Raw genomic sequence first — 56,328 nt, 5'->3', positions numbered from 1 at the left:
GTCGAGGAAGACAACTGGGAGTGGCATACCTTCGACACCGTCAAGGGCGGCGACTACCTGGCCGACCAGGACGCGGTCGAGATCATGGCCAAAGAGGCCATCGACGCCGTACTGGACCTGGAGAAGATGGGGATGCCGTTTAACCGCACCCCCGAAGGCCGGATCGACCAGCGCCGCTTCGGCGGCCACACCCGCGATCACGGCAAGGCCCCGGTGCGCCGCGCGTGTTACGCCGCCGACCGCACCGGCCACATGATCCTTCAGACGCTGTACCAGAACTGCGTCAAGCACGACGTCGAGTTCTTCAACGAGTTCTACGCCCTCGACATCACGCTGACCGAGACGGCCTCGGGCCCGGTGGCCACCGGTGTGGTGGCCTACGAGCTCGCCACCGGTGACATCCACGTCTTCCACGCCAAGGCGATCGTGTTCGCCACCGGTGGGTCGGGCCGGATGTACAAGACCACGTCAAACGCGCACACGCTGACCGGCGACGGCCTGGGCATCATCTTCCGCAAGGGACTTCCCTTGGAGGACATGGAGTTCCACCAGTTCCATCCGACCGGCCTGGCCGGGCTGGGCATCCTGATCTCCGAGGCCGTGCGCGGCGAGGGCGGCCGGTTGCTCAACGGCGAGGGTGAGCGCTTCATGGAGCGCTACGCGCCGACGATCGTCGACCTCGCACCGCGCGACATCGTCGCCCGCTCCATGGTGCTGGAGGTGCTCGAAGGCCGCGGTGCCGGACCGAACAAGGACTACGTCTACATCGACGTGCGCCACCTCGGCGAGGACGTATTGGAAGCCAAGCTGCCCGACATCACCGAGTTCGCGCGCACCTACCTGGGCGTGGATCCGGTCAAGGAGCTGGTGCCGGTCTACCCGACGTGCCACTACGTCATGGGCGGCATCCCGACGACGGTCAACGGCCAGGTGCTCTCGGACAACACCACGATCGTGCCGGGTCTGTACGCCGCCGGCGAGTGCGCGTGCGTGTCGGTGCACGGCGCCAACCGTCTGGGCACCAACTCGCTGCTGGACATCAACGTGTTCGGCCGGCGCGCCGGGATCGCCGCGGCGAACTACGCCCTGGGTCACGACTTCGTCGACCTGCCCGACAAGCCGGCCGAGATGGTGGTCGGCTGGGTCGGCGACATCTTGAGCGAGCACGGCAACGAGCGCGTCGCCGACATCCGCGGCGCGCTGCAGCAGTCGATGGACAACAACGCCGCGGTGTTCCGCACCGAAGAGACGCTCAAGCAGGCGCTGACCGACATCCACGCGCTCAAGGAGCGCTACTCGCGGATCACGGTGCAGGACAAGGGTAAGCGCTACAACAGCGATCTGCTGGAGGCCATCGAGCTCGGCTTCCTGCTCGAGCTGGCCGAGGTCACCGTCGTCGGGGCGTTGAACCGCAAGGAATCTCGCGGCGGCCACGCCCGCGAGGACTACCCCAACCGCGACGACACAAACTACATGCGGCACACGATGGCTTACAAGGAGGGTTCGGACCTTCTGAGTGACATCCGCCTGGACTACAAGCCCGTCGTCATGACGCGGTACGAGCCGATGGAACGGAAGTACTGATGAGCGCGCCTGTTCTGGACAAGCAAGACACTCCCCCCGTGCCCGAGGGCGCGGTGATGGTGACGCTGAAGATCGCCCGGTTCAATCCGGAGTCCCCCGATGACGCCGGCTGGCAGAGCTTCCGCGTGCCGTGCCTGCCCAGCGACCGGCTGCTGAACCTGCTGCACTACGTGAAGTGGTATCTGGACGGCACGTTGACGTTCCGCCGGTCCTGCGCGCACGGGGTGTGCGGCTCGGACGCGATGCGCATCAACGGCGTGAACCGGTTGGCGTGCAAGGTGCTGATGCGCGACATGCTGCCGAAGAACCCGAAGAAACAGCTCACCATCACGATCGAGCCGATCCGCGGACTGCCCGTGGAGAAGGACCTCGTCGTCGACATGGAGCCGTTCTTCGACGCCTACAAGGCGATCAAGCCGTACCTGATCACCTCGGGCAATCAGCCGACGCGCGAGCGAATCCAGAGCCAGACCGACCGCGCCCGCTACGACGACACCACCAAGTGCATCCTGTGCGCGTGCTGCACCACTTCGTGCCCCGTCTATTGGAGCGAAGGGTCCTACTTCGGACCGGCCGCGATCGTCAACGCACACCGCTTCATCTTCGATTCGCGTGACGAGGCCGCCGCCGAGCGGCTCGACATCCTCAACGACGTCGACGGAGTGTGGCGCTGCCGCACCACGTTCAACTGCACCGAGGCCTGCCCACGCGGCATCGAGGTGACCAAGGCGATCCAGGAGGTCAAGCGCGCGTTGATGTTCGCGCGCTGACCCCGATCGCTCAGCGGCGTTCCTGCCCAGCGGCGAAATCGCATTCCGCGCGGTGTTCTCACGAATTCGCGCGCGTGGAATGCGATTTCGGCGGCTCGTCGGCGTCGTCCGGCTCGGCGGTGACATCGTCTGGCTCACGGTCGGGCGCAGGCCGGTCCTCCCCCGTGGCCGCGGCCACCTGCTCGTCGTAGTACCGCAGCACCACCGCGACCGCCGCGGCCACCGGGACGGCCAGGAACGCGCCGATCACACCGAACGTCGAGGCGCCCAGCGTGACCGCCAGCAGCACAATCGCCGCGTGCAGCTTCATCGACTTCGCCTGCAGCCACGGCTGGAGCACGTTGCCTTCCAACTGCTGCACGGCCAGGATGATGCCCAGCACGATCAGCGCATTCACCGGGCCGTTGGCGACCAGCGCGACCAGCACCGCCAGACCGCCGGCGACGAACGCGCCGACGATCGGCACGAAGCCGCCGATGAACGTGATGATCGCCAACGCGTAGGCCAGCGGCACGCCGAGGATCACCAGCCCGATCCCGATCAGGCCCGCGTCGACCAGGCTGACCAGCGCCTGAGTCCGGATGAACCCGCCGAGGGTGGACCACACCCGCTCCAGCACCGTGGCCAGGTGTGGCGCAGCCGGCATTCCGACCGTGCGGCGCAACCACGGGATGAACGCCGGACCGTCCTTGAGAACGAAGAACGTGACCACCACCGTCGTGAACAGCGTGACGAGCGCCGACGTCGCCGCGCCCACGCCGGTGAACAGCCCCGACGCGATCTGCGCGCTGCTGTTGTTCAGCGTGTCGTTGATCGCCGCGACCGCCGAATTCAGCTGGGCTTCACTGATGTTCAGCGGTGGGCCGTCGAGCCAGTCGCGCACCTGCACCACACCGGCGGTGGCCTGTTCGGCCAGCTCGGTGGCCTGGTCGATGATCGCCGGCGCCACCGCCGCGATCACGGCCACGATCACGCCGAGAGCAACCAGCAGCGCGAGCAGCACCGCCGCGGCCGCGGGCACGCCCCTCCCGCGCAGCCACCGCACCGGCGGCCACAGCACGGTCGACAGGATCAGCGCCAGCAGCACCGGCAGCAGGATCACCCAGGTCTTGCCAACCACCCAGGACAGCACCCACAGGGCCGCGGACACCGCGAGGAACCACAGCGCAACGGTGGCGCAGGCCCGGAGATGGCTTCGGTAGATCGATCCGCGGCTGGGGGTCGCCGGCGTCGTAGCGTTCACCCGCCTCTTCTACCCCACCCCGGCACGCTTCAACTGGTGTTTGCGGGGTGAGAATGATCGCCCGGTGGCGACGGGCGCTCCGGGATCACGGCAGCCGGCGGGCCAGGAAGTCGCGGATCAGCGCGATCGCCTGGGTCAGGGCGCTCTCCAGCAGGAAGTGGCCGCCGTCGAGCAGGTGGATCTCGGGGTCGACGGCGTCGTCGGCGAACGCGCGGGCGCCGTCGGGCCCGAAGAACGGATCCTTGTCACCCCACACGGCCAGCAGCGGCACCGCGCTGGTGCGCAGGTAGTCGTGCAGCGCGGGATAGATCTTCGGGTTCGTCGCGTAGTCGAGGAACAGCTTGAGCTGGATCGCGTCGTTGCCGGGGCGCGACAGCAACGCGTAGTCGTGGTGCCAAGTGTCCGGGCTGACGACGGACTCGTCGGGCACGCCGGCCAGGTACTGCCGCCTGGTCGCCTCGAAGGTCAGCATCTCGCGCAGCGCCGCCGCGGTCTCGGGGGTCTGTTCGCGCTGGTAGTCCCACACGGGCACCCAGCCGTCGACCACGAAGCCGGCGTCGTAGCCGTTGCCGTTCTGGGTGACGATCGCGGTGATGGCCTCCGGGTCGCGCAGGGCCAGCCGCCAGCCGACCGGCGCGCCGTAGTCCTGGACGTAGATCGCGTACCGGTCGACGCCCAGTTGACTGAGAAGGCCGGCCACGGAGTCGGTCAATGCGTCGAAGGTGTAGTCGAATTCCTCGACCGGGGGTGCGTCGGAGTAGCCGAAGCCGAGGTAGTCGGGCGCGATCACGTGGTAGTGGTCGGCGAGCTCGGGGATCAGGTTGCGGAACATGAACGAGCTCGTCGGGAAGCCGTGCAGCAGCACGATCACCGGGTTCCCGGGCGTCCCGGCCTCGCGGTAGAACAGCCGGCGGCCGTCCACGATGGCGTAGCGGTGATGCACATCGATCATGACTAACTCCTTAAATGGTTTTACCGGTTAGGTGCATTCAACGCCCGATCCTGTAACCTGTCAACAAGCTTTTGGAGGTTAGTGATGGATGTGTACGCGACCACGCCGGAGGACGAGGCGTTCCTGCTGGCGTTGCTCAACACCACCCCGGTCGTCGACGGCGTGCCGACCGACGCGCTGCCCGATCTCGCGACCGCGTCGTCGTGGATGCGTGACCACGGCGTCCCCGCCACCGGGGCCGAGTGGACCCAGCTGATTGACGCCCGCACCCGCCTGCAGGCGGTGGTCCGCGGCGAGCGGACCCCGATGGTGCTGCAGCGGTTCCTCGCCGACGCCCGCCTGGTCCCGACGGCGGACCGCTCCGGCGTGCACTGGCGACTTGACGGCGGCGACGCCTCCGGTGCGGTGCGCGCGGTGCTGGCCTGGGATGGGTTGCGGCAGAACGGCCCCGGGCGGTTGCGCCCGTGCGCGAACACCGAGTGCCGGTTGTTCCTGATCGACCGCAGCAAGCCCAACACCGCGCGCTGGTGTTCGATGGCGATCTGCGGCAACCGGATGAAGGCCCGCAGGCACTATCAGCGCACCCGCAGCGAGTGACCCGTCACACCGGGACCGCGTGCGCCTCCACGATGTCGGCGCCGCGGCGCATCCCACCCGTCGCGGTGAAGCCGGCGGCGACCTCGGCGGCCCCGTCGGACATGGCCATCGCAGCCTTCACCGCGGCGCGCAGCCGAGGCGCGCTGAGTCGACGCGCGGGCAACCGGATCCCGCACCGTGCCACCTCGATACGGCGGGCCACCTCGAACTGGTCACGACCGAAAGGCACTGCGCACACCGGTATCCCGCGGCTGAGAGCCTTCATCGTGACGCCCATGCCGCCGTGGGTGACCACGCACACCGCGCGGTCGAGCACCGGCGAATGTGGGACGAACCGGGTCAGCGTGACCCCGCGATCGCGGCGCAGCAGGCCCTCGCCGCCTTCGGCAGGCAGGCTCGCCACCACGTGCACAGGATCATCCTCGAAAGCGTGTATCGCCGCGGCGATCAGGGCGCGGTCAGCCTGCCCCACCGACGACGTCGTCACCAGCACGATCGGCTCGTCGATGTCGTCGAGCCACTCCGGAGGGTCGGCGGGCGGATCGAAGATCGCGGGGCCGATCAGATCCACCGTGGGGCCCCAGTCGGTGTGCCGGTACTCGAACGGTCTGGCGGTGGGCACCAGCACCCGCGGCGCGCGGCGCAGCAGTTCGTCGGCGGAGCGCACCTCGGGCAACCCCAATGCCGCACGCACCGGCCGCATTCCGGCGCGGAAGGGGCGGTCGAACACGAAGCGGGTGACAGCACCCACACCGAGATTGCGCACGGCGCCCAGCGGGCCGGGCCACGGGCGGGCACCTGCCCCGAACGGCGGCGACCCGGGTGAACGCAGATACGGGATGAACGGCGAGAACACCAACCACGGACGCGATTGGGTCTCGGCGGCCGACATCGCGCCCCAGCAGTTCGCGTCGACCAGGATCACGTCGGGGTCCACCTCGCGCACCGCGTCGGTGACATCGTCGACCTCGTGGGCTGCCCGTTCGGTGAGCACCCGCACGGTGTCCTGGGCCGACCGAAGCACGCCCCGCGTGGTCTCGGCGCTCTGCAGCGCCTCGATGCGCGGGTCGACCGGGGCGGCCTTGAATCCCTGCCCCAGACACAGATCCATCCCGGAAGCCATGGTGCGGACGTGGATCTCGTGCCCGCGGGCCGACATCTCCTGCAGCAGCGCCGAGAACGGGAACAGGTGACCGATCGCCGGGGCGGTGTAGGCCAGCACTACCGCCATCGCGACCCCCGACCGATCCGCGCCCGCCCCGGCGCCGAATCACTGCTATGCACACCCTCGACACCGCCGAGCTGGTGGTCCTTCTCGACGACGACGGCCAGAGCATCGGCACAGCGCCCAAGTCGCAGGTCCACCACGCGTCCACCCCGCTCCATCTGGCGTTCTCCTGTTACCTGTTCGACGGCGCCGGCCGCGTGCTGCTCACGCGGCGGGCACTGCACAAGCGCACGTTCCCGGGCATCTGGACCAACGCCTGCTGCGGGCACCCCGCCCCCGGCGAATCGCTGACCGACGCGGTGACCCGCCGCGTGGGCGAGGAGCTCGGGCTGCACATCGCCGACCTGCGGTGCGTGCTGCCCGATTTCCGCTATTACGCGGTGGCCGCCGACGGCGTGGTGGAGAACGAGGTGTGCCCGGTGTTCTGCGGCCGCGCTGTGGGTCCGGTGCGCCCGGCTCCTGACGAGGTCGCCGACCACGTGTGGGTGCCGTGGGCGCAGCTGCGGGCGGCTGCCGAGTTCGGGTGGGCGATCAGCCCGTGGGCCACCGAACAGGTTCCGTTGCTGGACAAGGCGGGAATCGGACACGGCGGCTACGACCTCAACTCGTAGAGCCGTTCGGCGTAGGCCAGGTCGTCGCGCCACAACCGGGTGGCTGCCTGGCGCATCAACGGCCGGATCAATGGCGCCGCGACCAGCCCGACGCCGAAGTTCGGCCGGTCGGAGTGGGCGATGACGGCTTCGATCACCGCGGTGCGGGGCCGACCGTCCGGTCCGGGGCCCAGCGGGGTGGCATGGGTCTCGACGACGCTGCCGCGGCCCTCGCCCTCGACGATGCGCATGACCACCGTCCGCGGTCCGGGTGTGGTGAACTCGGCGATGACGGGCACGCCCAACCGGCCGATGCGGAACGTGACCTCGACCAGGAACCGGTCGTCGTCGTCGGTGAGTTCGTCGTCGACGGCGGGTGCGCTGATCACCCGCAGCTGGGTGAACGAGTACGGGTGAAACCACGCGCCGTGCCAGGGGTCCAGACGGTTGGCGACGATGTCGCGCGGCTCGCAGACGCCCTCCAACCGGGTGACCGCGGCCAGCGCCGGTTCCCCGGGCCGGGCCGGCACGACGGGCGCCTCGGTCGGGCCCGAGAGCCGGCTGTCCGCGTCATCGGGATCGGGGTCCAGGCGCACCCAGCACAACACACCGTCGTCGTGCGCGGGATAGGGCTTCCAGGTCCCGTGCCGGCGCTCGCCCAGCCGCAGCCCGTGCCATGGGCACACCAGCGTGCCGCAGTCCACCGGCGCGGTCGCCAGGTCGGCGCCCAGGTGCGGGCAGGCGCGCGGCCCCACCAGCAGGCCGCCGTCGCTGCCGCGCCAGGCCACCAGCGCCCGGCCGGCCACCGAGGTGCCGAAAGCCTTGGTGGTGATGTCCGAGCTCGCCGCGATCACGAACCAGTTGCCGCCGGGGCGGCGCAACGCCCGCTGCAGCGCCGCGTTGATCAGCGCCGGGCTGGCGTCCTGGTAGGTGGGGGTCTGGGCCGACCACGACGTCGACGGGACCACCTCGAACGGCCACGCCTTCGCCACTGCGGCCCGAAGACCCGACAGCGCGCTCATCGCACACTCCCGGCCGAGGTCGCCAGCCGGCGCAGCACCGTCGAGCGGCCCTGGTTCGGCACGGTGTGCAGGGTGTGTCCGGCCAGGCCGAAGCCGGCCAGCAACTCGTTGGCCGCCGTCCAGCCCGTTGTCGCCGCGCGTTCCATCAACGCCACCGGCAGGTCGATGCGGATGCCGTCGCCGGCGAGCACCAGCCGCGGATCGGGCGTCGACACCGTGGGCCGGTCCGCGAAATCCCCCGGCGCGAACCGGGGGCAGTCGGCGCGACGCAGCGTCCGCTCCGCCACGATCGATGCCGCGGCGGTCTCGGGATAGAGCTCGTGCATGCGCGCGATCAGGGTGCCGCGCACGTCGTCATCACCTTCGGTGACCGAGTAGGCGTGCAGCTCCACCACCGAACCTCCTGTGCGCGCGGCCCATTCGGCGGCCTCGCGCTCGTAGCGTTCCAGCACGCTGATGTTGTCCAGCGGCTCGCGGCCCCCGGTGGCGACGAACGCGGCGCGGTCGCCGCGCACCGGGCGGTCCAGCCACAGCCGCAGCACCACGAACGGCGGCGCGGTGCCCATCGCGGCGACCTTGCGGCGCCATCCCGGATCGCCGACATCCGGCGAGGCAGCCACCAGCCGTTGCAGCGCACCGACATCGGTGGCCAGCACCGCCGCGTCCCCGGACCACACCCGGCCGTCCGGGCCCGCCACCGTCACCCCGTCACCGACGGTGACCGTATGCACCTCGGCGCCGGTGTGGAACGCCACCCCACGGCCCTCCAGGTAGCGGCGCAGCGGATTCCACAGCGCGACATCGAAATTCGCGTTAGCGACGTCGAAGATCAACCCCTCGCTGGAGCCGAGGAAGTAGATGTGGAACATGGTGACCAGCTCGCCCGCCGACAACGTCTCCGGACGTGCGAAGAAGCTGCGGGCGAACACCTCGAACGCCAGATGCCGGGCCGCCTCCGGGAAATTGATGTCACGCAGAAAGGTGGCCGCGTCCTGTTCGTCGAGCAGTTCGTAGGTCTCGGGCACCGACACCGCGGCCAGCGGGGCGGCGGCCTTGGCGTCCAACCGCACCAGGTCACGCAACCGGAACGTCGGGCTGCGCAACGCGAACGCCAACGCGTTCAGCGGCGGCGTCTGCGGCAGCCCGCGGAAGGTGTCCTGCCGGCCGGCACCGTCGATCAGCGGGTAGTCCTCGACCGCGGTGAGCGCCGACAGCCCGGGATCGCTGCGTCGCAGCAGCGCGCGCAGGTTGTAGTACTGGCGGAAGAACGCGTGGAATCCGCGGTTCATCGCGACGGGCGTGCCGTCCTCCAGCGCGTCCGACCAGCCGCCCACCCGGCCTCCGAGGTAATCCTGCTTTTCGACCACCTCGACCGCGACACCGCGCTCGACCAGTCCGGTGGCCGCGGCCAGGCCCGCGATGCCGCCGCCCACGACGACGACGCGGGGCCGCGCTTCGCCCGACGCGCTTCGGCCCGGGTGGGCGGGCCAGGTCTGGCGTCGACGATCAAAGCCGTTCCGGCTCAAGACTTATCCTCCTTCGGGCGGGCAGGCTAGCGCGAGCGCAGAACATGGCACCGGGATGTGGGCACGTGGCGCCACCGCTGCCCCTCACACTCTCCTGAGTCGCATTCGGTTCACCCACGCCTTACCGATGCCCGCTACGGCGACGGCCAATCGTCGTGGCTTGCCCACCGTCGCACGCCGACCGAAGATTTCGAAGTCGATCGCCTCGATGCGCGACAAGATGTCGGAGTACAGCGTCAGCGCGGCCGAGACGCACGGACGCGACGGCGGCGCCAGCGTGGCTATCCCGGGCCGGGCCTGGTCGTACACCTGCCGGGCGATGGCGTGCTGTTCGGCCAGCGCGGCGCGCACCCGCCCGTCGGTGCGCCGGTTGGCCTGGCACCACAGCAGCAGGTCGCGGTCCACACCGTGCGCGGCCAGTTCGTCGGCCGGCAGATACACCCGGCCTCGGGTGAGGTCCTCGTCGACGTCGCGCAGGAAGTTGGTCAGCTGGAACGCCTTGCCGAGTGCGGCGGCATACGGCGCGGACTCCTCGCGCGGGACCACGGTGCCGAGCACCGGCAACATCTGCAGACCGATCACCTCAGCCGAGCCGTACATGTAGCGCTCCAGGGCCGCCCGGTCGGGATAATCGGTCACCGTGAGGTCCATCCGCATCGACGCCAGGAAATCGTCGAACAGGTCCCAGCCGATGTCGTAGTTGCGCGCGGTGTGCACCACCGCCGTCAGCACCGGATCGCCGTCACAGGACTTCTCGTCGACCAGGCAGTGGAACAGCCGGGTCGACAGCTGCTGCAGCCGCTCGGCGCGCTGTTCGATGGTCGCCGTGCCGGCCAGGTCGTCGAGGATGTCGTCGGCGACGCGGGCGAATCCGTACAGCGCGTGCACCGCGGGACGCTGCTTGGGCGCCAGCAGGCGGGTCGCCAGGTAGAACGTCTTGCCGTGCTGAGCGTTGATGGTGCGGCACTGCCGATAGGCGTCGCGCAATTCGGGGTCGCGCACACCTGCGGCGTCGAGCTCGGTCTTGATCATCAGCGGTTGACCTCCGAGGTGAGATGGCGGGCGGGGATACCGGTGATCCGGTCGGCGGCGAGGCGGCCGGACAGGATCGCGGTCGGAACCCCGACACCGGGAACGGTGGAGGAACCGGCCAGCACGACGTTGTCGATGCCGCGCACGGTGTTGGCCGGCCGGAACGGCCCGGTCTGAGAGAAGGTGTGCGCCAACGCGAACGGAGTTCCCGCGGCCATCCCCTGCCGGCGCCAGTCGGCCGGGGTCACGACGTGCAACAGCTCGGCGTCGTCTCCGACCCCGGGCATCCGCTCACGCACCGCCGACAACATCTGATCGACGTAACCGGCTCCCGCGGTGTCCCAGTCGAGAGTGCCGATGTCGGTGTTCGGCGCGGGGGCCAGCACATAGAGCAGGTCGCGGCCGGCCGGGGCCAGCGACGGATCGCCCGCGGTGGGCCGGGTGACCAGCAGCGACGGATCCCCCATCACACGCCCGTCATCGATGATGTCGCGGAAGGTCTGCGTCCATGCATCGCCGAACAGGATCGTGTGGTGACCGGCGCGATCGCCGACGGCCTTGCAGCCGACGTGGGCGACCACGGCCGACGGCGCGGGACGCAGCCGCAGCGGCCGCCGCGGTGTGCGGCCGATCAACCGGTAGGTGTCGGGCAGCTCGGTGGTCAGCACGACCGCGTCGGCCGGCACCCGCTCACCACCTGACGTGCGCACCGCGCTCGCGCGGGACCCGGTGAACTCCAGGTCGGAAACCGTTGCACCGTAGACAAAGTCAACCCCGGCGCGGGTGGCGGCGGTGGCCATGGCGTCGGGCAGCGCCCGCATGCCGCCGCGCGGGAAGTACACCCCGGCGACGGTGTCCATGTAGGCGATCACCGCGTAGACGGCCAGCGCGCTCTGCGGCGGAACACCGGCGTAGAGGGCCTGGAAGGTGAACACCCGCAGCAGGCGTTCGTCGTGCAGGAACCGGCGCACCACCGATTCCCAGCGGCGGAACCCTCCGAGCGCGACCAGACGTGCCAGGGACGGGGTCAGCAGAGACAGCGGCGAGTCGAAGTTGTTGGCGATGAAGCCGTCGAATTCGGTGCGGTACAGCCGGGTCAGCCAGTCCCGCAGCCGCAGATAGCCGTCGGCTTCGGCGCGACCGGCGAACCGTTCGACCTCCGTGGCCATCGCGGCGGCGTCGGTGTGCACCTGCAGCGCGCTGCCGTCGGCGAACTTGGCGTGATAGGCCGGGTGCACCGGGTCCATCGGCAGGCAGTCGGCCAACGACTCGCCGACGGCGGCGAACGCCTCGTCGATGATGTCGGGCATGGTCAGCACGGTCGGTCCGGTGTCGAGCCGGTACCCGAGGACGTCGGCCCGGCCCACCCGTCCGCCGGGGTGTTCACCGCGTTCCAGCACGGTGACTCGGCGGCCGCGGCCGGCCAGCTGCAGTGCCGCCGACAATCCGGACAGTCCGGCGCCGACCACGACGATGTGATCGGTCTTCCCGCTGAGCGCCCGCATCAGGCGGCCCGCTGGGTGCAGGCGACGGCCATCTCGGCCAGCGCGGCGCGCGGGGTGTCGGGGATCGCGACACCGTCGAGGAAGCGCAGCGCCGCGTCGTGGCGCTGGGCGATCTGCTCCTCGATCCACTGGACGGCGCCGCTGGCCACGATCAGGGTGCGCCACCGCTCCACGTCCGCGGCGTCGACCTGCGGGCTGCTCATCAGCTCGGCGAGCTGATGTCGCAACCTCGGACCGGCCAGTTCGTAGGCCGCGACGATGACACTGGTGGCCTTGCCCTCCTCCATGTCACTGCGCGCGGGTTTTCCTGTCAGGGAAGGGGTTCCGAATACGCCGAGGATGTCGTCACGCAACTGGAACGCCTCCCCGATCGCCGCGCCGTAGCGGGACAGCGCATCGGACACCTCGGCGTCGCAGCCGGCCATCGCGGCGCCGAGCTCGAGCGGACGGCGCACGGTGTAGTTGCCGGACTTGCGGCGGAGCACGTCGAGCACCTCCGGAAGGGTCGGGAAGGTCTGGCAGCTGTTGAGCAGATCGGACAGTTGACCGACGGCGAGCTCGGTGCGCATGTCGTCGTAGCGCGGCAGCACCCGGGCCAGCGCGTCGGCACCGATCCCGCTGCGCCGCAACATCTCCTCGGCCCACACCAGACACAGATCGCCGAGCAGGATCGCGGCGGACTCGCCGAACCGGCTCGCCGAACCGGCCAGCCCGCGGTCGCGGTGCCAGCGGCCGAACACCACGTGCGCGGTGGGCCGGGCCCGCCGCAGCGTGGAGTTGTCCATCACGTCGTCCTGGATCAGCGCGAAGGTGTGCAGCAACTCCAGGCTGGCCGACGCGCGCAGCGCCGCGTCGTCCTCACCGGCGCCGCACAACCAACCCAGGTACATGAACGTCGAACGCACATACTTGCCGCCGTCGAGGAACCCGCACAACAGGTCACCGGCGACGTCGACACCGGCCCCGTCCAGCCGGCCCACACATTCGCCGCGCACGAACGTCTCCAGATGTTCGCGCACCGCGGTACGGACGTTGTCACGCCAGACCCTCAGGCCCGGCTCCGCCAGCTGCACGCCGGCACTCTCTGCCCTGCTCAAGCCCGACCCCTCCTCATCTCGACCCACGCCTGCCTTCCATTCGAAGCCGCCACCGAGGCGGATGGGTCGGATTCGTCATTTATTTCGGCACCGTCTATTCCGCCACCGCCGACCGGCGCCCCACCTGCCCCATCGCGTGCCGACCGGCAGGACGGCGACCTGCCGTGACACGCACGTGCCACCGGGCCAGCGGCTCGGGCGACCACCAGTTCCAGCGGCCCATCAGATGCATCAGCGCCGGCAGCAGCACCATCCGCACCAGCGTCGCGTCGATCAGCACCGCGACCATCAGACCGAGGCCGAACATCCGCATGAACGACACCTGGGCCGCGATGAGCGCGCCGAACGAGATCGACATGATCAGCGCCGCGGCGGTGACCACCCGACCGGTATGCGCCAGACCGAGCGCCACGCTTTCGTCATTGTCCTCGCGCGTGCGTCCGCTGGCGAGCCAGAACTCCCGGATGCGTGCGATCAGAAAGACCTCGTAGTCCATGGACAGGCCGAACGCGATGCAGAACAACAGCACCGGCATGTTGACCACGAGCGTTCCCGTCGGCGTCGTGCCGAGGGCGCCGAGGTGGCCGTCCTGGAAGATCCACACCATCGCGCCGAAGGCCGCCGACAGCGACAGCGCGTTGAGCACCAGTGCCTTGACCGGCAGCACGACGCTTCCGGTCAGCAGGAACAGCAATACGAACGTGATCGCCGCGATGGCGCCCAGCACGATCGGCAACCGCGCGGTGATGGACGCGACGCTGTCGGAGTTGATCGCCGCGAGGCCGGTCATGTCGACGGCGCGGCCACCGGGCCCGCCGAGGGCGCGCAGCGCGTCGAGCTGCCGTTCGGACTGCGCCGAGAACGACGGTGCGGTGCTGCCGACGGTCAGAAACGCCGCGCCGTTGCGCTCTCCGGCCGCGCCGGTGGGCGGACCGACCCTGCGGCCGTCGGCGTAGGTGCCCGTCGGCGCGCTGACCAGGGACACGTCCGCGATCGCCGACGCCGCCACGGCGTAGCGGTCGAAGTCCTGCGGCGCCAGCCCCGCCGTTTCGGGCACGACCACCGTCACCGCGGCCTCCGAATTGTCGCTGAACTGGGTGCGCAGCATGTCCCCGACCTGATGCGCCGACGCCGACGCGGGCAGCACGCGGTCATCGGCCAGACCCCACGACACCCCGAGGAACGGCAGTCCCAGACTGATCAGCAGTGCAGCACCGGCCAGCCCCACCGGCACCGCCCGCGCGATGACGAACTTCGTCGAGCGGTACCAGAACTTCTGCTGCGGCGGGCCGTCGTACGCCGGGGCCCGCCGGACCAGACGGCGCACGTCGAACGCGTCGAGCCGGTCGCCGGCGAGCATGATCGCGGCCGGGGTGACCAGAATGGCGGCGGCGGCGCACAGAGCGACGGTCGCGACGCCGGCGTAGGCGAACGACTTCAGGAAGTACATCGGGAACACCACAAGGGTCGCCATCGACAGCGCGACCGTCAGCGCGGAGAACAAAACCGTGCGCCCGGCCGTGGTCATCGTCGTGACGAGCGCCGTCTCCCGGGAAGCCCCGGCGGCCACCTCGTCGCGGAAGCGGCTGACGATGAGCAGCGTGTAGTCGATGGCCAGCGCCAGGCCCAGCGCGGTGGCCAGGTTCAGCGCGAAGATCGACACGTCGGTGCCCATCGCGGTGAGGCGCAGCACCGACATCGTCGCGACGATTGCCAGGCCTCCGACCGCCACCGGCAGCGCCGCGGCCAGCAGACCCTTGAACACCCAGACCAGCACCAGGAAACTGAGCGGGATCGCGATTGCCTCCATCACCAGCACGTCACGCTGGGTCTGGGCGTTGATCTGCGCGTAGACGATCGTCGATCCGCCGGCGAGGATCGTGACGCCCTGGTGGCGGGGCGCCACCGTTGCGTTCACCTCGTCGACGAGCGCCTGCGCGTGGCGGGGCGCGACGTTCTCGTCGCCGCGCAGTTCGGCGATCACCAGTCCGGTGCGGCCGTCCTCGGAGGTCAGCGCGCCCGCCTGCCCGGGCGGCGCCGTCCACGGGGAGGTCACCGTGATGACGGCGGGGTCGGCGCGGAGGCGCTCGGCGATGTCCTCTCCGGTGGCGCGGGCCGCGGGGGCGTCGGCGCCCTGCCGATCGGTGACGGTGAACAGCAGCTGCATCTCGCCGCGGCCGAAGGTCTCGACGAGGGTGCGGGTCGCGCGCGCGGACTCCGTCGTCGGATCCTGGAAGCCGCCGGCGGTCAGGCTTCCGGCGACCGGCACGCCGAAGACCGCCGCGGCCACCATGACCAGGCCTGCGACGGCCACGATGCGGCGAGGTGCCGCAATGGCCCACAGGGCGATTCGGTGCAGCAGACGGCGCCTTCTCTCGATCACCGCCGGCTCCCGCGCCGGCCTTTGGCCCCAGCGTCTTCCCTGACGGCACCGCAGGGAAACACGCCGGGACGAAACGTCCGTCTTCTGTCACACATCGGACCCGCACGTCGTCTGACAGGTATGACCGCACGTATCGAACCCCTGCCCCCCGGCCGTGCCTCGCTGCTGACGAGGTTGATGTGGCGCTACGCGAGACGCCGCTTCGGCGAGGTGCCCGAACCGTTCGCGATCTACGCCCACCACCCGCGCCTGTTGCTGGCCGGCGCGGTGCACGAGGGGATGCTCGAGCGTGCGTCCTCGACGCTGCCCGCCGCGGTGCGCGAACTGGCCGTGTACTGGACCGCCCGGCAGATCGGCTGCTCATGGTGTGTCGACTTCGGCGCGATGCTGATGCGCCTCGACGGCCTGGACATGGCGCGGCTGACCGAGATCGACGACTACGCGACCTCGCCGCGGTTCACCGATGACGAGCGCGCGGCCATCGGCTACGCCGCGGCGATGACCGGCGACCCGCACACCGTCACCGAAGAGCAGATGGCCGATCTGCGTCGCCGGTTCGGCGCCGACGGGGTGATCGAGCTGACCTACCAGATCGGCGTGGAGAACATGCGGGCCCGGATGAACGCCGCCCTGGGGATCACCGAGCAGGGCTTCAGCTCCGGCGATGCGTGCCGCGTGCCGTGGACGGGTTCGGCCTAGCCGCGGCTACCTCAGCGGTGAGGCGGTGAACTTATCGGGATTGGCGATGTCGTAGATCGCCACCACCCGCCCGTCGTGGACGGTGAGCGCCTGGATGCGCGGCGCGATCGCGGGACCGTCGTCGGTGGCGTCGGCGCCGGGTGAGTACAGCCCGAGTTCACCGTTGACCAGTCCGAGCACACCGCGCTCGAGCAGGCGCTGCGCGCCGTAGCGCCGCTGCAGGCCGAGCAGGAAACGTGCGACCTTCTCACTGCCGTGGATCACCCGTGCCGCGGTGGGCGCCCTGCGGTTGGAGTCGCCGGTGAACGTGACATCTGGATGCAACAGCTCCACCACCTGGTTCAGGTCACCAGATGTCATGGCCGCCAACAGCTTTCCGACCACCTCGGCATGTTCGGCGGCAGGCGGCGGTGCGGCCGACACCGCGCGGCGGGCGCGGGAGGCGAGCTGGCGCGCCGATCCCGCTGACGACCCCAGCACCTCGGCGATCTCGGTGAACGGCACATCGAAACCATCGTGCAGCACGAACGCGACCCGCTGATCCGGGGTCAGGTTCTCCAGCATCACCATCGCCGCGAACCGGGCGTCCTCGGCGGCTACCACCGAGGCCAGCGGGTCGGCGCCGTCGAGTCCGGTCACCACCGGCTCGGGCAGCCACTCTCCGATGTAGGTCTCACGACGGTGCGCCGCCGAGCGCAACCGGTCCAGTGCGAGCCGGCTGACCACCGTCGTCAGCCAGGCCTTGAGGTCCTCGATCGCCGTCGCACGGTGGGCATCCCAGCGCAACCACGCGTCCTGCACGATGTCTTCGGCATCGGCCAGCGTGCCGGTCAACCGGTACGCCACCGCGAGCAGCTGCGGCCGTAGCCGCTCGAACTCCCCGGCCCGCGCGCTGACGGTCATGGCACGAGTCTAGAACCGGCGCCGTCGGCGGCAAAGACCAGCGGCGGCAATGAATTTGCCGTACCAGAAGTGTGGCGTGCACCCGAACCGTATATTGCGCCAATGGCTATCAAGGAGCAGCCGCCGACCCCTGCGGTGGGCGGCAAAGGCCTGCAGGCCGGGGCACTCGGACTGGTCGGCAACGTCGTCATCGGATTGGCGGCTGTCGCGCCGGCCTACAGCCTGGCAGCCACGCTCGGATACGTCGTGCTGGCCGTCGGCGAGAAGGCGCCGGCGATGTTCTTGCTGGCGTTCATCCCGATGCTGCTGGTCGCATTCGCCTACAAGGAACTGAGCCAGGACACCCCGGACTGCGGCACCACGTTCACCTGGGGCACCAAGGCTTTCGGACCTTGGATCGGCTGGATCGGCGGCTGGGGGCTGGCGGTCTCGGCGATCATCGTGCTGGCCAACGTCGCCGAGATCGCGGCGATCTACCTGTTCGATTTCCTCGGCCTCGACGACCTCGCCGAGAACGTGTTCGCCAAAGTCACTCTCGGATCGTTCTTCATCATCGCGATGACGTTGCTGTCGGCACGCGGCATCGTGGTCAGCGAGCGGGTGCAGAACGTGTTGATCGCGATCCAGTTCGGTGTGCTGATCGTGGTCAGTGTCATAGCGCTGGTCCGGGTGTTCTCCGGTACCGCCGGGGCGCAGGCCATCACCCCGCAGCTGTCGTGGCTGTGGCCCGCCGGGCTGGACATGTCGTCGATCGCTGCCGCGGTGATCCTGTGCATCTTCATCTATTGGGGCTGGGACGCATGCCTGGCCGTCGGCGAGGAGACCAAGGATCCCGGCCGCACCCCCGGGATCGCGGCGTTGATCACGACGGTGATCTTGGTGTGCACCTATGTTCTGGTGGCGTTCGCGATCCAGTCGTTCGCCGGGTTCAGCGAAGTGGGCATCGGGCTGAACAACCCGAACAACACCGACGACGTGCTCACCGTGCTCGGTGAACCGGTCGCAGGCACCATCGCAGCGTCGGCGCTGCTGCTCACGGTGTCAGTGTCGGCGCTCTCGTCGACCCAGACCACGATCCTGCCGACCGCCCGCGGAACGCTGTCGATGGCGGTCTATGAAGCGATTCCGAAGCGGTTCGCCTCGGTGCACCCGCGGTACATGACACCGGCGTTCGGCACCATGGTGATGGGCGCTTCGGCCCTGTTCTTCTATCTGCTCCTGACATTCCTGTCGGAGAACGCACTGGCCGACTCGGTGGCGTCCCTGGGCCTGGCCGTCGCGTTCTACTACGGCATCACCGCCTACGCCTGCGTATGGTACTTCCGTCGCTCGGTGTTCAGTTCGACGCGAAACCTGTTCTTCCGCGGGGTTTTTCCGCTCCTCGGGGCGCTGGCGATGACGTGGGCGTTCTTCCAGAGCGCCTATGACATGATCCAGCCCGACTACGGCTACACCGCGTTCGGCCCGCTGGGCGGGGTGTTCGTGCTCGGGGTCGGGATGCTGGTGCTGGGCATCCCGTTGATGCTGGCGTGCTTCGCCTTCGGCACCAAGCGGTTCTTCCGCGGTGAGACGCTCAATGCGAGCACCGAGGTCAAGGTTCTTGATATCTACTAAAAGACAGGTATTGCAATGCATTTGACAGTGGGATACCTCGCGACACCGACCGGTGACGACGGCATCGCACTGGCCAGCGCACTGGCCAGGACCTTCAGCGCCGAGGTCGACGTGGTGGTCGTGGTGCGGGAGGAGCTGCCCGACGGGCACCCGGGGCGGCTGGAGTATCAGCGACTGCTCGTCGAGCGCGGTGAACAGTGGGTCGCGAAAGCGGTGGCGGCGCTGGCCGCCGACGGGGTCACCGCGGGGTCGTCGGTGATCGTCGGAGAATCGTTCGCGCAGAAGCTCGTCGAGTTCGCCGAGCAGAAGTCCTCGGATCTGATCGTCGTCGGTGGCGCCCGCGACGGGTTCTTCGGCAGGCACACCATCGGCCCGGTGACCGGGGCGTTGCTGCACTCGTCGTCCATCCCGGTGGCGCTGGCACCGCGCGGGTACGCCGAGGACCCCGACGACAGGTTCTTGAAGCTGACGGTCGCGGTGCCCACCCGGCCCGGCGACGACAACCCGCTACCGTTCGCGATCGCGCTGGCCTCGGCGGGTGAGCTGCGGATCCGGATGCTGTCGCTGGTGTCGGCGGAGAACCTCGCCGAGGCCGGCAGCGCGCGTGAGGTGCGGGCGCTGCAGCGCGAGGCCGCCGAGGAGAACCTGGCGCTCGCCGCCCGCGCCCTGCCCGACGCGCCGGACATCGAGTCGCTGGTCGCCGACGGCATGACGCTGGAGTCGGCGTTGAAGAAATTGCGCTGGGATGACGGCGATCTGCTGGTTGTGGGGTCGAGCCGGTTCGCCGCACCGCGCCGGATCTTCCTGGGGTCGACGGCCGCGCGGATCTTGGCCGGTGTCGACGTGCCGGTGATCGTGGTGCCGCGCGAGGACGGCTAGGGGCAGAACTCCTCGCAAACATCCACCCGTGGTAGCTCGCGCGCGCGACTACTACCGGAGGTACACGTTCGCGGTGCAACCGCACTGTCTTGCGGACTTTACGGCAGGCGCACGCCAATACGTCCAGGATAGACTTTCTAGCTAATTTGCTTAGGTCTCGCGATCGAGAATTGTCGTAACCGTAGAGCTACTGTTCAGCCGTAACTCCCTCCGCTGACCGACTCGTCATATAGGGTCAGTTTCGTTTGCTCAGCTACTGCGTCGTCTGCAGTCAAATTCGGGATCTCGGGGGAAATTTATGCCTAAGGCGATGGATGTCGTTCGGGTCGGTGCTGCGGCGGCGGTGTTGGGACTGGGCGGTGCGGTGGTTGCTGCACCGGCCGCCTGGGCCGATGAGGACGCGTCGAGCACCAACGAACCGTCCTCGCGCTCGGACTCGCCGGACTCCACCGCAGCCGACGCCGCAACCGCGGCCGATTCGGACGACGCCGACGACACCGCCGACGCCACCGACGCCGCGGAGGAGGACAGCGAGGAACCGGACGACGTCGACACATCGGAGGACGATCAGGACCCCCCCGGATCGGGACGACGCCTCGTCCGACGACACCGACGACACCGGCGAGGTCTCGTCCGACAACACCGGCGATGCCATCGCCGAACCGGAGACCGTGGGAGAGATGACAATCGAGAGTCCCTTACCCACCGTCACCCCCGAACCCAAAGCCGGCGGCGGCGCCACGCATGACACCCGCCCCGTTCGCGACGTCCCCTCTGGCACGGTGGCACTGTTCGACGTCAAGACCACTCCTGAACCGCGTACGCTCAATACCATTCTGCTGCAGGGACTCTGGGCGTTCTATCGCCGTACCGAGTCGCCCGTCGTCAGTCAGCGATCACACATCACCTTCACTGGCTACAACGCTGCCGCCGACGATGACGAGGTGGTGCGCCGGCTGTTCGGAAACGGCACCGCCGACAACCCCGACGGCGGCTGGCTGATCGGCAACGGATACTCCTGGACTGCCGAGACCTGCAACGCGGGCCTGGCCTGCAATGGTGGCAACGGCGGCCTGTTCGGCAACGGCGGCAACGGATTCAACGGCGGCATTGGCGGCGACGCCGGCTTCTTCGGCAACGGCGGCAACGGCGGTCACGGATTCGCCACGGTCAACAACGGCCGAGGCGGCAATGGCGGACGTGGCGGCCTGCTCGCCGGTGACGGCGGCAGCGGCGGCGACGGAGCGGAGGCCGCGATCCCGGGCGGCCGAGGCGGTGACGGAGGACGCGGCGGCGACGTCGGCGAGCAGTCGATCACCGGCGACGGCGGCGCAGGAGGCATCGGCGGGGCCGGAGCCGACGCCGGAGAAGCGGGTGACGGCGGTGCGGGCGGTCTCGGCGGAGACGGTGGCGACGGCGGCGGCACCGGCGGCGCAGGCGGACGGGGCGGAAACGGCGGCACTCTTATCGGCAACGGCGGCACTGGCGGCAACAGCGGCAACGGCGGCGACGCGGCCGGTGATTCGGAAGCCGGTCTCGGCGGGGCGGGCGGCTCCGGAGGTAACGCCGGCGCGCTCGGCGACGGCGGGGCGGGTGGTGCCGGTGGCTGTGGCGGCACCGGGCTTGATGGCGACGACGCCGACGATGCCGGAGAGGACGCAGCCTCCGGCGAGATGGGCGGAGGTGGTGGCGCCGGCGGCGCGGGCGGGCTCGGCGGTACGACCGCCGGCAACGGCGGGCGCGGCGGTGCGGGTGGCACGGGCGGATATGGTGGCAATGGCGGAAATGCACGCGCCGCAATACGTCCCGGCAGCGCGGGCGGTCGCGGCGGCAACGGCGCAACCGGTGGTGCGGGCGGAACGGGAGGCGCCGCCGGAACAGCGCTGGGCGCGGGCATCAGCGGCGCCCACGGCAACGGCGGACAAGGCGGCAACGGCGGCCAGGGCGGTGACGGCGGCGACAGCGCCGACGCCCGCACCCTCGGCGGCGATGGTATCGCCGGCGGCACAGGAGGCAACGGAGGTGATGCCGGAACCGGCGGCGCTGCAGGCGGCCTCGGCGCCGCCGCCGGCAACGCCGGAACGGGAGGCACGGGTGGCGCCGGCGGCGCCGGTGGCGACGCGGCTGATGGCCGCCCCGTCGGCAAGGGCCGTAACGGCAACACCGGATTCATCGGCGGCGCAGGTGGTTCCGGAGGTAACGGCGGCAACGCAGGCACCGGCGGCGTCAACGGCAACGGCGGACAGGGCGGCAACGGCGGCCGGGGCGGTGACGGCAGCCGTGCCGGCACGCACGCCGGCGCGACCGGTTTTCGAGGTGGCGACGGAGGCGCAGGGGGTGCAGCAGGAGCGGGCGGCAACGCCGGAACTGGCTTCGGCGCAACAGGACTCTTCGGGAACGCGGGCACCGGGGGTAACGGCGGAAACGGCGGCACCGGAAGCGGCGGCGACAACGGGGACTGGATTGCCGCAGGCAAGGACGGCAACCCCGGATACGCCGGCGGCGCAGGCGGAAATGGCGGGGCCGGCGGCGAAGCGGGAATCGGAGGCACCAACGGTCATGGAGGCGAAGGCGGCACCGGGGGCGCGGGCGGCAACGGCAGCAATGCCGGCTACCAAATCGGTGGCGCAGGCTTCAACGGCGGCGACGGAGGTGCAGGAGGTGCCGCAGGAGCGGGAGGCAGCGCCGGAAACGGCTCCGGCGCAACGGGACTGACCGGAAACGCGGGCACCGGTGGAACCGGCGGCAACGGCGGTAACGGTAGCTACGGCGCGAATGCCATCCCGGCAAGGATCGGGAACAACGGATTCGCCGGTGGCACAGGTGGAAACGGCGGCACCGGCGGCGCAGCGGGGGTGGGCGGTGTCAACGGCGACGGCGGCCGTGGTGGCAACGGCGGCTACGGCGGCAGTGGTGGCCGAGCGGGCACGCACATGGGCGGAGCCGGCCTCAACGGTGGCTCCGGCGGCGACGGCGGTGACGCCGGCGACGGCGGGAAGGCTGGTGCTGGCGCGGGCGCCGCGGGGCTCACCGGCAACTCCGGTAACGGCGGTGATGGCGGCGGCGGCGCCGACGGCAGTGACGGCGCGGACGGCGTCGCCGTCGGCAACGGACAGGCCGGGAGCAACGGATTCGCCGGCGGCGCAGGTGGAAACGGCGGCAACGGCGGAAAGGCCGGTGTGGGGGGGCGTCAACGGGCGAGGCGGCGCAGCCGCCAGCGGCGGCGACGGCGGTAAGGGCAGCCGCGCAGGCAGCAACACCGGTGGCGCAGGCTTCCACGGCGGCGCAGGTGGAAACGGCGGCAACGCAGGCACCGGCGGCAACGCAGGTAGCGGTGCCGGCGCTGCAAGCACGGCCGGAAATGCCGGCCGCGGCGGCAGAGGAGGTGACGGCGGTTCCGGAAGCGCAGGCGCGAACGGCACGCAGAACAGTGGCGCGGTCAGTGGCTCGGGCTTCGCCGGAGGTGCCGGAGGGGCGGGCGGCGCGGGCGGCAACAGTGCAGCCGGCGGCCGAAACGGTAACGGCGGCAAGGGCGGAGCCGGTGGCAACGGCGGCAATGGAGGAGACGGCCGCTCCGGTATCTACCCCGCCGCCGTCGCCGGCCTCCAGTTCGTCTCCGGCAGCGGCGGCGCGGGCGGTGACGGCGGTGCGGGCGGAAAGGGCGGCGCTGCCGGCAGCGGCGGTACCGGCGGCGCAGGCGGCCTCGGTGCGGTCGGCGGGTCAGGCGGTAAAGGGGGCTCGGGCGCCGACGCCGACCGGGCGATCGGCGGCATCACCAGCTACGACGCCGGAAACGGCGCCCATGGAGGCCGCGGAGGCGCCGGCGGCGACGGCGGGGCCGCCTACAACGGAGGCACCGCAGGTAACGCCGGCGCCGGCGGCAGCGGGGGCGCAGCCGGAGAGGGGGGCGACGCACAGCGAGATTTGGGGCCGGTAGCGCCATACACAAGCGCCGCAGGCAACGGGGGACACGGCGGTGACGGCGGCCGAGGCGGCCACGGCGGGGCCGCGTCCGGCGGCGGCATCGCGGGCCACGGCGGCGACGGCGGAAAGAGCGGGGCCGGAGGTAATGCCGGATCCGCGTCTTCGGACTCCGACATCTCCGGCCGTTCAGGCAACGGCGGCGCGGCGGGCGACGGCGGCAATGGCGGCAACGGCGGTGCCTCGTTCGCCGGTGGCGTCGCGGGCAAGGGTGGCACCGGCGGGGACGCCGCCAACGGGGGCGCTGCCGGAATTCCGGGATTCAACGTCAGGAACATCCCCGGAATCGGCGGATCCGGGGGTCGCGGCGGCAACGGCGGGAACGGTGGGAGCGCCCCCGACGGCGGTGTCGGCGGCGACGCAGGTGCCGGTGGTCGCGGCGGAGCCGGAGGCGCCAGGCCCGCGGACAGCTTGTTCAGCATCGGCGATGCCGACGGCGGAGATGGCGGAAACGGCGGGCAGGGCGGCTCTGCCGGCTCCGCCGAGAACCTTGCAGGTGGTACCGCCGGCAAGGGTGGCGACGGTGGCGCCGGTGGTGCCGGCGCAAGTGCCGGCCGATGGGGCTGGGGCGGACGCGCCGGAAGAGGTGGTGCTGGTGGCGCCGGCGGTAACGGCGGCAACCTCTTCGGTGGCGGCCACTCCGGCAACGGCGGCGCCGGCGGCGCGGGCGCGTCCGGTGGTGACGGCGGCGGGGGACGACGCGACGAGACCAACGGCGCAGGCGGCGACGGCGGTGCAGGCGGCAACGGCGGGGTCGCCGGAACCGCGCTGGGCGGCGGCACATCCGGCACATCCGGCGCCGGCGGCGCGGGCGGCACAGGCGGGGCCGGGGGCAGCTACAAGGGTGGCGCCCAGGATGCCCGACGCGGTGGCGTGGGTGGCCGAGGCGGCGACGGTGGCGCCGCGGCTCCCGACGGCATCGCCGGCAAGGGCGGCGCCGGCGGCAACGGCGGTAACGGCGGCACAAAGAGCCTTCGCGACTTGAACGACTTCGACGGCGGGCCCGGTGGCGCAGGTGGCGCGGGCGGAGTCGGCGGCGCTGCGCTCGCCGGCGGACGAGCCGGCGACGGCGGCACCGGCGGGAAGGGCGGCAACGGAGGGGAAGGCGAGTTCTCCCCTATCAACGCGAGTGACGGCGCCGCGGGCGGCGCGGGAGGGGCCGGCGGCGCCGGCGGCGCCGCGCTGGGCGATGCGCACGCTGGAAATGGCGGGGGCGGCGGGGCAGGCGGTACCGGCGGCCCCGGCGGCTCCGCCTCGTTGTACGGACCCGGCGCAGGCGGCGCCGGCGGAAACGGCGGCAACGGAGGCGACGGGGGCAGCGCGTCCATCGACACAAACGCCGGCACAGGCGGCGCCGGGGGCGCCGGCGGTGAAGGCGGGGCACGCGGCAGGGGCTACTTCAGCAGCGGTACCCCGGGCCCCAGCGGCGCTCCCGGCGCCGCGGGCGCCAACGGCTGACCCGCCGCGGAATAGCATTCCTGGCTGCGATCCGGCCTTCGCCAGCGACCAGGAATGCTATTCCGCAGGGCCTAGCGCTTGGTGAAAATTGTTCGGTGCCAACCCTTGTCGGCTACGCCGGTGATGTCGCTCATCACGTGCTTGATCGACAGGTACTCCTCGAGCGAGTACTGGCTCATGTCCTTGCCGAAGCCCGACGCGCCGAACCCACCGTGCGGCATCTCCGAGATGATCGGGATGTGGTCGTTGATCCACACGCAGCCGGCATGAATCTCGCGTGACGCCCGCTGCGCGCGGTACACATCACGCGTCCACGCCGACGCCGCCAGGCCATAGGCCGTGTCATTGGCCTGCCGCAGAGCGTCGTCGTCGTCGGTGAACGAACGCACCGCCAGTACCGGTCCGAAGATCTCGTCGCGCCACACCTCGGAGGACTCCGACACGTCGGCGATCAGCGTCGGCCGGTAGAACGCCCCGGGGCCGTCCGGGGCCACCCCGCCGGTGACAATTCGTCCGCCCTCCCCCGGCGCCCGCTCGACCATGCCGGCCACCTTCGCCCGGTGCGCGAGCGTGATCAGCGGCCCCAGATCGGTGTCGGGGTCGTGCGGATCACCGACCACCACCTTGCCCATGACCTCGGCCACCCCGGCGACGAAGTCGTCGTACAGCGGCTGCGCGACGATTGCCCGCGTCGCGGCCGTGCAGTCCTGGCCGGTGTTGATCAGCGCACCCGCGACCGCACCCTGGATCGCGGCGTCCAGATCGGCATCGTCGAACACCACGAACGGGGCCTTGCCACCCAGCTCCAGCTGCGTGCGATGGCCGTGTGCGGCCGCCGCCACCATGACCTTGCGTCCCACCGGCGTCGAACCGGTGAACGTCACCATGTCGACGCCCGCATGCCCCGCCAGCGCGGTACCGACGTCGGCTCCGGACCCGGTCACGACGTTGAACACCCCCGGCGGCAGTCCCGCCTCGACGGCCAGCCGGGCCAGCGTCAGCGTGGTGAGCGGGGTGATCTCGGCGGGCTTGATCACCACGGAGCAGCCCGCGGCCAGCGCCGGCAGCACTTTCCACACCGCCATCTGCAGCGGGTAGTTCCACGGGGTGATGGTGGCGACCACGCCGACGGCCTCGCGCCGGATCGAGGAGGTGTGATCACCTGAGTACTCCGCGGAGGCCTTGCCTTCGAGGTGGCGGGCCGCCCCGGCGAAGAAGTCGATGTTGTCGACGCTGCCGGGCACGTCGAATTCGGTGGCCAGCCGCACGGGTTTGCCGGTTTGGCTGACCTCCTCGGCGACCAGGTCCGCGGTGGCCTCGTCGGCCAGTTTGGCGAGCCTGGCCAGCACGGCCGACCGCTCGGCCGGGGTGGCTGTCGACCAGCCGCGCAGCGCGGCGCGCGCCGAGGCGACGGCGGCGTCGACGTCGCCGGGCTGAGCCAACGCGTATTCGGCCACGGGCGCGCCGGTCGCGGGATTGATCACGTGATGAGCCGGTCCCCGCGTATTGACGGGGGCTCCGTCGATCCAGCTGCCTGCCAGGACGGGCGGGGAGGAAACTGTGGTCATGGCGTCAACGCTATCGCGCCCGCCGCGTCGAAGCTACGCATTACCGCATCGTGAGCGGCTTGATACGCATGATTTCATGGTGATGGTTGCCTGTGACGACGGATTCCGTGCACAATCACTGGCATGGCTAACCTGGGGATACCGCATGCCGTCGGCCCTGTCTCGTTCCGCGTGAACGAGTCTCGCCCGGGTGCCGCCTTCCAGCTCGACGAACTGTCCAAGGCGATCATCGAGAAGCTGCAGCAGGACGGCCGCCGTTCGTACGCCGGGATCGGGAAGGCCGTCGGCCTGTCCGAGGCCGCGGTGCGTCAGCGGGTGCAGCGCATGGTCGACGCCGGGGTGATGCAGATCGTCGCCGTCACCGATCCCATGCAACTGGGATTCGCCCGACAGGCGATGATCGGTATCAAGTGCACCGGGGACACCACCAAGATCGCCGAGAAGCTCGCCACGATGGAATCGGTCGACTACGTCGTGCTGACCGCCGGCTCGTTCGACGCCATCGCCGAGGTCGTCTGCGAAGACGACGACCATTTACTGGAACTGCTGAACACGCAGATCCGCGCCATTCCGGGAGTGATATCCACCGAAACCCTTGTTTATCTGAAACTTGTTAAGCAGCAATACAATTGGGGTACACGATGACGATCATTTCCGAAACCGAACAGAAGGCGGGCACCGAGCTGGCCGCCAAGGCCAACCGCCACCTGTGGGGTCACTTCGCCCGCCACGGCGCAGGTATCACCCCTCCGATCATCACCCGCGGCGAGGGTGTGCACATCTTCGACGACAAGGGCCGCAAGTACATCGACGGCCTTTCGGGCCTGTTTGTGGTCCAGGTCGGCCACGGTCGCAAGGAGCTCGCCGAGGCCGCCGCCAAGCAGGCCGAGCAGTTGGCGTTCTTTCCGCTGTGGTCTTACGCAACCCCCACCGCCGTCGAATTGGCCGAACGGCTGGCGGGTTATGCGCCCGGGGACCTGAACCGGGTGTTCTTCACCACCGGCGGCGGCGAGGCCGTCGAGAGCGCGTGGAAGCTGGCCAAGCAGTACTTCAAGCTGACCGGCAAGCCGGGCAAGCACAAGGTGGTGTCCCGCTCGATCGCGTATCACGGCACCCCGCAGGGCGCCCTGTCCATCACCGGCATCCCCGCGTTCAAGGCGCCGTTCGAGCCGTTGGTGCCCGGCGGGTTTCGCGCGCCGAACACGAACTTCTACCGTGCGCCCGCCGAATATGCGCACGACGAAAAGGTTTTCGGCCGCTACTGCGCCGACCGGATCGCCGAGGCCATCGAATTCGAGGGGCCAGACACCGTCGCCGCCGTCTTCCTCGAGCCGGTGCAGAACGCGGGCGGCTGCTTCCCGCCTCCGCCCGGGTACTTCGAGCGGGTCCGCGAGATCTGCGACGAGTACGACGTCTTGCTGGTCTCCGACGAGGTGATCTGCGCCTACGGGCGCATCGGTTCGATGTTCGCGTGCAACGACTTCAACTACGTACCGGACATCATCACCTGCGCCAAGGGCTTGACGTCGGGCTACTCCCCGATCGGCGCGATGATCGCCAGCGACCGGCTGTTCGAACCGTTCAACGACGGCCAGACCGTGTTCGGGCACGGCTACACCTTCGGCGGGCACCCGGTGTCCTCGGCGGTGGCGTTGGCCAACCTCGACATCTTCGAGCGTGAAGGGCTCAACGACCGCGTCAAGCAGAACGCACCGGCGTTCCGCGCGACGCTGGAGCAGCTGCTGGACCTGCCGATCGTGGGCGACGTCCGCGGCGAGGGCTACTTCTACGGCATCGAGCTGGTCAAGGACAAGGCCACCAAGGAGACGTTCAACGACGAGGAGTCCGAGCGGCTGCTGCGTGGCTTCCTCACCCCGGCGCTGTGGGAGGCCGGCCTGTACTGCCGTGCCGACGACCGCGGCGACCCAGTGGTGCAGCTGGCCCCGCCGCTGATCTCCGGGCAGGCCGAGTTCGACGCGATCTACGACGTGCTGCGCGGCGTGCTCGGCGAGGCGTCGGCCCGTATGTAAACCGCCGCGCCGAAATCGCATTCCACGCGGCACATCCCGAGGAGGAACCGCGTGGAATGCGATTTCGGCCGAGGTTCTCGCTGCGCACCTTTCCAGGTCCGGACGCTAAGGTCGGCATGATGCAGACGCCGAAGCCGTCGATCGACCCGGTGCGGTGGCAGCCGCCGCCGGTACAACCGCTGCCGGAGTTCGGGCCCGCCGATCTCACGCTGGTGCCGGTGCCGGGCGGCGAACCGGAGGACGTCGTCGTCGACGCCGACGGCAATCTGTGGACCGGCGCGCTGGACGGCGGCATCGTGGCGCTGCGGCCCGACGGAACCTCACCCGAGGTGGTCGCGAACACCGGTGGCCGCCCACTGGGACTGGCGTTCGGCGGCGACGGACGATTGCTGGTGGCCGACAGCCCGCGCGGACTGCTGGCCGTCGACACCACGAGCGGGCGCGTCGAGACACTGGTGGATTCGATCGACGGACGTCGGCTGATCTTCTGCTCGAACGTCACCGAAACAGCCGACGGCACAGTATATTTCACGGAGTCCACGTCGGCCTTCACCGTGGGTGACTACCTCGGGGCGATCCTGGAGGCCCGCGGCCGTGGGGCGCTACACCGACTCGACCCCGACGGGACGGTCACCACGCTCGTCGACGGGCTGTACTTCGCGAACGGGTTGACGCCGACCGCCGACGGTTCGGCATTGGTGTTCGCCGAGACCCAGGGCCGCCGGCTGTCGAAGTACTGGCTGGCCGGGCCGAAAGCGGGCACGGTGACACCGTTGGCGGTGAATCTGCCGGCAATGCCGGACAATCTGTCCACCGGCGCGGGCGGCCGGATCTGGTGCGCGATGGTGACCCCGGCCAACCCGCTGGCCGACCTGCTCGCGGCGGGCCCGCCCATCCTCCGAAAGGCGCTGTGGCGGTTACCCTCCCGATTGCAACCCAAGCCGAAGGCTGTGGTGTGGGTGGTGGCGTTCGATCCCGACAGCGGGCAGGCCGTCGCGGGCATGCGCACCACCCATCCCCGATTCAGCATGGTGACCGGCCTGGTCGAGGGCGGCGGCCGGTTGTGGATGGGCAGCATCGGCTCCCCCAACCTCGGCTGGATCGCCCTCTGACTCCCGCCGAAATCGCATTCCACGTGGCTGAATCGCGACTTGACGCGCGTGGAATGCGATTTCGGCCGGGGGGTCAGGGGATCAGGCGTAGCCGCCGTGCCTTCGACACCGCTTCGTAGCGGGTGCGGGTGCCCAGTTTGGTCGCCGCACTGCGCAAATAGCTCTTCACAGTCTCGGGTTTGAGCGAAAGACGCTGCGCTGCCTCGGCGTTGGTACACCCGAGGGCGACCTGTGCCAGCACGTCGAGCTCGCGCGGGGTGAGCGGTGCGGCGCCGGTCTCGTCAGCCTCGCCGGACAGTTTCTCGGCCAGCACTCGCAGCCTGTCCTGCAGCTCTGCGGGCGCGTCGACGGCCAGCCGCCGCAGCTCGGCGTGTACCTCGCGGATCCGCTCGGCTCCGACCAGACCGTTACCGAGGTTGGCCGCGTGCGCGTCACGCAACCGCAGCCTGCGGTCCACCTCGTCGCGGACCCGGAACTCCTCACTCAGCCGCCGCGCGGAGTCCACCACCATGTCGGCCACCCGGCCGCCGACCGGCGCGCCGGTGCGGTACGCGCCGTACAGCATCGCCCGGGTCCGCCCGTCGACCAGCACCGGTACGGCCAGCACCGACTGGATGCCCTCCGTCAGCACCGGTCCGTCGTAGTCGTGGGTGATGCTGGACGCGTTGCGGTAGTCGGCCACCGCCAGCGGACGGCCGGCAACCATGCTGGCCCCGCCCAGCCCCGAGTTCGACCGCACCGCCAGTCCGCGCAGCCCGCCGGTGCGCACTCCGTGGTACTCGGTGATCAGCAGGGTGTCGCCGTGCACCTCGCCGCCGAACAGCACCGGGACGTCACCGAGCACCGCGATACGGCGCAACTCCGCGCGCACCGCGTCGGCGTCACGGGGTCGCAGCAATGACGACGGGACGGACACTGGGCTCTACCCTCTTTCGGGGGTGGTGGACGGACGACTGTGACCTAGATCCTATTAGGCATGGCGAGCAACACCGATCTCTTCCGTAGCGCACGCGACCGCCTCGTCGACGTCATGGCCGATTACGACAAGGCCGTGGAGACCTTCGAGTGGCCGCGGATCACCGGTTCGTTCAACTGGGCCACCGACTGGTTCGACGAGATCGCGCGCGGTAACGACCGCGTCGCGCTGTGGATCGTCGACGAGGACGGCGCCGAGCGCCAGGTCACGTTCGACACGATGGCGCGCCGGTCCGACCAGGTGGCGTCGTGGCTGCGCAAGCTCGGCGTGAGCAGGGGCGACCGCGTCATCCTGATGCTGGGCAACCAGGTCGAACTGTGGGAATCGATGCTGGCGGTGGCCAAGCTGGGCGCGGTCATCATGCCCACCACGGGCGCGCTGGGACCGGCGGACCTCGCCGACCGCATCACCCGCGGCGGGGCCGGCTTCGTGATCGCCAATGCCGCCGACTCGGGCAAGTTCGCCGACGTGCCGGGCGATTACGTGAGGATCGTCGTCGGCGACGCGGTGCCGGGCTGGCAGTCCTATGCCGACGCCGCCGCCGTCGAGCCTGCCGGGCCGCACGACCCGCAGACCGCCGCCGAAGACCCGCTGCTGGTGTATTTCACCTCCGGCACCACCAGCAGGCCCAAACTCGTCGAGCACTCCCAGATCAGCTATCCCGTCGGGCACCTGACCACCATGGCCTGGATCGGCGTGCGCCCCGGCGACGTCCACCTGGCGATCAGCTCGCCGGGCTGGGCCAAACACGCGTGGAGTTGCTTCTTCGCGCCATGGATCGCCGAGGCCACGATCTTCGTCTACAACTACCGCCGCTTCGACGCCTCGGCGCTGCTGCACCAGATGCGCCGGGCCGGCGTCAACACGTTCTGCGCGCCGCCGACGGTGTGGCGGATGCTGATCCAGGCCGACCTGGGTGAGTGCCCGCCCGGGCTGCGCGAGGTGCTCGGCGCCGGGGAACCACTGAATCCCGAGGTGATCAGCGCCGTAGAGCGGGCCTGGGGCCTGACCATCCGCGACGGGTTCGGCCAGACCGAGACCACGCTGCAGATCGGCAACACCCCGGGCCAGCCGGTCAAGGCCGGGTCCATGGGCCGCCCGATGCCCGCTGTGCCGGTCGTGCTGGTGGACCCGCTGACCGGTGAGCTCGCCGAGGAAGGCGAGATCTGCCTGGACCTCGGCCAGACCCCGCTGAACCTGATGACCGGATATCTCGGCGACGACGACCGCAACGCGCTGGTGATGCGGGACGGCTACTACCACACCGGCGACGTCGCCTGCCGCGACGCCGACGGCTACATCACCTACATCGGCCGCACCGACGACGTGTTCAAGTCGTCGGACTACAAGGTGTCGCCGTTCGAGTTGGAGAGCGTGCTCATCGAGCACCCGGCGGTCGTCGAGGCCGCCGTGGTCCCGCAGCCCGACGACACCCGGCTGGCCGTGCCCAAGGCCTACGTCAGCCTGGCCGAGGGCTGGACCGCCGACGCCGACACGGCCAGGTCGATCCTGGAGTACTCCCGCGATCACCTCGCCCCCTACCTGAAGGTGCGCCGGGTCGAGTTCTTCGAGCTGCCCAAGACGATCTCCGGCAAGATCCGCCGCGTCGAGCTGCGTCGCCGCGAGGAGGACGCGCACGGCGCAGGCCGGCCGATCGACACCGAATACCGCTACGAGGATCTGGTGCAGTGATGAGTGTGGCCTACGACGCCGGCCCGACCGACACCCCGATCCTGGAGGAGACGATCGGCGCGAACTTCGAGCGGATCGCCGCGGCGTATCCCGACCTCGAGGCGCTGGTCGACGTCGCCGGCGGCCGGCGCTGGACCTACGCCGAGCTGGACCGCGAGATCGACACGGTGGCAAAGGGTTTGATGTCTCTCGGTGTCGACGTCGGGGACCGGGTCGCCATCTGGGCACCGAACTGTCCGGAATGGACGATCGTGCAGTACGCGACGGCGAAGATCGGCGCGATCCTGGTCAACATCAACCCCGCCTACCGCACGCACGAACTGCGCTATGTGCTCGAGCAGTCCGGCGTCGCCACGTTGATTTCGGCCACCGCGTTCAAGACCTCGGACTACGTCGCGATGGTCGATGAAGTGCGTCCGGAAGTCCCTGCACTCCAACGGGTTCTGTTCATCGGCACCGACGACTGGGAGCGTCTGCGCGCCGGCGGCGACCGGATCGACGACGCGCAGTTGCGGGACCGCGGCGCCACGCTGTCCAACCGGGACCCGATCAACATCCAGTACACCTCCGGAACCACCGGTTTCCCGAAGGGTGCGACGCTGTCGCACCGCAACATCCTCAACAACGGCTACTTCGTCACCGAGCAGATCCGGCTGCAACCCGGCGACCGGCTGTGCATCCCGGTGCCGTTCTACCACTGCTTCGGAATGGTGATGGGCAACCTCGGCTGCACCACGCACGGCGCGACGATGGTGATCCCCGGGCCGGCGTTCGATCCGGACCAGACCCTGCGCGCGATCGAAACCGAAAGGTGCACCGCGGTTTACGGCGTGCCCACGATGTTCATCGCGATGCAGAATCGCGCGGACTTCGCCGAGCGGGACCTGTCGTCGCTGCGGACCGGCATCATGGCCGGCGCCGTGTGCCCGGTCGAGGTGATGAAGCGCTGCGTCGAAGACATGCACATGTCCGAGGTCTCGATCGCCTACGGCATGACCGAGACGTCCCCGGTGTCGTGCCAGACCCTCATCGATGACGACCTGGAGCGGCGGACGGCCTCCATCGGGCGGGTGCACCCGCACGTCGAGATCAAGATCGTCGACCCGCAGACCCGCGAGGTCGTCGAGCGCGGCAGTCCCGGCGAGTTCTGCACGCGTGGGTATTCGGTGATGCTCGGCTACTGGCGCGACGAGGAGAAGACCCGCCAGGCGGTCGACGCCGACGGCTGGATGCACACCGGCGACCTGGCCGTGATGCGGCCGGACGGGTACTGCAACATCGTCGGGCGCATCAAGGACGTCGTGATCCGCGGCGGGGAGAACATCTACCCGCGCGAGATCGAGGAGTTCCTGTACACCCACCCCGACATCGAGGACGCCCAGGTGGTCGGGGTGCCCGACGACCGGTACGGCGAAGAGGTGTGCGCGTGGATCCGGATGCGGCCGGGTCGCACCGCCCTCGACGCCGCCGCGCTGCGAGACTTCGCCTCCGGCAAGCTCGCCCACTACAAGATCCCGCGCTACGTGCACGTCGTCGACGCGTTTCCGATGACGGTGACGGGCAAGATCCGCAAGGTCGAGATGCGCGAGGTCAGTGCCCGCCTGTTCACCTCGTAGCCGGCCCGGGCGCGAAAAAGGGGCGCCCCCACCACCAGAGGCGCCCCTTCCGCGCGTCTACACCCGCCGCAGGGGCGGGGCAGACGGTGGCATTCGGACCGGCAGCCGGGACTGGGACGCCGGATGCCTGCGCATCGCTTCCTCGAACTCGCGGGAGCGCCGCTCGGCCGCGCAGAACGCCGGGTGTGTGTCGAGCCGCACCACGGACGCGCTCTTGGTCACCGTATTCGGGGCCATCGTCGCTCCTCCCGCGGAAGTCCTGGTCACTCCAGGTTGCTGATCGCACCTGAGCGTTACCGTCGGAGTTGGCTGAGATGTACCCGAGACTTCGGCCGTCAAACCCCGTCGGCGCGCAGATCCAGCAGGCTGATGTCCGGCGGGGCGCCCACCCGCACCGGCGGCCCCCAGAAGCCGGCCCCACGGGTGACGTAGAGCTGCGTGTCCCCCACCCGGGACAGCCCGGCCAGCGCGGGCTGGGCCAGCGCGACGGCGTAGTGGAACGGCCACATCTGGCCGCCGTGGGTGTGCCCGGAGAGCTGCAGATCGACGCCGCGCTCCGCGGCGCCGTCGACCGCGACCGGCTGGTGGGCCAGAAGGACGGTCGGGTCGCCGGGGTTCACGCCGTCCAGCGCGAGGTCGAGATCGGGCGGATCGGACCGCTGCTCGCCGGCGATGTCGTTGATCCCGGCCAGGTCGAACGCGGCTGTGCCGCGGCGGATACGGGTGTTCTCGTTGCGCAGCGGCTGCAGCCCGAGCCGTTCCAGTTCGCGGATCCACTCCGCGGTGTCCTCGACGAAGTACTCATGGTTGCCGGTGACGAAGAACGCGCCGTCGCGGGACTGCAGGTCCTGCAGCGGTGCCGCGGCCGCTCCCAACTCGGCGACGGTGCCGTCCACCACGTCGCCGACCACGGCGATCAGGTCGGGCTCGGTCTCGTTGATGATCCGCACGATGCGCTCGGTGTGCGCCCGGCCCAGCAGCGGGCCGAGGTGGATGTCCGAGACCACCGCGATGCGGTAGCCGTCGAACGCCCGGTCCAGCCGCGGTAACCGGACCGGGACCCGCAGCAGTTGCGGCGGCTTCACCGCGGTGGCCACACCGGTGCCGACCAACCCGACGGCCGCGGCGCCGGCGGCCACCGCCGACGCACGGGCCAGGAACATCCTGCGATCGACCGCCGGAGCCTCGTCGGCTGCCGGTGCGGGCCGCGCCCACCGGCGCAGGACCAATCGCACCGGCTCGAGCACCAGCAGGGTCAGGAAGAGGTAGACGACCAGGCCGAACCACAGGTAGCCCGGCCAGGCCAGCCAGCCGGACTCCGCGACACCGAACACCCGGGGCACGAGCAACGCCGCCAGCACGAGCAGCAGCAGCGTCGCGACCAGGCCGGACGACAGCCACCGGGCGGGACCGCGGGCGGTGGTGTCCTTGACCATCCGCTTCCACACGTAGAGGTGCATCAACGCCAGGATCGAGCCGAGAACAAGAACGAACATGCCCGCCCTTCGCGCGGTTTCCGAGGTGGCACCAGCCTAGTTCCGCGGCGGACGACCCCTACCCCGGCGAGTCACATCTGAAACTCCAACCACATCCGTCACCGCGTGGCTCCCGGCTACGACCTGCCCGATCGCCTAATCTGCCCAGACGATGGCGACTCTACGGACAGTCCTGACGCGGGCATCTGCGCTGGTCAGCGTTGCGATGCTGACGCTGGCGCCCCTCGCGGCCGCGCAGCCGGCACCTGAGGTGAACGTCTGTCCGTACCGGGAGACGACGCCACCGGCGGTGGATGCGTCCGAGGTTCCCAAACCCGGCGACCCGACGCCCGGCCCGCTGCCGGTGCCGGCCAAACCCATGGGCGGCGACGCGCTGTCCGGGTGCGGTGTGATCACCGCCCCCGGATCTCCGCCGGTGCCCGGCGACGTCTCCGCCGAGGCGTGGCTGGTCGCCGATCTCGACACCGGTGACGTCATCGCCGCCCGCGACCCGCACGGCCGGCACCGGCCCGCCAGCGTCATCAAGGTGCTGACCGCGATGCAGGCCATCAACGACCTGCCGCTGCACAAGGTCGTCCCGGGCACCGAAGAGGACGCGGCCCAGGAAGGCACCAAGGTGGGCGTCGGTCCGGGCGGGTTCTACTCGATCAACGACCTGCTGCACGGACTGCTGATGTACTCGGGCAACGACGCCGCGCACGCGCTGGCCATGCAGATGGGCGGCATGGAGACCACCCTGACCAAGCTCAACGCGCTGGCGAACAAGCTCGGCGCGCGCGACACCCGGGTGGCCACCCCGTCCGGGCTGGACGGCCCCGGCATGAGCACCTCCGCCTACGACATGGGGCTGTTCTACCGGTACGCCTGGAGCAACCCGGTGTTCAGCGACATCGTGGCCACCCGCTCATCGACCTTCCCCGGCCGCGACGGCGCCGGCTACCCCATCGAAAACGACAACAAGCTGCTGGCGAACTACCCGGGCGCCCTCGGCGGCAAGACCGGTTACACCGATGACGCCGGCCAGACGTTCGTCGGCGCCGCCACCCGCGACGGCCGTCGACTGGTGGCGGTGCTGCTGCGCGGCACCCGGCAGCCGATTGCGCCGTGGGAGCAGGCGGCCCGGTTGCTCGACTACGGCTTCGCCGTCGCTGCGGGCACCAAGGTCGGCACGCTCATCGAACCGGACCCGTCGCTCGGCGTGATCCGGCCCGATCCCGCCACCGCCACGACCGCCAACGCCAACGCGGTGCTGCCCGACGTCGACGCGATGCCCGTGCGGGTCGGCGTCGGGGTGATCGGCGCGGTCATCGTGCTCAGCTTGATCATGGCCGCACGCGCGGTGAACCGCCGGCCCGCCCGTTAAGGCTTAAGCCGGCGCGAAAGAACCAGCGCGCCAAGGGCTCCCATGGCAGCCGCGGCTGCCGCCTGCCACACCGGCAGATTCGGGCGCTCGAGGATCCGGTTGTTGATGACCGCGGGCCCCGGGGCGGGTACCGGCTCCTCGGTCATGTTCTCGGGCATCGTCGCCGCCCACGCGGTGGCGAACAGGATGAGCCGGGACACGATGTAGGCGAACACCATCAGGCCCAGCACCGGTCCGAACGTCGCACCGGCGGGGCCGGTGAGCACCCGCTGCAGATACACCGTCGCGAAGAACTTGAAGATCTCGAACGCCACGGCCGCGATCAACCCGGCCCGGACACTGCTGCGAAAGCTCACCGACTCGCGCGGCAACCGGAAGATCATGTAGGTGAACAACATCCACGAGACCAGCACCGCCACGACGATGGAGGCGATGCGCAGCATCAGGTTCAGGCCCGGGGCGTCCTCGATTCCGAGCCGGTCCAGCACGTCGGCCATCACCGAGGTGTTGCCCAGTGCTGTCAGCGCGAGCGTGACGATGATCGCGGCGAACGTGGTCAGCAATGCCACCAGATCCGACAGCTTGGTCTTGAGGAAGCCGGGCCGCTCGTCGCGGTACAGCCCCCACATCTGGCTGAGCGCCTCCCGCAGGTTGGCCATCCATCCCAGCCCGGCCCATGCCGCCGTCGCCAGACCGATGACTCCGACGGTGCCGCGCGACTCGATCGCCGAGTCCATCAGCTCGATGAGCTGCTGACCGAGGTTCCCGCTGACAGACGAGCGGATGCGATCCTCCACCACCGCGAGTAACTCGGGTTGGTTGGCCAGCACGAACCCGCCGATCGAGAAACCGAGCATCAGCAGCGGGAACAGCGCGAAGATCGTGAAATAGGTGATGCCCGCCGCGAAGAAGTCACCCTTGGAGTCGTTGTAGCGCTGCTGGGCGCGCATCACATGGTCGAACCAGGGCATCCGCGCACGCCACCGGTCCAGGAGCCCGGGCTTCTTCTCCTCGGAGTCGGCCGGCACGGGCTGCACTGTCATCCGACCCCCTCGTCGATTAGCGAGCTGCCAGGAACCCTAGCCGGTTGTATACCCGGCGCAGCGTCTGTCCAGACACCTCACGGGCCCGCTCGGCGCCCTTGGCGAGCACGCTCTCCAGCTCCGCGGGATCGGTGAGCAACTCGTCGACCCGGTTCTTGATCGGCGTGACGAATTCGACGACCGCCTCGGCGGTCTCCTTCTTCAGGTCGCCGTACCCGCGGCCGGCGTACCCGTCGACGAGCTTGTCGATGTCCGCGCCCGTCACCGCGGACTGGATGGTCAGCAGGTTGGACACCCCCGGTTTGGCTTCGCGGTCGAACCGGATCTCGCGCTCGCTGTCGGTGACGGCCGACCGAATCTTCTTGGCGGTCTTGGCCGGATCGTCGAGCAGGCTGATCAGCCCGGCGTCGCTGTCGGCCGACTTGCTCATCTTGGCCGTCGGATCCTGCAGGTCGTAGATCTTGGCGGTGGCCTTCGGGATCATCGCCTCGGGTACGACGAACGTGTCCGGGAACCGGGCGTTGATCCGCTGCGCGAGGTCGCGGGCGAGCTCGAGGTGCTGACGCTGATCCTCGCCGACCGGCACCAGCTGGGTGTCGTAGAGCAGCACGTCGGCGGCCATCAGCACCGGATAGGTGAACAGTCCGACAGTGGTCGAGTCGGCGCCCTGCTTCTGCGATTTGTCCTTGAACTGAGTCATCCGCGCCGCCTGCCCGAAACCGGTGAAACAGCCCAGCACCCACGCCAATTCGGAGTGCGTGGGGACATGGCTCTGCACGAACACGGTCGCCCGCTGCGGGTCCACGCCGAGCGCGAGGTACTGGGCCGCGGTGGCCAGCGTGCGGCGCCGCAACGTCTGCGGGTCCTGCGCGACGGTGATCGCATGCAGGTCGACGACACAGAAGTACGCGTCGTTGCCGTCCTGCAGGCTCACCCACTGGCTGACCGCGCCCAGCGCGTTGCCCAGATGCAGGGAGTCAGACGTGGGTTGCGCGCCCGAGAAAACGACGGGCCTGGCTGTGTTGCTCATGGTGACACCCATCTTCTCAGAACCGGCCTCCCGGGTTTACCCGTGCCGCCCCGCTACCATCCGGCACACATTCACGCCGTCGTCAGGAGAGTCAGTGCGCACGTTGGCAGTCACCGTCGCGGTCTTGCTGATCGCGGCGCTGCTGGGCGCCGGCAGCGCCCACAGCGCACCGCACCCCGACGGACGTGCGGTGGTGATCGTGTCCGGCGGCGCCGCGGTGAGCCCGTTCACCACCCCGGAACGGGCCTGCACATCCGGGCTGGCAGCCGGTAACACCGACACCGCACTGCGTGAGTACCTGCTGGGCCACGGCTACCGGGTCTTCACGTCCCCGGCGACTACCGGCCGCGGGCCGGTAGTCGATCAGGCCGGGTTCGGGGCATTCGGCGACTGCGCCGTCACCCTGCCAGACGTGATGACCGTCGACTCGACCGGCAGCATCGACCTCGCCGGTGAGCATCTGGCGCGGTTTCTGACCCATCTGCACGACGAGTACGGCGTCCGGGAACTGGACGTGGTCGGTCATTCCATGGGCGGGCTGTATTCGCGGGCAGCCTTCCGGGTGCTGCAGCACACCGGGTCTGCGCTGCGCATCAGGTCGCTGACCACCATCGGCACCCCGTGGCAGGGGTCCTACCTGTCCGATTACGCCAACGGCATCACACCCAGGTCGGACTGCCTCGGCGACGCGTTCTGCGAATCCGCCATGGACGGTATGAAGGCCGAGGTGGATGGGCTCATGACCGGCTCCGGCCGCGAAGTCAACCAGCGCTATCTGATGGGACCCAACGGCTGGAACGAGTTCCAGGCCGGCGTGCTCGACGACATCCCGGTGACGCTGATCGCCGGTGACCGGTTCACCCGGCCCGGGCCGGTCAACCCCAGGGTCTGGCCGAACGACGGCATCGTGGCGGCATCCAGCGCGCTGGCCGTCGACGTCAGCGACCGCGTGCTTCCCCAGCGGCGCTGCTTCACGTTCGACGACACCCACAGCATCTACGTCTCGAACGAGGCCGGCCTGCCGTGGGAGACGGGGCTGACGTGGGATCCGCGGGTCCACGACGTGGTCCGCACCGCGCTCGAGGGCGCCCTCCCCGAGCCGAATCGGACCGGTTGCTGAGCGGAATCACCCGTAGCAGACCGTCACCGGGCAGTGGTCGGACCACCGCAGCGCGTACGCGGCGGGGCGTTCAGTGACGACGGACGTGACGCGCTCGGCCAGGCCCGGGCTGGCCAGCTGGTAGTCGATACGCCACCCCGCGTCGTTGTCGAACGCCTTGCCGCGCCACGACCACCACGCATAGGGACCCGCGACATCGGGGTGGGCCCGCCGCACCACATCCACCCAGCCGGCTGACAACAGATCGCTGAGCCACTGGCGTTCCTGCGGCAGGAATCCCGCCTTCTTGACGTTGCCCTTCCAGTTCTTGATGTCGTTCTCGGTGTGGGCGATGTTCCAGTCGCCCGACAGCACCGCCTGCCGACCGGGGCGGGCCGACTCCGCCAGCAGCACCGACATCCGCTCGGCCACCGCGGCCATGAACCGTTCCTTCTCCAGCTGGCGGTCCGTTTCGGCCTCACCGGTCGGCACGTACACGCTGGCCAGCGTCACCCCGGCGGTGTCCACCTCGATGTAGCGGCCGTGAGCAGCGAATTCCCCTGCCCCGCAGCCGATCCGAACGTCATCGTGGGGTGTGCGGGACAGCACCGCCACCCCGTTGCGGCCCTTCACGTGCGGCGCCGCCGACGCCAGGTGCCAGCCGTCGGCCAGCACGGGGGCCAGCGCCTCGGCCAGCTGCTCGTCGTCGGCGCGGGTCTCCTGCAGACACACCACGTTCGACGCCGTCTCCTTGAACCAGGCGAGCAGCCCGAGGTTCTCCGGGGAGCGCTGCTTGACCGCGGCGCGGATGCCGTTGACGTTGATGGTGCTGAGCGTGATGGGACCCGTCACGGCCGCTGACCTTAACCGAGCGCGTCCCGACGGCGTCCTTGCGGTACCGCCGGTATCACCTTTATCGTCGGGCCCTATGAGCCTTCGCGCGCCGATCCACCTCGGATCAGGGGAGCCTGTCCTGCTACTGCACCCGTTCATGATGTCGCAGAACGTGTGGAAGAACGTCGCAGCCCAGCTGGCCGGGGTCGACCCGGCCAACCCGGCGGCACCGGCGACCGGCCGCTACGAGGTGCTTGCCCCCACCATGCCGGGGCACAACGGCGGGGTGAAGGCGCGGTTCTTCCTCGACACCGCCGAACTCGCCGACGACGTCGAACGCCGGATGGACGAACTGGGCTGGGACACCGCACACATCGTCGGCAACTCGCTGGGCGGCTGGGTGGCCTTCGAACTCGAGCGCCGCGGTCGAGCCCGCTCGCTCACCGCGATCGCCCCCGCCGGCGGATGGCACCGGTGGTCGCTGCCCAAATACGAGATCGTGTTCAAGTTCCTCATGGGCGGCCCGGTGTGGATCGTCGCCAAGATGTTCGGCGCGCGCGCGGCCCGGCTGCCCGGTGCGCGCGCGCTGGCCAGCGTGCCGGTCAGCGCCACCCCGGACGGCATCACCGACGCCGACCTCCTCGACATCATCGATGACGTCACCCACTGCGCGGCCTACTACCAGCTGCTGGTCAAGGCGCTGCTGCTGCCCGGGCTGATGGAGCTCGCCGACACCAAGACCCCGACGCACATGGTGATCTGCGAGAAGGACCGCGTGCTGCCGCACCCGCGGTTCGTGAACCACTTCCGCAAACACCTGCCCAGGAGCACCCGCTACACCGAACTCGACGGCGTCGGCCACATCCCGATGTTCGAAGCGCCGGAACGCATCACCGACCTGATCCGCGACTTCCTCGACGAGCAGATCGACCCGGAGCGCACGACTGGCTGATTTCGCCGCTCCGCGACGGGAAGGCTGATTTCGCCGCTCCGCGACGGGAAGGCTGATTCGCCACTTCCGCGACGGGAAGGCTGATTCGCCACTTCCGCGACGGGCGGTGGCACCCGCACAGCCGGGTGCGATACTCTCTGACACGGTCATGAGCGCCAGCGTCAAGCCCCGGCTTGCTGGCCGGCAACCCTCCAACCGCGGTGGGGTGCCCCGGGAGACGACCAGGTTGAGTAGCCGCACACGGCTATAAGGCAAGCGCGGGTCCGCCGTGAAACGGGCCCCCTGTTTCGTGGAGGAGCATCACGTTGTCCGACATCACCGCACATTGGTCGTTCGAGACCAAACAGGTGCACGCAGGTCAGAGCCCCGACAGCGCAACCAACGCCAGGGCGCTGCCGATCTACCAGACCACCAGCTACACCTTCGACAGCACCGACCACGCCGCCGCGCTGTTCGGCCTCGCCGAGCCCGGCAACATCTATACCCGCATCATGAACCCGACGCAGGACGTCGTCGAGCAGCGCATCGCCGCGCTTGAGGGTGGGGTCGCGGCGCTGTTTTTGGCCTCCGGGCAGGCCGCGGAGACCTTTGCGATCCTCAACATCGCCAACCACGGCGACCACATCGTCTCCAGCCCGCGTCTCTACGGCGGCACCTACAACCTGTTCCACTACACGCTGCCCAAGCTGGGCATCGAGGTCACGTTCGTCGAGAACCCCGACGACCTCGACTCGTGGCGAGCCGCCGCGCGCCCGAACACCAAGGCGTTCTTCGGCGAGACGATCTCCAACCCGCAGATCGACATCCTCGACATACCCGGGGTCGCCGGTGTCGCGCATGAGGTCGGGGTTCCGCTGATCGTCGACAACACCATCGCCACCCCGTACCTGATCCAACCGCTGAGCCACGGCGCCGACATCGTCGTGCATTCGGCGACGAAGTACCTCGGCGGGCACGGCACGGCGATCGCGGGCGTGATCGTCGACGGCGGCACCTTCGACTGGACCAACGGCCGCTTCCCCGGCTTCACCGAACCCGACCCGAGCTACCACGGCGTGGTTTTCGCCGAACTCGGCCCGCCGGCCTACGCACTCAAGGCGAGGGTGCAGTTGCTCCGCGATCTGGGAAGCGCCGCCGCACCTTTCAACGCGTTCCTGATCGCGCAGGGCCTCGAGACGCTCAGCCTGCGGATGGAACGTCATGTGGCCAACGCGCAACGGGTGGCCGAGTTCCTCGAGGCGCACCCCGACGTCGTCTCGGTCAACTACGCGGGCCTGCCGTCCTCGCCGTGGCATGACCTCGGAAAGAAGCTGGCGCCCAAGGGAACCGGCGCCGTCCTCGCGTTCGAACTGGCCGGCGGCGTCGAAGCCGGCAAGGCGTTCGTCAACGCGCTCACCCTGCACAGCCATGTCGCCAACATCGGCGACGTGCGGTCGCTGGTGATCCATCCCGCTTCGACCACGCATCAGCAGCTGTCCTCCGAGGAGCAGCTCGCCAGCGGCGTCACTGCGGGTCTGGTACGGCTGGCGGTGGGCATCGAGGGCATCGACGACATCCTGGCCGACCTGGAGCAGGGCTTCGCCGCGGCCAAACCGTTCAGCGCAGCCGGTGCCGATCCGAAGACCGTGGCGTCGTTCTGATGACAATCGTGGACATCCTCACCGATCGTGTGGCGTTGCCGCCCGAAGGGGAGATCGGCGTCGTCGACATCGGTTCGCTGACCCTGGAGAACGGCGAGGTCGTCGACGACGTCTCCATCGCGGTGCAACGGTGGGGTGAGCTCTCACCAAATCGGGACAACGTCGTCGTCGTACTGCACGCACTGACCGGTGATTCGCACATCACCGGCCCCGCCGGACCCGACCACCCGACCCCGGGCTGGTGGGACGGCGTCGCAGGACCGGGCGCCCCGATCGACACCGACCGGTGGTGCGCGATCTCGACCAATGTGCTGGGTGGCTGCCGCGGCTCGACCGGCCCGAGCTCACTCGCCCCGGACGGCAAACCCTGGGGATCCCGGTTCCCGACGATCTCGGTACGCGACCAGGTGGCTGCCGACGTGGCCGCCCTGGAACGGCTCGGGATCACCGATGTCGCCGCGGTCATCGGCGGATCCATGGGCGGGGCAAGGGCTTTGGAGTGGATCATCGCCCACCCGCACAGCGTGCGTTCGGCACTGATCCTGGCTGTCGGCGCCCGCGCCACCGCCGATCAGATCGGGACGCAGAGCACTCAAGTGGCGGCGATCAAAGCCGATCCGAACTGGTGCGGCGGCGACTATCACGGCACGGGGCGCTTCCCCGGGTCCGGGCTGGAGATCGCGCGGCGCTTCGCCCACCTGACCTACCGCGGCGAGGCCGAGCTCGACGAACGGTTCGGCAACGACCCGCAGCTCGGTGAGGATCCCGCCACCGGCGGTCGGTACGCGGTGCAGAGCTATCTGGAGTACCAGGGCCGAAAGTTGTTGGCCCGCTTCGACGCCGGCACCTATGTTGCGCTGACCGACGCGTTGTCCAGCCATGACGTGGGGCGCGGCCGCGGCGGGGTGGCCGCGGCACTGCAAGGGTGCCCGGTGCCCGCGGTGGTGGGCGGGATCACCACCGACAGGCTCTACCCACTGCGCCTGCAGACCGAGCTGGCCGAGCTACTTCCCGGTTGCGACGGACTCGACGTCGTGGACTCCGAATTCGGCCACGACGGCTTCCTGGTGGAGACCGACGCGGTGGGCAAGCTGATCCGGCGCACCCTGGAGCTGGCGTCACGGTGAACGGCTCCCCCGACCGCCGCTCACTGTCCTTCGGTGCGGAGGCGGCCGCCTACGAACGGGGGCGGCCGTCGTACCCGCCGGAGGCCATCGACTGGTTGCTGCCCGACGGCGGCTCAAACCGTCTGGAAGTCCTGGATCTCGGCGCCGGCACGGGCAAGTTGACCACCCGACTGGTCGAGCGCGGCTTGGACGTCGTGGCTGTGGATCCCATCCCGGAGATGCTGGAGCTGCTGAGCACGTCGTTGCCCGACACCCCTGCCCTGCTCGGCACCGCCGAAGAGATCCCCCTGCCCGACGACAGCGTCGACGCAGTGCTGGTCGCGCAGGCATGGCACTGGTTCGACCCGGAACGCGCCGTCAAGGAAGTGGCCCGGGTACTGCGGCCGGGCGGGCGCCTCGGACTGGTGTGGAACAACCGTGACGAGCGGTTGGGCTGGGTCAAGGATCTCGGCGACATCATCGGCCACGAGGTCGATCCCTTCGCTCAGACGGTCGACCTTCCCGCCGCCTTCAGAGATGTAGAGCGCCACGAGGTGGAGTGGACGAGTTATCTGACTCCGCAGGCCCTGGTCGACCTGGTGGCCTCGCGCAGTTACTGCATCACCTCGCCGGAGAAGGTGCGAGCCCGGACCCTGGACCGGGTGCGGGAGCTGCTGGCAACCCACCCGGCGCTGGCGAACAGCTCAGGGCTGGCGCTGCCGTACATCACGGTGTGTATCCGCGCGACCCTCGCCTGAGCCGCCCTGAGCCCGTAAGCCGAAAAGGGGCGATCCACCACCGCGCCGTGAGGTCCCACACCTGACCGCCGGCAGGGATTGCGCGCGAATTCTGTCGGCACGTCATCAGCACGGACACCACCTTCACAGTTACCTGGCAGGGACGTCGCGGCACACGCTGGCGGACACCACCGTCCGACACGGTGGACGGCCCCGAATTCGGGCGTTACGACTGCTATTCGAATTTGCAGACCCGCAGGTCACGCGCGAATCACAAGTTTTCTTCGAAACAATATTCCTTGCATAATCACACAACATCGCTGAGTGCACTACAGCGAATATTTACTCCTGCGACTACGCGCCTGTTAAAGCCTGGGTTGCCGGCGAACAAAAGTCCTTTGAACTGTATTGCAAGCGGCAAATAGCGATGCTAGCGTGAGCCCGGTCTAGTGCTGCGGGACACGACGGCGCACAAACAGCTAATTAACTGTCATTCACTGAAAATGCAGTAGGTATACCGGGGGGTTTGAATGACTGAGCAACGAATTTCCCACGAGTATGTGCAGGATTCCGCGCCGTTGATGGCGCGAGTGGCGACCGACCCACTGGTCCGCCTGGACGCACGCAGCAAGAAGGAACGCGCGATTCCCCAGGCATTGAGCGTCAGCCTGGTGATCCCCGTGAAGAATGAGGCGCGCAACATCGGGTGGGTTCTGCAACAGATCGCCGACGACGTCGATGAGGTCATCCTCGTCGACGGCAAGTCCACGGATGCCACGCTGGTCACCGCCCAGCGTTGCCGGCCGGACATCATGGTGGTCCCGCAGGACGGTGTCGGCAAGGGCAGCGCGCTGAGGACCGGTTTCCTCGCCGCGTCCGGCGACGTCATCGTGATGATGGACGCGGACGGCAGCATGACCCCCGACGAGATCAAGCACTACCTGCACTTCCTCGCCAACGGTTACGACTTCGTGAAGGGGTCGCGCTTCATCCCGGGCGGCGGGTCTCTCGACATCACCAGATTCCGGCGGCTCGGCAACCGGTTCCTGCTCGGCGTCTTCAACACGCTGTACCGGGCCGAGCTCACCGACCTGTGCTACGGGTTCTGCGCGTTCCACCGCCGCTACCTCGATGCGCTCGCCCTGTCCGCGACCGGCTTCGAGATCGAGGCAGAGATGGTCGTGCACGCCATGCGGGCCGGCCTACGGGTCGCCGAGGTGCCCAGCCTCGAACTGCCGCGGCGGGCAGGCAAATCCAACCTTCATTCGATCAGCGACGGCATCCGGGTGCTGCGCACGGTCTTGCGCGGACATCAGTCGGGACTGAGCGGCCACATGGTGCAGTCGGTTCGCCGGCGGGTCCACGCCGGCGAACACATCGGGAATCCTGCGTGAGCTCTCCGGGCAGGCCGGCTTCGATCCTGCAGCGGATGCAGCCCGCGTGACCACGAAAAACCGTCAGGATTGTCGCACTCAGAGCCGGGGGAATGAATGTTGAAGAGCAGGGAGCAGGCTGAGCGGCCACTGGAGTTGATGGCCGGCGAGGACGAAACCAAGGTTCCGGCGAACCTGGGGCGTCTGCGCCGATTCGTCAGGTCCCAGGTTCTGCAGACCGAGGACGAGTGGGTCACACGCGGTGCCGTTCTCAGCCAGAGCCTGGCCGGCCTGGTCGATGAGTTCAGTGCGCTCGGCGCGGCCTACGGCATCGAGATCGGTTGCCAGCGGGGAGCATTGACCGACCAGATGGGGCAGTTGACCCGCGTGCCGAAATGGACCGGCATCGACCCGACGCTGCCCGGTGAACTCGTCACGCCCCATGGCTGCGTGTTGCACCCCGCGCGGGCGAGCCGGCTCGAATTCCCCGATGCGACTTTCGATGTCGCGCTCTTCGCCAACGTCTTCGAACACATCCCCCCGGACGAACGCGACCCGAGCCTGCGGGAAATCTTCCGGGTGCTCAAGCCCGGCGGCGTCGTGGTGGGACAGATCCCGAACCCGCACTTCCTGATCGAGTCGCACAGCCGGCTGCCGCTGATGGGTTGGCTGCCCACCACCCTGCAGCACCGCTACTGGAAGCTCTCGCCGGTGCACTGGAACCATGACTTCTACGTCGTGACGATGAAACACATCAGGCAGTCCGCCGGCCGCGCGGGTTTCGACGTCGCGCACGTCCGAAACTTCAACTATCCGCCCGAGGTCATTCCCCAGAAGGTCCGATGGATCGCCAGGGCGCTCGAACGGCCGATGCAGTACATACCGTGGGCCTGGCAATTCATTCTCCGGCGCCCGACCTGATACACCGGCTCAGCTGGTGCCGAGCGGATCGATCGTCCACGCGATGTAGAGCATCGCAGCGCTGACCGAGGCGGTGGTCACAAAGTCCACCGTGCGGCTGCGCACCGCCAGCAGTCCGGCGCGGTCGTCGGGCAGGGCCAACCGCAGCCCGGACGCGACGGCGACCCCGACGGCCATGACCAGCGCGCCACGCCGCCAGAAGCCCGCGGCCACCAGGACGAACGCCGCGGTCAGCAACAGCGCCACCACCAAAATGGGCCACTGCCCGGCGAACACCTTGCGCGCGAACTCCCTGACGGTCACGAGGCGGCGAGTGCCTCGGCGCGCTCGACGACGTTGGTCAGCAGGAAGGCCCGCGTCAGCGGACCGACACCGCCGGGATTCGGCGAAACGTGCCCGGCCACTTCCCACACGTCCGGATGTACGTCGCCGACGAGCTTTCCGGCTTCGTCACGGCTGACCCCGACGTCGACGACGGCGGCGCCGGGCCGGACCATCTCGGCGGTGACCATGTGCGGCACCCCGGCCGCGGCGATGATGATGTCGGCTTCGCGGGTGATCTGGGGCAGGTGACGCGTTGCGGTGTGACACAGCGTGACCGTCGCGTTCTCCGAGCGCCGGGTGAGCAGCAGACCCAGCGGGCGGCCGACTGTGACGCCACGGCCGATCACGGCGACGTGGGCGCCGGCGATCTCCACCTGGTAGCGGCGCAACAGGTGCACGATGCCCCGCGGGGTGCACGGCAGCGCCGCCGGCTCGTTGAGCACCAGCCGGCCCAAGTTCGTCGGGTGCAGGCCGTCGGCGTCCTTACCGGGATCGATGCGTTCCAGCGCGGCGTTCTCGTTCAGGTGCTTGGGCAGCGGCAGTTGCACGATGTAACCGGTGCAGTCGGGGTTCGCGTTGAGCTCGTCGACGGTCTCGAGCAGGGTCTCCTGCGAGATGTCGGCGGGCAGATCGCGCCGGATCGAGTTGATGCCCACCTTGGCGCAGTCCGAGTGCTTACCGCGCACATAGGCCTGCGACCCGGGGTCGTCCCCGACCAGCACCGTCCCGAGGCCCGGCGTCCTGCCGGCAGCGGTCAACGCCGCGACGCGCTCTCTCAGGTCGACAAAGATCTCGTCGCGCGTGGCCTTGCCGTCCAAAGTGATTGCACCCACGCGCATCATTCTGACAGGCAGTGTTGTTCCGCCCCAAGGGCGTGGCATGCTCGACGACATGACAGTCGCACCCGATGTGTTCAGTCCGGCCAAGCTGGGGCCGCTGACCCTGCGCAACCGCATCATCAAGGCCGCGACGTTCGAGGCCTCGACTCCGGATGCGCTGGTCACCGAGGATTTGATCACCTACCACCGGCTTCCCGCCGCCGGTGGGGTCGGTATGACCACGGTCGCGTACTGCGCCGTCGCACCGGGCGGGCGGACCGACGGGTGGCAGCTGTGGATGCGGCCCGAGGCGGTGCCGGGTCTGCGCAGGCTGACCGACGCGGTTCATGCCGAGGGCGCCGCGATCAGCGCGCAGATCGGCCACGCCGGACCGGTGGCCAACTCGCGCACCAACAAGGCCCAGGCCCTGGCGCCGGCGCGGTTCTTCAATCCGCTCTCGATGCGGTTCGCCAAGAAGGCCACCCGTGAGGACATCGCCGAGGTGACCGAGGCGCACGCCAACGCGGCCCGGCTGGCCATCGACTCCGGGTTCGACGCGGTCGAGATCCACCTGGGTCACAACTACCTGGCCAGCTCGTTCCTGTCCCCGCTGATCAACCGGCGCACCGACGAATTCGGAGGGTCGCTGGAGAACCGCGCCAAGGTGGCCCGCGGCGTGGTGCTGGCCGTCAAACGCGCCGTCGGTGATCAGATCGCGGTCACCGCGAAACTGAACATGTCCGACGGTGTGCGGGGCGGCATTCCGCTGGAGGAATCTCTGCAGACCGCGAAGTGGCTCGAAGAGGACGGCGGCCTCGACGCGCTCGAGCTGACCGCGGGCAGCTCGCTGCTCAATCCGATGTTCCTGTTCCGCGGCGGCGCCCCGGTCAAGGAGTTCTCCCGGGCCTTCAAACTCCCGCTGTCGTGGGGCATCCGGATGACCGGCAAGAAGTTCATGCGCGAGTACCCGTACCACGAGGCCTACCTGATGCGGGACGCCAAGAAATTCCGCGACGAGTTGACGATGCCGCTGATCCTGCTGGGCGGGATCACCAACCGCGAGACGATGGACCGCGCGATGGCCGAGGGCTTCGACTTCGTCGCGATGGGGCGTGCCCTGCTCGCTGAACCTGATCTGCTCAACCGGATTCACGCCGACAGCAGCGTGACGTCGATCTGCGACCACTGCAACCTGTGCATGCCGACGATCTACAGCCACACCTACTGCGTGCGCACCGGCTCCCCAGGAACGCAGAAGCCGGTCAGCTCGGGGCGATGAGCGCGCGGGCGCAGTCCTCGACGATCGCATCGGCGCTCGCCGGGATGCTCTGACGCGCCCGCAGGTGACGCCGCACGATCGCGGCCGGCACGTCCATGATCGCGGCGTTGACGCGCGCGAGGTCGTCGGGCAGCTCGGAGAGCACCTTACGCAGCTTGCGCTGCAAGCGTTTCCGACGGCCCGTCACCGGGTCGGGCCACTCCCCCAGCCCGAGCTCGTTGGGCCCGGCGAGCAGAACCTGGGCCTCGACGGGATGCTCGCGGCACCACTGCACGATCCGCAGCGCACCGTTCACGCAGCGCTGCTGGGCATCGCCGTCGACCGACAACGCCTCGATCAGCTCCTCCTGGAACCGTTCCTCGGTGCGCACCCACAATTCGCCGCACAGCGCCGCGCGCGACGGGAAGCGGTGGTAGACCGACCCGCTCGGCGCGCCGGCGCTGCGCGCGACCGCCGACATCGTCACCGCGGAGACACCGTCCTGGGCCAGAAGCTGCGCGGCGGCGTCGAGAAGGGCGTCGACGGTGTATCGGGCGGGCCGCGGCATTGCTCCACCCTAAAATAGAGAGAAATCCCTAGAATTCGTCGAGCCGCCACGGGGGCTGCGCACACCTTGCGTCTTCGACCCCTCCCGATCTCGGAACAGTGACGCTATCCGCCTCTCTCACAGCGCATTTCGTACCTTCACTGAGTGCATGCATGCCGGAGGGCGTAGGTCGCCGGATCACGGGCGTGTCGCGATGATCGCCACGGCGCGGGGACCGGAGGGATGCCCAGCACGGCGGCTTGCACCACTGGCCGTAGAGAACAAGCAGGTAACAGCGCGGCAACAGATCATCGACACCGTCAGGTGGCACGTACCGGCATGACCGCCACCCGATAGAGTTGCGCGCGATGTCCAATGTCGCCGCCGGAGCGGCTCCGTGAGCCGACCAGCAACCCCTGCGCTGACCGTTCGGTATGACGGATCCACACGCTCCTTCGCGGCCGGCAACGACGTCGTCGTCGGCCGGGACCTGCGGGCCGACATCCGGATCGCCCACCCCTTGATCTCGCGGGCCCATCTGGTGCTGCGATTCGACCAGGGCCGCTGGGTGGCGATCGACAACGGCAGCCTCAACGGCATGTACGTCAACGGCAGGCGGGTTCCCGCGGCCGAGATCACCGACGGCGCACAGCTCCATATCGGCAATCCCGACGGTCCGCTGCTGGTCTTCGAGGTCGGCCGCCACCAGGGCTCGGCCGGCTCGCCACCCCCGACGGTCGCGGTCCCGGTGACCGGCAGGCCCAGCACGACGTGGCCGTCGCAACCTCCGCCTCCTACCGCGCGTCCGCCGGTGCAGCGGCCGTACCCGACCCGGCCACCCGGGCCGCCGTCGCACCCGCAGCCTCAGCAGTCCCGACCCGCCCCGCAGCCGATCTCGTCTCCGGCGATGGAGTCGGTGACCGTGATGGGGCCGGCTGCGGCGCCCCGGTCCGGCGGCGACGGCAACCTCGCCACCAGCATGCTCAAGATCCTGCGGCCCGGCCGGCCCGCGGAGGCGCCGCCCGGCTCGATCAAGATCGGGCGCTCGTCCGACAACGACATCGTCATCCCCGACGTGCTGGCCTCGCGTCACCACGCAACCCTGGTGCCGACGCCCGGCGGAGCCGAGATCCGCGACAACCGCAGCATCAACGGCACGTTCGTCAACGGCTCGCGCGTCGACAGCGCGATGCTCACCGAAGGCGACACCGTCACCATCGGCAACGTCGACCTGGTGTTCCGCGACGGGACGCTGGTCCGCCGCACCGAAACCGCCGCCGCGACCGCCACCGGTGGCCTCGACGTCCACGGCGTCACGTGGACCATCGAGAACAACAAGACCCTGCTCGACAACATCTCGGTGTCGGCCCGTCCGGGCACACTGACCGCGGTGATCGGCCCGTCCGGCGCCGGCAAGTCGACCTTCGCGCGCCTGGTGGCCGGGTACACGCACCCGACCACAGGCCAGGTGTCGTTCGAAGGGCACGACGTGCACGCCGAATACGCCTCGCTGCGCTCCCGGATCGGCATGGTCCCCCAAGACGACGTCGTGCACGGGCAGCTCACCGTCAGGCAGGCGCTGATGTACGCCGCCGAGCTGCGGCTGCCGCCCGACACCACGAAGGCCGACCGCGAGCAGGTCGTCAACGAGGTGCTCGAAGAGCTCGAGATGACCAAGCACCTCGACACCCGCGTCGACAAGCTTTCCGGCGGCCAGCGCAAGCGCGCGTCGGTGGCGCTGGAACTGCTGACCGGTCCGTCCCTGCTGATCCTCGACGAGCCCACCTCCGGCCTGGACCCCGCACTGGACCGCCAGGTCATGACCATGTTGCGCCAGCTCGCCGACGCCGGCCGCGTCGTGCTGGTCGTCACCCACTCGCTGACCTATCTGGACGTGTGCGATCAGGTGCTGCTGCTGGCCCCCGGCGGCAAGACCGCGTTCTACGGACCGCCGAGCCAGATCGGCCCGTCGATGGGCACGACGAACTGGGCCGACATCTTCAGCTCCGTCGCCGGCGATCCCGATGCCGCCGCGCAGCGCTATCTCGCCCAGAACGGGCCCCCGCCCCCGCAGCCGCCGGCGTTGACGCCGTCGGAGCTGGGCAACCCGACCCGTACCAGCCTGCGCCGTCAGCTGTCCACGATCGCGCGGCGCCAGATCCGGTTGGTGATCTCCGACCGCGGCTACTTCGCCTTCCTGATGCTCCTGCCGTTCATCATGGGCGTGCTGTCACTGTCGGTACCCGGCGACGTCGGGTTCGGCGTGCCGAAGACCGCCATGGAGGGCGGTGAGGCGCCCAACGAGCCCGGGCAGATCCTGGTCATGCTCAACGTCGGCGCGATCTTCATGGGGACCGCGCTGACCATCCGGGCATTGATCGGAGAGCGGGCGATCTTCCGGCGTGAGCAGGCCGTCGGCCTGTCGACCTCGGCCTATCTGCTTGCCAAGGTGGTGGTGTTCACCGCGTTCGCCGTCGTGCAGGCCGCGATCGTCACGGCGATCGCGATCGCAGGCAAGGGCTGGGGTGCGGGTGCGGTGGAAAGCGGCGCACTGCTCGGCAACCGAAGTCTGGAACTGTTCACCGACATCGCAGTGACCTGTGTGGCCGCCGCGATGGTCGGTCTGGCGTTGTCGGCACTGGCCAAGTCCGCCGAGCAGATCATGCCGCTGCTGGTGGTCGCGATCATGTCCCAGCTGGTGTTCTCCGGCGGCATGATTCCGGTGACCGACCGGATCGTGCTGGACCAGATGTCGTGGTTCACCCCCGCGCGATGGGGTTTCGCCGCGTCGGCGTCGACGATCGACCTCATCCGGTTGGTGCCGGGACCGCTGACCCCGCAGGACCGCCACTGGGAACACAGTTCCGGCGCATGGCTGTTCGACATGGGCATGCTGATCGTGATCAGCGTGGCCTACCTCGCTTTTGTGCGCTGGCGAATCAGGTTGAAGTCCGCCTAGATCTGACACAGACCCGCAGAAGTTTCCTGTAGCGCGTCGGTTCTGTCCCTGCGCAACGAAAATTCCCGAAACGACGGTAGATCGCCGCGGTTCTCGTAGGCTCGACACGCAGGCCATACCGGGGGGAATCAGGTGTCCGACGCCGATGCGTCGCAGCGTGATGCTGCAATCCACGCCGCATTAGCTGAACTTCAGCAGTGGGGCGCGGATCGGTTCAGCATGGAAGGTGTGGCGCACCGGTCGGGGCTGAGCACCCGCTATCTGCATCAGACCTGGGACAGCGAACGCCAACTCGTCCTCGAAGCGCTGCTCTCCTACAGCGAAACCATCATCGCGGTGCCCGACACCGGATCGCTACGCGGCGACCTCACCGAGCTGACTCTGTCCTTCGCCGCCTATGTCAATGAGCCCGTGGGACGACGGATCGCCCGCATGATGGTGGTCGACACAAAAACTCAGGCCGCCGATTACGACACCCGAGCGCGGTTCTGGCACCTGCGGGTCGAGGCGATCGAGATCATCTTCCGGCGGGCCACCGAACGCGGTGAGCTCCGCGACGACGTCAGACCGACCATCGTGCTCCAGTTGCTGACGTCGCCGCTGCACACCTACGCCCTCTACAGCGACAGGCTTGTCGATCCCGGCTACTGCCGGGTGATCGCCGATCTGGTCACCCGCGCCATCGAGCGGTGATTCGCGGGCCCCTGCCGGACCGTCCGCCCCGGTCGGCGAAGAGGCCAACCACTCCACCAGGGTGGCGCAAGATCGTGTGCTGTCGTGTCAGCAAGTTGCCTCATGTCAAGATGCGCGCGAAGGGGGCTCGTTGCCTCCACGTGAACGTGCGCGCTTGGTAACTGGAGTGGGGACGGCATGACGCTGAAGAAAACCGCCCCGACCGCCGAGGCCCGGCTGCGTGCCGACCTCGACGCCGCGCAGAAAGCAGCCAGCACCGAGGTGGGCCGAGAGCTGGAATGGGACGAGGCCGAGCGCCATGTCATCGCCCAGGCCGCCGCCGACCGCGCCGAGGAGCTGCACCGCCTCTACGACACCGAGCTGACCCGCAAGCCCGAGCCCCGGCACCGCACCGTGGTGGCGCTCGCAGCCGAGATCCGGCTCACCGAGAAAGCCGCCGTAGATCTGGTGGCACGGGTGAGCCTCGGGCTCGGTGCGGCCAAGAGCCCGAGGCATGTTCGCGCCGCGCAGACCCGTTGGCAGAACATGGCGACCCGCCGGCGTGCCTGATGGCACGGGCGGCCCACCGAGTGCCCCGCGCCGGGCTTTACGCCGACCTCGCCGAGCGTGAACGCCGGGCGATGGCCACCGGCGGCACCGTGGTCAACACCACTACCGGCACGGCCTACACCGCGCACCCGGCGAGGGTGGCCGCCTTCCGCGCCGGCGCCCCGGTCTCCCTGCCCGCCTCGGCGATTCCTGAGACCGCGCGGCACGGCATCGAGTGCCGGTGGTGGACGCGCGCCATCGTGCACCCTGACGGCACGGTCGACTTCCTCGACGACCCCGCCGCCTGGCTGGCCGAGGCCGAGCTGTGAGCAACTGCGCCAACGGGTGCGCACGGTGCCCCATCGAGATCACCTCGGTGCCGGTGGATCTGGTCTCACCGGAGGTGGGACACGATGTCCCACCTTCACCGCCACCGCGCCGGGGCCCCTATCCCAACGTCAAGGAGTCGCGCGGCAAGAAGGGCCGGTGGGAAGCCACACACCCGGTGCGGCCCAAGCGATGCCTGGGCACCTTCGACAGCCCCGAGGCCGCGCGCTACGCCGTTCTCATCGCCCAGGCCGAGCACCTAGAGGCCGAGGCCGAGGCGCTCTGAGAGGAGCCAAAAGCGTTGCTTAACAAGCGCAATAGAAAAGTGGTGGTTCGACCACCGGTACGTTAGAGGTCAGTCCACTCGTCAGTAGCGGGAAACTCTTCTGCCCATGCCTTCAAGACTGCGGCGATATCTGGGACTCCAATCTGACCCTCCGCGACATCGACGCACAGCCCGACAATCTCGCCAGCCTCGGCGTTGAGGTTGTATCCGTTCAGCATGTAGAACATCGCAGTGGCCGTCCACGCCGTTCGCTTGTTGCCGTTCACGAACGGGTGTGAGCGGGCCAGCCCATGAGGAGCGCCGCCGCCTTCTCATGGATGGTGGGGAACGCATCGCTGCCGTAGGCGCTCATCTGCGGTCGCGTGACGGCTGCATCCAGCAGGCCGAAGTCACGGAGCTGGTGTGGGCCGACGAAGCGCCGGTTGATCAGGGCTACATCGTCGGAGACCAAGTAGATGATCACATGTTCTCCAGCTTCTCCAGCGCGACGCTGTGCTGCCGGACGACGCGGTTAAACGCCGCTTCCATCATCTCGGCCCGGCCATGAACCTTCAGGTACTCGAAGAGGGCGCGCTTGATCACTTCGTTCGCCGAGGTCTCGGTAACGAAGGCGTAGTTCTTCAGCATGTCGGCCAGCTCGGCGGGCAGGCGGACTGTCAAGCCGGTGGTGCGTGAGGTGGGCTCTTGGGCGATCTCGGGCATGACACCATGATGTCACGGTGCAAAAGTCTATGTCCACGCGGAACTGTGGCGCAGCGGCGTGACCAGTACAAACCCGACGGCAGGCGGTCGCATCGAAACCTGTGCCTTAGCCTCGATCCACCGATGTATCGGCTGGTCGCAGGGTGTCGGAATGAGGAAAGTGCCCTTTGAACTGGGAAGATTGGTGTTCTCTACGCACTAATCAGTCCAGGTCAGAAAGGCACTTCCGGTGAAA

The 56,328-nt window shown here is 69.2% G+C and carries 51 protein-coding genes and 1 riboswitch (1 of these 52 only partly in view); of the genes, 28 read left to right on the top strand and 23 right to left on the bottom strand.

The window, feature by feature from the left end:
• Positions 1 to 1,584, top strand: the 3' portion of a protein-coding gene (sdhA, locus tag ACTWP6_RS10675; protein ID WP_260757567.1) for a succinate dehydrogenase flavoprotein subunit. The gene continues 171 nt to the left of window position 1, outside the view; 1,584 of the gene's 1,755 nt are visible here — the last part of the coding sequence; its start codon lies beyond the left edge, outside the window; it ends in the stop codon at positions 1,582 to 1,584.
• Entirely contained in the window at positions 1,584 to 2,354 is a 771-nt protein-coding gene (locus ACTWP6_RS10670; protein WP_260757566.1) for a succinate dehydrogenase iron-sulfur subunit, read from the top strand. Before sdhA ends, ACTWP6_RS10670 begins: the two co-directional genes overlap by 1 nt.
• Before the next feature lie 58 nt (positions 2,355 to 2,412).
• Here ACTWP6_RS10670 and ACTWP6_RS10665 read toward each other — a convergent pair whose 3' ends face one another.
• Both ACTWP6_RS10665 and ACTWP6_RS10660 read right to left on the bottom strand, forming a co-directional pair.
• Positions 2,413 to 3,597, bottom strand: coding sequence for an AI-2E family transporter (locus tag ACTWP6_RS10665; protein ID WP_443187627.1), 1,185 nt, complete (start codon positions 3,595 to 3,597; stop codon positions 2,413 to 2,415).
• Between the two features lie 85 nt (positions 3,598 to 3,682).
• A complete protein-coding gene (locus ACTWP6_RS10660; RefSeq protein WP_260757564.1) occupies positions 3,683 to 4,549 on the bottom strand; it encodes an alpha/beta fold hydrolase in 867 nt (288 codons plus the stop codon).
• 84 nt (positions 4,550 to 4,633) lie between these two features.
• Between ACTWP6_RS10660 and ACTWP6_RS10655 the strand changes: the two genes are divergently transcribed.
• Positions 4,634 to 5,146, top strand: a complete 513-nt coding sequence (locus ACTWP6_RS10655) for a CGNR zinc finger domain-containing protein (protein ID WP_260757563.1) — start codon at positions 4,634 to 4,636, stop codon at positions 5,144 to 5,146.
• A gap of 4 nt (positions 5,147 to 5,150) precedes the next feature.
• Here the strand turns inward: ACTWP6_RS10655 and ACTWP6_RS10650 are convergent, their stop codons facing one another.
• Positions 5,151 to 6,377 carry a glycosyltransferase gene (locus ACTWP6_RS10650; protein WP_443187626.1) on the bottom strand — a complete coding sequence of 409 codons (1,227 nt, stop codon included), beginning with the start codon at positions 6,375 to 6,377 and terminating at the stop codon, positions 5,151 to 5,153.
• A gap of 47 nt (positions 6,378 to 6,424) precedes the next feature.
• On the opposite strand from ACTWP6_RS10650, the gene idi reads away from it, so the two are divergent.
• A complete protein-coding gene (gene idi, locus ACTWP6_RS10645; protein ID WP_260757561.1) occupies positions 6,425 to 6,985 on the top strand; it encodes an isopentenyl-diphosphate Delta-isomerase in 561 nt (186 codons plus the stop codon).
• Here idi and ACTWP6_RS10640 read toward each other — a convergent pair.
• The 6 genes from ACTWP6_RS10640 to ACTWP6_RS10615 form a co-directional block, all read right to left on the bottom strand.
• Positions 6,967 to 7,986, bottom strand: a complete 1,020-nt coding sequence (locus tag ACTWP6_RS10640) for a DUF5914 domain-containing protein (protein ID WP_443187625.1) — start codon at positions 7,984 to 7,986, stop codon at positions 6,967 to 6,969. The genes idi and ACTWP6_RS10640 overlap by 19 nt on opposite strands.
• Positions 7,983 to 9,512 (bottom strand): FAD-dependent oxidoreductase, encoded by a 1,530-nt coding sequence (locus ACTWP6_RS10635; RefSeq protein WP_443187624.1) that lies wholly within the window; start codon positions 9,510 to 9,512, stop codon positions 7,983 to 7,985. Before ACTWP6_RS10635 ends, ACTWP6_RS10640 begins: the two co-directional genes overlap by 4 nt.
• 84 nt (positions 9,513 to 9,596) lie before the next feature.
• Positions 9,597 to 10,544: a phytoene/squalene synthase family protein gene (locus ACTWP6_RS10630; RefSeq protein ID WP_443187623.1), complete on the bottom strand. Its 948-nt coding sequence runs from the start codon at positions 10,542 to 10,544 to the stop codon at positions 9,597 to 9,599.
• Positions 10,544 to 12,049 (bottom strand): phytoene desaturase family protein, encoded by a 1,506-nt coding sequence (crtI, locus tag ACTWP6_RS10625; protein WP_443187622.1) that lies wholly within the window; start codon positions 12,047 to 12,049, stop codon positions 10,544 to 10,546. Before crtI ends, ACTWP6_RS10630 begins: the two co-directional genes overlap by 1 nt.
• Positions 12,049 to 13,146, bottom strand: coding sequence for a polyprenyl synthetase family protein (locus ACTWP6_RS10620; protein WP_396885244.1), 1,098 nt, complete (start codon positions 13,144 to 13,146; stop codon positions 12,049 to 12,051). The genes crtI and ACTWP6_RS10620 overlap by 1 nt, the downstream gene beginning before the upstream one ends.
• A gap of 94 nt (positions 13,147 to 13,240) precedes the next feature.
• On the bottom strand, positions 13,241 to 15,508 hold the full coding sequence (locus ACTWP6_RS10615) for an MMPL family transporter (protein ID WP_443187673.1): 2,268 nt from the start codon (positions 15,506 to 15,508) through the stop codon (positions 13,241 to 13,243).
• A 141-nt stretch (positions 15,509 to 15,649) separates the two neighbouring features.
• Between ACTWP6_RS10615 and ACTWP6_RS10610 the strand changes: the two genes are divergently transcribed.
• Entirely contained in the window at positions 15,650 to 16,228 is a 579-nt protein-coding gene (locus tag ACTWP6_RS10610) for a carboxymuconolactone decarboxylase family protein (RefSeq protein ID WP_443187621.1), read from the top strand.
• 6 nt (positions 16,229 to 16,234) lie between these two features.
• On the opposite strand, the gene ACTWP6_RS10605 is transcribed toward ACTWP6_RS10610, so the two are convergent.
• Positions 16,235 to 17,131 (bottom strand): sigma-70 family RNA polymerase sigma factor, encoded by an 897-nt coding sequence (locus tag ACTWP6_RS10605; protein WP_443187620.1) that lies wholly within the window; start codon positions 17,129 to 17,131, stop codon positions 16,235 to 16,237.
• Between the two features lie 102 nt (positions 17,132 to 17,233).
• Here ACTWP6_RS10605 and ACTWP6_RS10600 point away from each other — a divergent pair, with 102 nt between their 5' ends.
• The 4 genes from ACTWP6_RS10600 (at position 17,234) to ACTWP6_RS10585 (ending at position 25,063) form a co-directional block, all read left to right on the top strand.
• Positions 17,234 to 18,745, top strand: coding sequence for an APC family permease (locus ACTWP6_RS10600; RefSeq protein WP_443187619.1), 1,512 nt, complete (start codon positions 17,234 to 17,236; stop codon positions 18,743 to 18,745).
• 15 nt (positions 18,746 to 18,760) lie between these two features.
• Entirely contained in the window at positions 18,761 to 19,624 is an 864-nt protein-coding gene (locus ACTWP6_RS10595) for a universal stress protein (RefSeq protein WP_443187618.1), read from the top strand.
• A gap of 680 nt (positions 19,625 to 20,304) precedes the next feature.
• Entirely contained in the window at positions 20,305 to 22,860 is a 2,556-nt protein-coding gene (locus ACTWP6_RS10590; RefSeq protein ID WP_443187617.1) for a PE family protein, read from the top strand.
• Positions 22,802 to 25,063: a PE family protein gene (locus tag ACTWP6_RS10585; RefSeq protein ID WP_443187616.1), complete on the top strand. Its 2,262-nt coding sequence runs from the start codon at positions 22,802 to 22,804 to the stop codon at positions 25,061 to 25,063. The genes ACTWP6_RS10590 and ACTWP6_RS10585 overlap by 59 nt, the downstream gene beginning before the upstream one ends.
• Positions 25,064 to 25,134: 71 nt before the next feature.
• Here the strand turns inward: ACTWP6_RS10585 and ACTWP6_RS10580 are convergent, their stop codons facing one another.
• Complete coding sequence (locus tag ACTWP6_RS10580) at positions 25,135 to 26,631, bottom strand: gamma-aminobutyraldehyde dehydrogenase (protein WP_443187615.1); 1,497 nt, start codon at positions 26,629 to 26,631, stop codon at positions 25,135 to 25,137.
• 123 nt (positions 26,632 to 26,754) lie between these two features.
• Between ACTWP6_RS10580 and ACTWP6_RS10575 the strand changes: the two genes are divergently transcribed.
• From ACTWP6_RS10575 to ACTWP6_RS10565, 3 genes are all read left to right on the top strand, one after another.
• Positions 26,755 to 27,276, top strand: a complete 522-nt coding sequence (locus ACTWP6_RS10575; protein WP_260757549.1) for an Lrp/AsnC family transcriptional regulator — start codon at positions 26,755 to 26,757, stop codon at positions 27,274 to 27,276.
• Entirely contained in the window at positions 27,273 to 28,661 is a 1,389-nt protein-coding gene (locus ACTWP6_RS10570; RefSeq protein WP_260757548.1) for an aspartate aminotransferase family protein, read from the top strand. The genes ACTWP6_RS10575 and ACTWP6_RS10570 overlap by 4 nt, the downstream gene beginning before the upstream one ends.
• Positions 28,662 to 28,777: 116 nt before the next feature.
• The gene (locus ACTWP6_RS10565; RefSeq protein WP_443187614.1) at positions 28,778 to 29,773 is read left to right on the top strand and encodes an SMP-30/gluconolactonase/LRE family protein; all 996 of its coding nucleotides are present in this window, start codon (positions 28,778 to 28,780) and stop codon (positions 29,771 to 29,773) included.
• A gap of 73 nt (positions 29,774 to 29,846) precedes the next feature.
• On the opposite strand, the gene ACTWP6_RS10560 is transcribed toward ACTWP6_RS10565, so the two are convergent.
• Positions 29,847 to 30,689 carry a response regulator transcription factor gene (locus ACTWP6_RS10560; RefSeq protein WP_443187613.1) on the bottom strand — a complete coding sequence of 281 codons (843 nt, stop codon included), beginning with the start codon at positions 30,687 to 30,689 and terminating at the stop codon, positions 29,847 to 29,849.
• Positions 30,690 to 30,749: 60 nt separating this feature from the next.
• On the opposite strand from ACTWP6_RS10560, the gene ACTWP6_RS10555 reads away from it, so the two are divergent.
• Positions 30,750 to 32,441: an AMP-binding protein gene (locus tag ACTWP6_RS10555; protein ID WP_443187612.1), complete on the top strand. Its 1,692-nt coding sequence runs from the start codon at positions 30,750 to 30,752 to the stop codon at positions 32,439 to 32,441.
• Entirely contained in the window at positions 32,441 to 34,057 is a 1,617-nt protein-coding gene (locus tag ACTWP6_RS10550; RefSeq protein WP_443187611.1) for an AMP-binding protein, read from the top strand. The genes ACTWP6_RS10555 and ACTWP6_RS10550 overlap by 1 nt, the downstream gene beginning before the upstream one ends.
• Positions 34,058 to 34,114: 57 nt before the next feature.
• Here ACTWP6_RS10550 and ACTWP6_RS10545 read toward each other — a convergent pair whose 3' ends face one another.
• Together ACTWP6_RS10545 and ACTWP6_RS10540 are read right to left on the bottom strand one after the other, a co-directional pair.
• The gene (locus ACTWP6_RS10545; protein WP_443187610.1) at positions 34,115 to 34,294 is read right to left on the bottom strand and encodes a hypothetical protein; all 180 of its coding nucleotides are present in this window, start codon (positions 34,292 to 34,294) and stop codon (positions 34,115 to 34,117) included.
• 98 nt (positions 34,295 to 34,392) lie between these two features.
• A complete protein-coding gene (locus ACTWP6_RS10540) occupies positions 34,393 to 35,553 on the bottom strand; it encodes a metallophosphoesterase (protein ID WP_443187609.1) in 1,161 nt (386 codons plus the stop codon).
• Between the two features lie 205 nt (positions 35,554 to 35,758).
• Between ACTWP6_RS10540 and ACTWP6_RS10535 the strand changes: the two genes are divergently transcribed.
• On the top strand, positions 35,759 to 36,916 hold the full coding sequence (locus ACTWP6_RS10535; RefSeq protein WP_443187672.1) for a D-alanyl-D-alanine carboxypeptidase family protein: 1,158 nt from the start codon (positions 35,759 to 35,761) through the stop codon (positions 36,914 to 36,916).
• Here the strand turns inward: ACTWP6_RS10535 and yhjD are convergent.
• Positions 36,913 to 37,959, bottom strand: coding sequence for an inner membrane protein YhjD (gene yhjD / locus ACTWP6_RS10530; RefSeq protein WP_443187608.1), 1,047 nt, complete (start codon positions 37,957 to 37,959; stop codon positions 36,913 to 36,915). The two genes, ACTWP6_RS10535 and yhjD, sit on opposite strands and share 4 nt — an antisense overlap.
• A gap of 16 nt (positions 37,960 to 37,975) precedes the next feature.
• Positions 37,976 to 38,989 carry a tryptophan--tRNA ligase gene (gene trpS, locus ACTWP6_RS10525; RefSeq protein ID WP_443187607.1) on the bottom strand — a complete coding sequence of 338 codons (1,014 nt, stop codon included), beginning with the start codon at positions 38,987 to 38,989 and terminating at the stop codon, positions 37,976 to 37,978.
• A gap of 94 nt (positions 38,990 to 39,083) precedes the next feature.
• On the opposite strand from trpS, the gene ACTWP6_RS10520 reads away from it, so the two are divergent.
• On the top strand, positions 39,084 to 40,109 hold the full coding sequence (locus ACTWP6_RS10520; protein ID WP_443187606.1) for a lipase family alpha/beta hydrolase: 1,026 nt from the start codon (positions 39,084 to 39,086) through the stop codon (positions 40,107 to 40,109).
• Positions 40,110 to 40,115: 6 nt separating this feature from the next.
• Here ACTWP6_RS10520 and ACTWP6_RS10515 read toward each other — a convergent pair whose 3' ends face one another.
• The gene (locus ACTWP6_RS10515; RefSeq protein ID WP_443187671.1) at positions 40,116 to 40,928 is read right to left on the bottom strand and encodes an exodeoxyribonuclease III; all 813 of its coding nucleotides are present in this window, start codon (positions 40,926 to 40,928) and stop codon (positions 40,116 to 40,118) included.
• A gap of 88 nt (positions 40,929 to 41,016) precedes the next feature.
• Between ACTWP6_RS10515 and ACTWP6_RS10510 the strand changes: the two genes are divergently transcribed.
• The 6 genes from ACTWP6_RS10510 to ACTWP6_RS10485 all read left to right on the top strand — a co-directional run bounded on the left by ACTWP6_RS10510 (position 41,017) and on the right by ACTWP6_RS10485 (position 47,651).
• A complete protein-coding gene (locus tag ACTWP6_RS10510; protein ID WP_443187605.1) occupies positions 41,017 to 41,874 on the top strand; it encodes an alpha/beta fold hydrolase in 858 nt (285 codons plus the stop codon).
• A 144-nt stretch (positions 41,875 to 42,018) separates the two neighbouring features.
• A riboswitch (SAM riboswitch) is annotated at positions 42,019 to 42,138 on the top strand.
• A gap of 35 nt (positions 42,139 to 42,173) precedes the next feature.
• Positions 42,174 to 43,514 (top strand): bifunctional o-acetylhomoserine/o-acetylserine sulfhydrylase, encoded by a 1,341-nt coding sequence (locus ACTWP6_RS10505; RefSeq protein WP_260757972.1) that lies wholly within the window; start codon positions 42,174 to 42,176, stop codon positions 43,512 to 43,514.
• Positions 43,514 to 44,641 carry a homoserine O-acetyltransferase MetX gene (metX, locus tag ACTWP6_RS10500; protein ID WP_443187604.1) on the top strand — a complete coding sequence of 376 codons (1,128 nt, stop codon included), beginning with the start codon at positions 43,514 to 43,516 and terminating at the stop codon, positions 44,639 to 44,641. The genes ACTWP6_RS10505 and metX overlap by 1 nt, the downstream gene beginning before the upstream one ends.
• Positions 44,638 to 45,378, top strand: a complete 741-nt coding sequence (locus ACTWP6_RS10495; protein ID WP_443187603.1) for a class I SAM-dependent methyltransferase — start codon at positions 44,638 to 44,640, stop codon at positions 45,376 to 45,378. Before metX ends, ACTWP6_RS10495 begins: the two co-directional genes overlap by 4 nt.
• Positions 45,379 to 45,887: 509 nt before the next feature.
• Positions 45,888 to 46,751, top strand: coding sequence for a glycosyltransferase family 2 protein (locus tag ACTWP6_RS10490; protein WP_443187602.1), 864 nt, complete (start codon positions 45,888 to 45,890; stop codon positions 46,749 to 46,751).
• A 96-nt stretch (positions 46,752 to 46,847) separates the two neighbouring features.
• Positions 46,848 to 47,651 (top strand): class I SAM-dependent methyltransferase, encoded by an 804-nt coding sequence (locus ACTWP6_RS10485; protein ID WP_443187601.1) that lies wholly within the window; start codon positions 46,848 to 46,850, stop codon positions 47,649 to 47,651.
• A 9-nt stretch (positions 47,652 to 47,660) separates the two neighbouring features.
• Here the strand turns inward: ACTWP6_RS10485 and ACTWP6_RS10480 are convergent, their stop codons facing one another.
• Together ACTWP6_RS10480 and ACTWP6_RS10475 are read right to left on the bottom strand one after the other, a co-directional pair.
• Positions 47,661 to 47,954, bottom strand: coding sequence for a DUF3017 domain-containing protein (locus tag ACTWP6_RS10480; protein WP_443187600.1), 294 nt, complete (start codon positions 47,952 to 47,954; stop codon positions 47,661 to 47,663).
• Complete coding sequence (locus ACTWP6_RS10475; protein WP_443187599.1) at positions 47,951 to 48,808, bottom strand: bifunctional methylenetetrahydrofolate dehydrogenase/methenyltetrahydrofolate cyclohydrolase; 858 nt, start codon at positions 48,806 to 48,808, stop codon at positions 47,951 to 47,953. The genes ACTWP6_RS10480 and ACTWP6_RS10475 overlap by 4 nt, the downstream gene beginning before the upstream one ends.
• 58 nt (positions 48,809 to 48,866) lie before the next feature.
• Here ACTWP6_RS10475 and ACTWP6_RS10470 point away from each other — a divergent pair, with 58 nt between their 5' ends.
• Positions 48,867 to 50,072 carry an NADH:flavin oxidoreductase gene (locus ACTWP6_RS10470; RefSeq protein WP_443187598.1) on the top strand — a complete coding sequence of 402 codons (1,206 nt, stop codon included), beginning with the start codon at positions 48,867 to 48,869 and terminating at the stop codon, positions 50,070 to 50,072.
• Here the strand turns inward: ACTWP6_RS10470 and ACTWP6_RS10465 are convergent.
• Entirely contained in the window at positions 50,056 to 50,619 is a 564-nt protein-coding gene (locus ACTWP6_RS10465) for a TetR/AcrR family transcriptional regulator (RefSeq protein ID WP_443187597.1), read from the bottom strand. The genes ACTWP6_RS10470 and ACTWP6_RS10465 overlap by 17 nt on opposite strands.
• A gap of 376 nt (positions 50,620 to 50,995) precedes the next feature.
• Here ACTWP6_RS10465 and ACTWP6_RS10460 point away from each other — a divergent pair, with 376 nt between their 5' ends.
• The 5 genes from ACTWP6_RS10460 to ACTWP6_RS10440 all read left to right on the top strand — a co-directional run bounded on the left by ACTWP6_RS10460 (position 50,996) and on the right by ACTWP6_RS10440 (position 55,391).
• Complete coding sequence (locus ACTWP6_RS10460; protein WP_260757526.1) at positions 50,996 to 53,557, top strand: FHA domain-containing protein; 2,562 nt, start codon at positions 50,996 to 50,998, stop codon at positions 53,555 to 53,557.
• Between the two features lie 132 nt (positions 53,558 to 53,689).
• Positions 53,690 to 54,250, top strand: coding sequence for a TetR-like C-terminal domain-containing protein (locus ACTWP6_RS10455; protein ID WP_443187596.1), 561 nt, complete (start codon positions 53,690 to 53,692; stop codon positions 54,248 to 54,250).
• Between the two features lie 177 nt (positions 54,251 to 54,427).
• Entirely contained in the window at positions 54,428 to 54,799 is a 372-nt protein-coding gene (locus ACTWP6_RS10450) for a hypothetical protein (protein WP_443187595.1), read from the top strand.
• Positions 54,799 to 55,107, top strand: a complete 309-nt coding sequence (locus ACTWP6_RS10445; protein ID WP_260757522.1) for a hypothetical protein — start codon at positions 54,799 to 54,801, stop codon at positions 55,105 to 55,107. The genes ACTWP6_RS10450 and ACTWP6_RS10445 overlap by 1 nt, the downstream gene beginning before the upstream one ends.
• Positions 55,104 to 55,391, top strand: coding sequence for a hypothetical protein (locus tag ACTWP6_RS10440; RefSeq protein ID WP_443187594.1), 288 nt, complete (start codon positions 55,104 to 55,106; stop codon positions 55,389 to 55,391). The genes ACTWP6_RS10445 and ACTWP6_RS10440 overlap by 4 nt, the downstream gene beginning before the upstream one ends.
• 62 nt (positions 55,392 to 55,453) lie before the next feature.
• On the opposite strand, the gene ACTWP6_RS10435 is transcribed toward ACTWP6_RS10440, so the two are convergent.
• The 3 genes from ACTWP6_RS10435 to ACTWP6_RS10425 are packed head-to-tail and all read right to left on the bottom strand — an operon-like array spanning position 55,454 to position 56,093.
• Positions 55,454 to 55,657, bottom strand: a complete 204-nt coding sequence (locus ACTWP6_RS10435; RefSeq protein WP_443187593.1) for a hypothetical protein — start codon at positions 55,655 to 55,657, stop codon at positions 55,454 to 55,456.
• Positions 55,654 to 55,854, bottom strand: a complete 201-nt coding sequence (locus ACTWP6_RS10430; RefSeq protein WP_443187592.1) for a hypothetical protein — start codon at positions 55,852 to 55,854, stop codon at positions 55,654 to 55,656. Before ACTWP6_RS10430 ends, ACTWP6_RS10435 begins: the two co-directional genes overlap by 4 nt.
• A complete protein-coding gene (locus tag ACTWP6_RS10425; RefSeq protein ID WP_260757517.1) occupies positions 55,851 to 56,093 on the bottom strand; it encodes a ribbon-helix-helix domain-containing protein in 243 nt (80 codons plus the stop codon). The genes ACTWP6_RS10430 and ACTWP6_RS10425 overlap by 4 nt, the downstream gene beginning before the upstream one ends.
• Positions 56,094 to 56,328 lie beyond the last annotated feature (235 nt).

The organism is Mycobacterium sp. 4D054, assembly GCF_052245755.1.
GTDB lineage: Bacteria > Actinomycetota > Actinomycetes > Mycobacteriales > Mycobacteriaceae > Mycobacterium.
Note: the sequence above shows the minus strand (reverse complement) of the source record. Positions and strands in the feature narration are given on the sequence as shown.

Excerpts from the sequence above, each read along its gene's own strand:
- ACTWP6_RS10445 (WP_260757522.1), top strand. The coding sequence starts at position 54,799 with ATGGCACGGGCGGCCCACCGAGTGCCCCGCGCCGGGCTTTACGCCGAC.
- metX (WP_443187604.1), top strand. The coding sequence starts at position 43,514 with ATGACAATCGTGGACATCCTCACCGATCGTGTGGCGTTGCCGCCCGAA.
- ACTWP6_RS10545 (WP_443187610.1), bottom strand. The coding sequence starts at position 34,294 with ATGGCCCCGAATACGGTGACCAAGAGCGCGTCCGTGGTGCGGCTCGAC.
- ACTWP6_RS10565 (WP_443187614.1), top strand. The coding sequence starts at position 28,778 with ATGATGCAGACGCCGAAGCCGTCGATCGACCCGGTGCGGTGGCAGCCG.
- ACTWP6_RS10595 (WP_443187618.1), top strand. The coding sequence starts at position 18,761 with ATGCATTTGACAGTGGGATACCTCGCGACACCGACCGGTGACGACGGC.
- ACTWP6_RS10510 (WP_443187605.1), top strand. The coding sequence starts at position 41,017 with ATGAGCCTTCGCGCGCCGATCCACCTCGGATCAGGGGAGCCTGTCCTG.
- ACTWP6_RS10575 (WP_260757549.1), top strand. The coding sequence starts at position 26,755 with ATGGCTAACCTGGGGATACCGCATGCCGTCGGCCCTGTCTCGTTCCGC.
- yhjD (WP_443187608.1), bottom strand. The coding sequence starts at position 37,959 with ATGACAGTGCAGCCCGTGCCGGCCGACTCCGAGGAGAAGAAGCCCGGG.
- crtI (WP_443187622.1), bottom strand. The coding sequence starts at position 12,049 with ATGCGGGCGCTCAGCGGGAAGACCGATCACATCGTCGTGGTCGGCGCC.
- ACTWP6_RS10655 (WP_260757563.1), top strand. The coding sequence starts at position 4,634 with ATGGATGTGTACGCGACCACGCCGGAGGACGAGGCGTTCCTGCTGGCG.
- idi (WP_260757561.1), top strand. The coding sequence starts at position 6,425 with ATGCACACCCTCGACACCGCCGAGCTGGTGGTCCTTCTCGACGACGAC.
- ACTWP6_RS10640 (WP_443187625.1), bottom strand. The coding sequence starts at position 7,986 with ATGAGCGCGCTGTCGGGTCTTCGGGCCGCAGTGGCGAAGGCGTGGCCG.
- ACTWP6_RS10600 (WP_443187619.1), top strand. The coding sequence starts at position 17,234 with ATGGCTATCAAGGAGCAGCCGCCGACCCCTGCGGTGGGCGGCAAAGGC.
- ACTWP6_RS10490 (WP_443187602.1), top strand. The coding sequence starts at position 45,888 with ATGACTGAGCAACGAATTTCCCACGAGTATGTGCAGGATTCCGCGCCG.
- ACTWP6_RS10555 (WP_443187612.1), top strand. The coding sequence starts at position 30,750 with ATGGCGAGCAACACCGATCTCTTCCGTAGCGCACGCGACCGCCTCGTC.
- ACTWP6_RS10485 (WP_443187601.1), top strand. The coding sequence starts at position 46,848 with ATGTTGAAGAGCAGGGAGCAGGCTGAGCGGCCACTGGAGTTGATGGCC.
- ACTWP6_RS10670 (WP_260757566.1), top strand. The coding sequence starts at position 1,584 with ATGAGCGCGCCTGTTCTGGACAAGCAAGACACTCCCCCCGTGCCCGAG.
- ACTWP6_RS10610 (WP_443187621.1), top strand. The coding sequence starts at position 15,650 with ATGACCGCACGTATCGAACCCCTGCCCCCCGGCCGTGCCTCGCTGCTG.
- ACTWP6_RS10660 (WP_260757564.1), bottom strand. The coding sequence starts at position 4,549 with ATGATCGATGTGCATCACCGCTACGCCATCGTGGACGGCCGCCGGCTG.
- ACTWP6_RS10650 (WP_443187626.1), bottom strand. The coding sequence starts at position 6,377 with ATGGCGGTAGTGCTGGCCTACACCGCCCCGGCGATCGGTCACCTGTTC.
- ACTWP6_RS10580 (WP_443187615.1), bottom strand. The coding sequence starts at position 26,631 with ATGACCACAGTTTCCTCCCCGCCCGTCCTGGCAGGCAGCTGGATCGAC.
- ACTWP6_RS10570 (WP_260757548.1), top strand. The coding sequence starts at position 27,273 with ATGACGATCATTTCCGAAACCGAACAGAAGGCGGGCACCGAGCTGGCC.
- ACTWP6_RS10535 (WP_443187672.1), top strand. The coding sequence starts at position 35,759 with ATGCTGACGCTGGCGCCCCTCGCGGCCGCGCAGCCGGCACCTGAGGTG.
- ACTWP6_RS10550 (WP_443187611.1), top strand. The coding sequence starts at position 32,441 with ATGAGTGTGGCCTACGACGCCGGCCCGACCGACACCCCGATCCTGGAG.
- ACTWP6_RS10425 (WP_260757517.1), bottom strand. The coding sequence starts at position 56,093 with ATGCCCGAGATCGCCCAAGAGCCCACCTCACGCACCACCGGCTTGACA.
- trpS (WP_443187607.1), bottom strand. The coding sequence starts at position 38,989 with ATGAGCAACACAGCCAGGCCCGTCGTTTTCTCGGGCGCGCAACCCACG.
- ACTWP6_RS10470 (WP_443187598.1), top strand. The coding sequence starts at position 48,867 with ATGACAGTCGCACCCGATGTGTTCAGTCCGGCCAAGCTGGGGCCGCTG.
- ACTWP6_RS10605 (WP_443187620.1), bottom strand. The coding sequence starts at position 17,131 with ATGACCGTCAGCGCGCGGGCCGGGGAGTTCGAGCGGCTACGGCCGCAG.
- ACTWP6_RS10540 (WP_443187609.1), bottom strand. The coding sequence starts at position 35,553 with ATGTTCGTTCTTGTTCTCGGCTCGATCCTGGCGTTGATGCACCTCTAC.
- ACTWP6_RS10450 (WP_443187595.1), top strand. The coding sequence starts at position 54,428 with ATGACGCTGAAGAAAACCGCCCCGACCGCCGAGGCCCGGCTGCGTGCC.
- ACTWP6_RS10590 (WP_443187617.1), top strand. The coding sequence starts at position 20,305 with ATGACAATCGAGAGTCCCTTACCCACCGTCACCCCCGAACCCAAAGCC.
- ACTWP6_RS10630 (WP_443187623.1), bottom strand. The coding sequence starts at position 10,544 with ATGATCAAGACCGAGCTCGACGCCGCAGGTGTGCGCGACCCCGAATTG.
- ACTWP6_RS10465 (WP_443187597.1), bottom strand. The coding sequence starts at position 50,619 with ATGCCGCGGCCCGCCCGATACACCGTCGACGCCCTTCTCGACGCCGCC.